Annotated in this window: 52 protein-coding genes (1 of these 52 running past the window's edge); 26 read left to right on the forward strand and 26 right to left on the reverse strand. The window is 38.2% G+C overall.

The genetic code is table 11. The features are described 5' to 3' along the window. Window positions 1–321: hypothetical protein (locus BUC06_RS23930; protein ID WP_167367444.1), on the forward strand; the 321-nt coding region annotated here is incomplete at its 5' end. 148 nt (window positions 322–469) lie between these two features. On the opposite strand, the gene BUC06_RS20390 is transcribed toward BUC06_RS23930, so the two are convergent. Then, window positions 470–1354 carry a hypothetical protein gene (locus BUC06_RS20390; protein ID WP_123879514.1) on the reverse strand — a complete coding sequence of 295 codons (885 nt, stop codon included), beginning with the start codon at window positions 1352–1354 and terminating at the stop codon, window positions 470–472. Window positions 1355–1636: 282 nt separating this feature from the next. Here BUC06_RS20390 and lpdA point away from each other — a divergent pair, with 282 nt between their 5' ends. The 4 genes from lpdA (at window position 1637) to BUC06_RS20410 (ending at window position 6625) form a co-directional block, all read left to right on the forward strand. Then, a complete protein-coding gene (gene lpdA / locus BUC06_RS20395; protein WP_073335991.1) occupies window positions 1637–3025 on the forward strand; it encodes a dihydrolipoyl dehydrogenase in 1389 nt (462 codons plus the stop codon). A gap of 27 nt (window positions 3026–3052) precedes the next feature. Beyond that, on the forward strand, window positions 3053–3667 hold the full coding sequence (locus tag BUC06_RS20400; RefSeq protein WP_073335993.1) for a PH domain-containing protein: 615 nt from the start codon (window positions 3053–3055) through the stop codon (window positions 3665–3667). Window positions 3668–3746: 79 nt separating this feature from the next. Continuing rightward, window positions 3747–5687, forward strand: a complete 1941-nt coding sequence (locus BUC06_RS20405; protein WP_083564150.1) for a S9 family peptidase — start codon at window positions 3747–3749, stop codon at window positions 5685–5687. Between the two features lie 146 nt (window positions 5688–5833). Continuing rightward, entirely contained in the window at window positions 5834–6625 is a 792-nt protein-coding gene (locus BUC06_RS20410) for a patatin-like phospholipase family protein (protein ID WP_073335995.1), read from the forward strand. 28 nt (window positions 6626–6653) lie between these two features. Here BUC06_RS20410 and ade read toward each other — a convergent pair whose 3' ends face one another. The 6 genes from ade to BUC06_RS20440 form a co-directional block, all read right to left on the reverse strand. Beyond that, window positions 6654–8279: an adenine deaminase gene (gene ade / locus BUC06_RS20415; RefSeq protein WP_073336095.1), complete on the reverse strand. Its 1626-nt coding sequence runs from the start codon at window positions 8277–8279 to the stop codon at window positions 6654–6656. A 173-nt stretch (window positions 8280–8452) separates the two neighbouring features. Further along, window positions 8453–8899: a hypothetical protein gene (locus BUC06_RS20420; protein WP_073335996.1), complete on the reverse strand. Its 447-nt coding sequence runs from the start codon at window positions 8897–8899 to the stop codon at window positions 8453–8455. Between the two features lie 56 nt (window positions 8900–8955). Next, on the reverse strand, window positions 8956–9996 hold the full coding sequence (locus tag BUC06_RS20425; RefSeq protein WP_073335998.1) for a hypothetical protein: 1041 nt from the start codon (window positions 9994–9996) through the stop codon (window positions 8956–8958). Window positions 9997–10005: 9 nt separating this feature from the next. Then, entirely contained in the window at window positions 10006–10707 is a 702-nt protein-coding gene (locus BUC06_RS20430; protein ID WP_073336000.1) for an ABC transporter ATP-binding protein, read from the reverse strand. An 82-nt stretch (window positions 10708–10789) separates the two neighbouring features. Then, complete coding sequence (locus tag BUC06_RS20435; RefSeq protein ID WP_073336002.1) at window positions 10790–11359, reverse strand: hypothetical protein; 570 nt, start codon at window positions 11357–11359, stop codon at window positions 10790–10792. A gap of 304 nt (window positions 11360–11663) precedes the next feature. Beyond that, entirely contained in the window at window positions 11664–12143 is a 480-nt protein-coding gene (locus tag BUC06_RS20440) for a nuclear transport factor 2 family protein (RefSeq protein ID WP_073336004.1), read from the reverse strand. 139 nt (window positions 12144–12282) lie between these two features. Between BUC06_RS20440 and BUC06_RS20445 the strand changes: the two genes are divergently transcribed. Beyond that, a complete protein-coding gene (locus tag BUC06_RS20445; RefSeq protein WP_073336006.1) occupies window positions 12283–12783 on the forward strand; it encodes a GNAT family N-acetyltransferase in 501 nt (166 codons plus the stop codon). 55 nt (window positions 12784–12838) lie between these two features. On the opposite strand, the gene BUC06_RS20450 is transcribed toward BUC06_RS20445, so the two are convergent. Next, window positions 12839–13537: a LytR/AlgR family response regulator transcription factor gene (locus BUC06_RS20450; protein ID WP_073336008.1), complete on the reverse strand. Its 699-nt coding sequence runs from the start codon at window positions 13535–13537 to the stop codon at window positions 12839–12841. Beyond that, window positions 13534–14592, reverse strand: coding sequence for a sensor histidine kinase (locus BUC06_RS20455; RefSeq protein ID WP_083564148.1), 1059 nt, complete (start codon window positions 14590–14592; stop codon window positions 13534–13536). The genes BUC06_RS20450 and BUC06_RS20455 overlap by 4 nt, the downstream gene beginning before the upstream one ends. A 186-nt stretch (window positions 14593–14778) precedes the next feature. Between BUC06_RS20455 and BUC06_RS20460 the strand changes: the two genes are divergently transcribed. Further along, window positions 14779–15903, forward strand: a complete 1125-nt coding sequence (locus BUC06_RS20460) for an acyltransferase family protein (RefSeq protein WP_073336010.1) — start codon at window positions 14779–14781, stop codon at window positions 15901–15903. Window positions 15904–16255: 352 nt separating this feature from the next. Here the strand turns inward: BUC06_RS20460 and BUC06_RS23650 are convergent, their stop codons facing one another. Next, window positions 16256–16456: a hypothetical protein gene (locus tag BUC06_RS23650; RefSeq protein WP_139263408.1), complete on the reverse strand. Its 201-nt coding sequence runs from the start codon at window positions 16454–16456 to the stop codon at window positions 16256–16258. Between the two features lie 320 nt (window positions 16457–16776). Between BUC06_RS23650 and BUC06_RS20465 the strand changes: the two genes are divergently transcribed. Continuing rightward, window positions 16777–17907 (forward strand): alpha/beta hydrolase-fold protein, encoded by a 1131-nt coding sequence (locus BUC06_RS20465; protein WP_073336012.1) that lies wholly within the window; start codon window positions 16777–16779, stop codon window positions 17905–17907. A 69-nt stretch (window positions 17908–17976) separates the two neighbouring features. Here the strand turns inward: BUC06_RS20465 and BUC06_RS20470 are convergent, their stop codons facing one another. From BUC06_RS20470 to BUC06_RS20485, 4 genes are all read right to left on the reverse strand, one after another. Next, a complete protein-coding gene (locus BUC06_RS20470) occupies window positions 17977–21714 on the reverse strand; it encodes an AAA family ATPase (protein ID WP_073336014.1) in 3738 nt (1245 codons plus the stop codon). A 1-nt stretch (window position 21715) separates the two neighbouring features. Further along, the gene (locus BUC06_RS20475) at window positions 21716–22954 is read right to left on the reverse strand and encodes an exonuclease SbcCD subunit D (protein ID WP_073336016.1); all 1239 of its coding nucleotides are present in this window, start codon (window positions 22952–22954) and stop codon (window positions 21716–21718) included. A 376-nt stretch (window positions 22955–23330) separates the two neighbouring features. Continuing rightward, entirely contained in the window at window positions 23331–23960 is a 630-nt protein-coding gene (locus BUC06_RS20480; RefSeq protein ID WP_073336018.1) for a response regulator transcription factor, read from the reverse strand. Then, window positions 23953–26151 (reverse strand): tetratricopeptide repeat-containing sensor histidine kinase, encoded by a 2199-nt coding sequence (locus tag BUC06_RS20485; protein ID WP_167367445.1) that lies wholly within the window; start codon window positions 26149–26151, stop codon window positions 23953–23955. The genes BUC06_RS20480 and BUC06_RS20485 overlap by 8 nt, the downstream gene beginning before the upstream one ends. Before the next feature lie 471 nt (window positions 26152–26622). On the opposite strand from BUC06_RS20485, the gene BUC06_RS20490 reads away from it, so the two are divergent. From BUC06_RS20490 to BUC06_RS23655, 4 genes are all read left to right on the forward strand, one after another. Next, on the forward strand, window positions 26623–27429 hold the full coding sequence (locus BUC06_RS20490; protein WP_073336020.1) for a hypothetical protein: 807 nt from the start codon (window positions 26623–26625) through the stop codon (window positions 27427–27429). 283 nt (window positions 27430–27712) lie between these two features. Further along, window positions 27713–29248, forward strand: coding sequence for a toxin-antitoxin system YwqK family antitoxin (locus tag BUC06_RS20495; RefSeq protein ID WP_073336022.1), 1536 nt, complete (start codon window positions 27713–27715; stop codon window positions 29246–29248). 85 nt (window positions 29249–29333) lie between these two features. After that, window positions 29334–29918, forward strand: a complete 585-nt coding sequence (locus tag BUC06_RS20500) for a hypothetical protein (protein ID WP_073336024.1) — start codon at window positions 29334–29336, stop codon at window positions 29916–29918. A gap of 194 nt (window positions 29919–30112) precedes the next feature. Continuing rightward, window positions 30113–30454: a hypothetical protein gene (locus BUC06_RS23655; RefSeq protein ID WP_123879545.1), complete on the forward strand. Its 342-nt coding sequence runs from the start codon at window positions 30113–30115 to the stop codon at window positions 30452–30454. Between the two features lie 92 nt (window positions 30455–30546). Here the strand turns inward: BUC06_RS23655 and BUC06_RS20505 are convergent, their stop codons facing one another. The 4 genes from BUC06_RS20505 to BUC06_RS23935 form a co-directional block, all read right to left on the reverse strand. After that, on the reverse strand, window positions 30547–31011 hold the full coding sequence (locus BUC06_RS20505; protein ID WP_073336026.1) for a hypothetical protein: 465 nt from the start codon (window positions 31009–31011) through the stop codon (window positions 30547–30549). A gap of 171 nt (window positions 31012–31182) precedes the next feature. After that, window positions 31183–31635, reverse strand: a complete 453-nt coding sequence (locus tag BUC06_RS20510; protein ID WP_073336028.1) for a GNAT family N-acetyltransferase — start codon at window positions 31633–31635, stop codon at window positions 31183–31185. A 91-nt stretch (window positions 31636–31726) separates the two neighbouring features. Next, window positions 31727–31939 carry an ArsR family transcriptional regulator gene (locus BUC06_RS20515; RefSeq protein WP_073336030.1) on the reverse strand — a complete coding sequence of 71 codons (213 nt, stop codon included), beginning with the start codon at window positions 31937–31939 and terminating at the stop codon, window positions 31727–31729. A 179-nt stretch (window positions 31940–32118) separates the two neighbouring features. After that, complete coding sequence (locus BUC06_RS23935; protein WP_167367447.1) at window positions 32119–32271, reverse strand: bacteriocin-like protein; 153 nt, start codon at window positions 32269–32271, stop codon at window positions 32119–32121. 882 nt (window positions 32272–33153) lie between these two features. Here BUC06_RS23935 and BUC06_RS20520 point away from each other — a divergent pair. From BUC06_RS20520 to BUC06_RS20525, 3 genes are read left to right on the forward strand one after another with little or no spacing between them, the layout of a single operon-like run. Further along, entirely contained in the window at window positions 33154–33942 is a 789-nt protein-coding gene (locus BUC06_RS20520) for a putative phage abortive infection protein (RefSeq protein WP_073336032.1), read from the forward strand. Then, window positions 33936–34181, forward strand: a complete 246-nt coding sequence (locus BUC06_RS23660) for a hypothetical protein (protein WP_167367448.1) — start codon at window positions 33936–33938, stop codon at window positions 34179–34181. Before BUC06_RS20520 ends, BUC06_RS23660 begins: the two co-directional genes overlap by 7 nt. A gap of 56 nt (window positions 34182–34237) precedes the next feature. After that, a complete protein-coding gene (locus BUC06_RS20525) occupies window positions 34238–34492 on the forward strand; it encodes a hypothetical protein (RefSeq protein WP_073336034.1) in 255 nt (84 codons plus the stop codon). A gap of 42 nt (window positions 34493–34534) precedes the next feature. On the opposite strand, the gene BUC06_RS20530 is transcribed toward BUC06_RS20525, so the two are convergent. Continuing rightward, the gene (locus tag BUC06_RS20530) at window positions 34535–35791 is read right to left on the reverse strand and encodes an AbiH family protein (RefSeq protein ID WP_073336036.1); all 1257 of its coding nucleotides are present in this window, start codon (window positions 35789–35791) and stop codon (window positions 34535–34537) included. A gap of 148 nt (window positions 35792–35939) precedes the next feature. Further along, window positions 35940–36221: a helix-turn-helix domain-containing protein gene (locus tag BUC06_RS20535; protein ID WP_073336038.1), complete on the reverse strand. Its 282-nt coding sequence runs from the start codon at window positions 36219–36221 to the stop codon at window positions 35940–35942. A gap of 419 nt (window positions 36222–36640) precedes the next feature. On the opposite strand from BUC06_RS20535, the gene BUC06_RS20540 reads away from it, so the two are divergent. From BUC06_RS20540 to BUC06_RS20585, 10 genes are all read left to right on the forward strand, one after another. After that, on the forward strand, window positions 36641–37171 hold the full coding sequence (locus BUC06_RS20540) for a hypothetical protein (RefSeq protein ID WP_073336040.1): 531 nt from the start codon (window positions 36641–36643) through the stop codon (window positions 37169–37171). 1397 nt (window positions 37172–38568) lie between these two features. Beyond that, the gene (locus BUC06_RS20545; protein ID WP_073336042.1) at window positions 38569–39744 is read left to right on the forward strand and encodes a hypothetical protein; all 1176 of its coding nucleotides are present in this window, start codon (window positions 38569–38571) and stop codon (window positions 39742–39744) included. An 18-nt stretch (window positions 39745–39762) separates the two neighbouring features. Then, on the forward strand, window positions 39763–42963 hold the full coding sequence (locus BUC06_RS20550) for an RCC1 domain-containing protein (protein ID WP_073336044.1): 3201 nt from the start codon (window positions 39763–39765) through the stop codon (window positions 42961–42963). Window positions 42964–43145: 182 nt separating this feature from the next. Continuing rightward, complete coding sequence (locus BUC06_RS20555) at window positions 43146–46724, forward strand: RCC1 domain-containing protein (protein WP_073336046.1); 3579 nt, start codon at window positions 43146–43148, stop codon at window positions 46722–46724. Between the two features lie 141 nt (window positions 46725–46865). Beyond that, on the forward strand, window positions 46866–47276 hold the full coding sequence (locus BUC06_RS20560; protein WP_073336048.1) for a 5-fold beta-flower protein: 411 nt from the start codon (window positions 46866–46868) through the stop codon (window positions 47274–47276). Between the two features lie 56 nt (window positions 47277–47332). Next, window positions 47333–47731, forward strand: coding sequence for a hypothetical protein (locus tag BUC06_RS20565; RefSeq protein WP_073336050.1), 399 nt, complete (start codon window positions 47333–47335; stop codon window positions 47729–47731). Window positions 47732–48112: 381 nt separating this feature from the next. Then, a complete protein-coding gene (locus BUC06_RS20570; RefSeq protein ID WP_139263410.1) occupies window positions 48113–48760 on the forward strand; it encodes a hypothetical protein in 648 nt (215 codons plus the stop codon). A 76-nt stretch (window positions 48761–48836) separates the two neighbouring features. Beyond that, a complete protein-coding gene (locus BUC06_RS20575; protein WP_073336054.1) occupies window positions 48837–49385 on the forward strand; it encodes a hypothetical protein in 549 nt (182 codons plus the stop codon). Between the two features lie 55 nt (window positions 49386–49440). Then, complete coding sequence (locus tag BUC06_RS20580) at window positions 49441–50118, forward strand: hypothetical protein (RefSeq protein ID WP_073336056.1); 678 nt, start codon at window positions 49441–49443, stop codon at window positions 50116–50118. Window positions 50119–50199: 81 nt separating this feature from the next. Continuing rightward, on the forward strand, window positions 50200–50436 hold the full coding sequence (locus tag BUC06_RS20585; protein ID WP_073336058.1) for a hypothetical protein: 237 nt from the start codon (window positions 50200–50202) through the stop codon (window positions 50434–50436). Window positions 50437–50685: 249 nt separating this feature from the next. On the opposite strand, the gene BUC06_RS24330 is transcribed toward BUC06_RS20585, so the two are convergent. The 4 genes from BUC06_RS24330 to BUC06_RS20600 form a co-directional block, all read right to left on the reverse strand. Then, complete coding sequence (locus tag BUC06_RS24330) at window positions 50686–50808, reverse strand: hypothetical protein (RefSeq protein WP_262487935.1); 123 nt, start codon at window positions 50806–50808, stop codon at window positions 50686–50688. 32 nt (window positions 50809–50840) lie between these two features. After that, complete coding sequence (locus BUC06_RS23665; RefSeq protein WP_139263411.1) at window positions 50841–51158, reverse strand: hypothetical protein; 318 nt, start codon at window positions 51156–51158, stop codon at window positions 50841–50843. A gap of 238 nt (window positions 51159–51396) precedes the next feature. Further along, window positions 51397–52041 carry an SEC-C metal-binding domain-containing protein gene (locus BUC06_RS20595; RefSeq protein ID WP_073336062.1) on the reverse strand — a complete coding sequence of 215 codons (645 nt, stop codon included), beginning with the start codon at window positions 52039–52041 and terminating at the stop codon, window positions 51397–51399. A 307-nt stretch (window positions 52042–52348) separates the two neighbouring features. Next, on the reverse strand, window positions 52349–52570 hold the full coding sequence (locus BUC06_RS20600; RefSeq protein ID WP_073336064.1) for a hypothetical protein: 222 nt from the start codon (window positions 52568–52570) through the stop codon (window positions 52349–52351). 110 nt (window positions 52571–52680) lie between these two features. Here BUC06_RS20600 and BUC06_RS20605 point away from each other — a divergent pair, with 110 nt between their 5' ends. Then, window positions 52681–53205, forward strand: a complete 525-nt coding sequence (locus tag BUC06_RS20605) for a hypothetical protein (protein WP_073336066.1) — start codon at window positions 52681–52683, stop codon at window positions 53203–53205. A gap of 2759 nt (window positions 53206–55964) precedes the next feature. Here the strand turns inward: BUC06_RS20605 and BUC06_RS20610 are convergent. Further along, on the reverse strand, window positions 55965–56951 hold the full coding sequence (locus BUC06_RS20610) for a hypothetical protein (protein WP_073336068.1): 987 nt from the start codon (window positions 56949–56951) through the stop codon (window positions 55965–55967). Then, window positions 56944–57671 carry the final stretch of a hypothetical protein gene (locus BUC06_RS20615; RefSeq protein WP_073336070.1) on the reverse strand. 862 nt of this gene lie beyond the right edge of the window, so the window shows 728 of its 1590 coding nt (coding positions 863–1590); its start codon lies beyond the right edge, outside the window; its stop codon occupies window positions 56944–56946. Before BUC06_RS20615 ends, BUC06_RS20610 begins: the two co-directional genes overlap by 8 nt.

Consider the following 57671-nt stretch of genomic DNA (forward strand, 5'->3'; position numbering starts at 1 on the left):
GAAATGCTGATGGCATCTTCATCATCCAAAAGAGCGATGCAGCCACAGGCTTTTTCGATCGATGAACGAATTGCCCTGCCGCCTGCTAAAACTCCGGACTTACAATATTTTGCTACCGCAGAAGGATTTTATGATTATGCAAAAGATCAGTATATTTACCAATACACAGATCATTTAGGAAATGTAAGGATAAGTTTCGCCAGAAACAGCGCAGGCGCTCCTGAAATTTTAGATAGCAACAATTATTATCCTTTCGGTTTAAACCATACCGGAGGCAAACGGAATCAACAGTTCAGGTTTCGGAAGCTGGCTGAGCTATAAATTCAATGGCAAGGAGCTTCAGGAAACAGAGAAATTTACCATAAACAATAGTTAAATGCTGCTGTGTAAATTCATGTAAAAAAGAAGACTGAAAGATCATAAAGAAAAAACAAAGGCTATCCATTTGGACAACCTCTGTTTCATATTTTTAATATAATTTCCTTGCCAGCAACAAATTCAGAAGAAAAGTCCCTGTCCAGTTACTATTATTGGATCCGTTGGTTCCGATAAAGTCAATACGGGAAACCGAAACTATAAGTCTCGTTTTCCCGGAGGTTCCATTATTCGCAAGGCTTACGAATGAAGCCGTGAAAACATCAGGAAAACTGGAATTGTTTCCAGCTGTTAAAATAGGATACATATTGTTGACATTGAATGGAGTACCCTGATATTCATAGACGATCGTCATACGGCTCGCATTGGAATAGCCCGCTGTATGGGCATAGGTGGTTGAGGCTTTACTGATCACCCACCAGGCATCTGTTCCTGTTCCTGTATCATAAGAAGTTACAGAGTGACCGGTCCAGTCATTGACACCCGGGGAACCGTTCCCATGAGGCGGAATCGAAAGCTGTACACCATAAATTTCTACGTTGCTCGGTTTAGGAAGTACCGTAAAAGACAGATCCCATGTTCCACCAGTTGTATTGCTGTTGTTCACCACTTCTGCATAGGCTCCTGTTGGAATCACAAAAGACGAAACCGGAGTATTGTCGATTCTTAAAGTATTACCACTTGAGGCCTGAAGCGTAATGCTGGAAGCAGAGATGTTTTTTATTTTATAAATTCTTCCTGTATAACTTGTAGTACCTGTTCCGATAACAGGTAGGGTAAACGTTGCATTAGCTGCTCCGTCATACGTAATGTAGTGGTCCGTAGCTGTTATGTTATAAGCCGTAGCCGTGATTTGCTTATAGTCAGCGCCCAGAGAACCGGCCACAGCCAGAGTGCTGTTTGGAGTGGTTGTTCTGATGCCAACTTGTGCACTTAAAGATAATCCGCATAAGAGAAATACAGGAATAAAATTCTTCATTTTCATTTTGTTAAAATTTATGCAAAAGTATAAAATTTCCTATAGAATACTCATTTACAATCGATTAATTTTAATTTTTAACACTTAAGTCTCGCTATTGGGATTTTTTAGAATGCGTTTAAGTTTTAATATGATTTAAAATATTTGATAACAAAAAGAAGCTCACGGCTCTTCGCTTTCCCCGGAACACGTAAAATCAACTTAGTGTTCAGTGAAATATGAAATGTCAGAATAGAGAACATCCAATATTTTTCCTTAAATTCGCATAAAAATTTTTAAATAATGAACTACGATATCATTGTCATCGGAAGCGGTCCTGGCGGTTATGTTACTGCGATCAGAGCAGCACAATTAGGTTTCAAAACTGCAATTATCGAGAAAGAAAACTTAGGAGGTATCTGCCTGAACTGGGGATGTATTCCTACGAAAGCTTTACTGAAGTCTGCTCAGGTTTTTCATTATATCAACCATGCTGAAGACTATGGTCTGAATAAAGTGGAAGCCAGCTTTGAATTTCCAAACGTGATCCAGAGAAGCCGTGGCGTAGCCAGCAAAATGAGCAAAGGAATTGAATTCCTGATGAAGAAGAACAAGATCGATGTGATTCTTGGGACAGCTACAGTTCAGAAAGGTAAAAAAGTTTCTGTTACAGACAAAGATGGTAAAGTAACTGAATATGCAGGAAGCAACATCATTATTGCAACAGGAGCACGTTCAAGAGAACTTCCCAACCTTCCTCAGGATGGTAAAAAAGTAATCGGATACAGACAGGCATTATCTCTTCCTGAGCAGCCAAAATCTATGATCGTTGTAGGTTCTGGAGCGATTGGAGTAGAATTTGCTGATTTCTATAATACAATGGGAACTAAAGTAACCGTTGTAGAATTTATGCCAAACATCGTTCCTGTAGAAGACGAGGAAATCTCTAAACACTTAGAGAAATCTCTAAAAAAGACAGGGATCGAGATCATGACCAATGCATCAGTAGAAAGCGTTGATACCAGCGGAGAAGGCGTGAAAGCTACCGTAAAAACAGCCAACGGAACGATTACCCTTGAAGCTGATATTTTACTTTCTGCGGTAGGTATTGCTGCCAATATCGAAAATATCGGATTGGAAGAAGTAGGAATCCAGACCGACAAAGGAAGAGTTTTAGTGAACGAATGGTATGAAACTTCAGTTCCTGGATACTATGCAATCGGTGATATTATTCCTACTCAGGCTTTAGCACACGTTGCTTCTGCTGAAGGGATTACTTGTGTGGAGAAAATCAAAGGAATGCACGTGGAGAAAATCGACTATGGCAATATTCCTGGATGTACTTACTGTCACCCTGAAGTAGCTTCTGTAGGTCTTACAGAAAAACAAGCTAAAGAAAAAGGATACGAGATCAAAGTAGGTAAATTCCCTCTTTCTGCAAGTGGTAAAGCGACTGCTAACGGAAATACAGACGGTTTCATCAAAGTTATTTTTGATGCGAAATACGGTGAGTGGTTAGGATGCCACATGATCGGGGAAGGCGTTACAGATATGGTAGCAGAAGCTGTAGTGGCCAGAAAACTGGAAACTACAGGTCATGAGATCATTAAATCAATCCACCCGCACCCAACCGTGTCTGAAGCGATCATGGAAGCAGCAGCAGCAGCTTACGGTGAAGTGATCCACATCTAAAATTTAACAAATAACTCTATTTCAAAGATGTTTAAAAAACTTGCTGCAGAAGCATTAGGTCTTGGTGATATCGGAAAAATCATTCCTTCTCAGGACTATGATAAAGTAGATTCGGATGACTATATTTTATCAGAAGATAACGAGAAAATTTTCTTCCTCATCAAATCCAAAAGAGATGAATATTGCTTTACAAACAGAGCTTTGATTCATATCGACGGAGCAAGTGCTCTGGACAAAAAGAGGATTTTGAGAAGATACGAGTATTATCAGTTTCCTTTCTCCAATATAGCACTGCAAACAGCAGGAACCATTGACCTGGATGTGGAAATTTCATTTCATATCGGAAATGTTCCTTTGATGATCAGTGTGAGTAAAGGACAGATCGATCAGTTAAAAGATCTGTATAAAGCCCTTTTGGCGATTCAGCAGGAAGTGCACCACAATCAGTCTGTTTTAGGTTTCTCTGTAGACAGTCTTCAGAAAGCGATTACCACAGTCGCTGCAGGAAAGCAGGAAAATGTTTCTAAAAGCCAGGAGTTGCAACATGTGAATGAATATGTTTTCAACTGGTCAAAGAGCAATTATGAGAAATACAATCAGAAAGACTTTTCGGCCATCTTTGAAAAGTATATCAATAATTAAGAAGACCACCGGTCTTTATATACCAGCCACAGACAATTTGTCTGTGGTTTTTTTTGTAAATTCAGGCAAAATTTTAACAATGAAAAACAAATATATTGTTCTCGCTCTTTCGCTGGCCGGCATTCTGTCTGCACAGACGAAAAATGATTTGGTAAGTCCCAATGAAAATCTCATCGCCGAGAATATCCTGCCTATTCCCAAAAATCTGAATCAGGCGATCAAGAAATATTCTGAAAGCAGAAATGCAAGCGTAGCAAGCGTTCATCCCAATGGTAAAGAAATCATTGCAGTCACCCGTTTTGCTTCTACCAATCAGCTTCATAAGATTTCTGTACCCATGGGAGCGAGAAAACAACTGACCTTCTTTGATGAACCGGTCAATACAGCCTCATACGAGCCCGTAAAAGGAGAGTATCTGATCTACGCCAAAGATACCGGAGGAAATGAATTCGGGCAGCTTTTTAAGCTAGATCTGAAAACGATGGAATCCACCCTTCTTACCGATGGCGGAAGATCCCAGAACGGAGGAATGATGTGGAAAAAAGACGGTTCAGGATTTTATTTTTCTTCCACCAAAAGAAACGGAGGTGACAGGGATGTGTATTATATGAATCCTTCAAAACCGGAAGATACACAGCTGATTCTTGAAGTAAAAGGCGGCGGCTGGGGAATTTCCGATTTGTCTGAAGACGGCAAAAAACTTCTCATCACAGAATATGTATCTGCCAACGATTCATATCTGTATCTGTATGACCTGGAATCCAAAAAACTGGAACCCATCACCGATAGAAAAGAGAAAGGCGTGGTACAGAGTGCTGCTTCTTTCAGTAAAAATCCGGAGGAAATTTTCTATGTTACAGACCGGAACAATGAATTCAGCAGACTGGCAGTCCTCAATTTAAAAACCAAAAAGACAGAATATCTTACCTCGTCGATCCCCTGGAACGTAGAAGATTACGATCTTTCTAAAGACCAGTCTAAAATTGCTTTTGTCACCAATGAAAGTGGAATCAATAAATTATACATCCTCGATACCGCTACTAAAAAATATGTTCCTGTAAACCAAATCCCCGTTGGGTTGATTGGGGGAGTGAAATTTTCTAATGACGGAAAATCACTTTATTTCTCAAGATCTGCGGCAGATTCCGGATCCGATATCTATAAAATGGATATGGCCAGCCAGACCATCGAAAGATGGACGGAAAGTGAACAGGGAGAAATGCAGCCTGCTGACATGTCTGTTCCTAAACTGATCGAATGGAAAAGCTTTGATCAGATGAAAATCTCCGGATTCTATTATCCCGCAGCATCGAAATTTACAGGAAAAAGACCGGTGATTATCAACATTCACGGGGGGCCGGAAGGACAGTCTATGGCCTCCTCTATAGGTTCTTCCAACTATTTTACCAATGAAATGGGCGTTGCCATGATCTATCCCAACGTAAGAGGGTCTTCAGGTTTCGGGAAAACATTTATTGCGGCCGACAACTGGGATCTGAGAATGAATTCCGTGAAAGATATCGGAGCTCTTCTGGACTGGATTGCAAAACAGCCTGAACTGGATAAAGACAGGATTATGATCATGGGCGGAAGCTACGGAGGATTCATGACATTAGCCACAGCTTATGAATATGCCGATAAAATCAGATGCTCCGTAGATATTGTCGGAATTTCCGATTTTAATACCTTCCTTAAAAATACGGAAGAATACAGAAGAGATTTAAGAAGGGTAGAGTACGGAGACGAAAGAATCCCTAAAATGGCTGAATTCTTTACTAAAATTGCTCCATTGAACAATATTGACAAGATCAAAAAGCCCATGTTTATCATTCAGGGGACGAATGATCCGAGGGTTCCCGTTACTGAAGCTGTTCAGATGAGAGATAAGCTTAAAGCCCAGGGAAAAACAGTATGGTATCTGGAAGCTAAAAATGAAGGTCACGGATTCAGAAAAAAAGAGAATGTAGATTTTCAGCGTTTGGCAGTGATCAGATTCATGCAGGAGTATCTGCTGAAGTAAATATATTCCATATCAATCTATATAAGCCTGAAATTTTTCAGGCTTATATTTGTGTTTAAAGAATTGAATCATATAGAATCGGTATAAAATATAATATTTATAAAATTTAACCTCATTTTCTCACCCGGTTTTCTTACATTTATTCTATGAATTTTCAGAGAAAAGGGCTGGTTTTGTCAGGCGGCGGTACCAAAGGAATCGCCCATGCAGGAGTATTAAAATTCTTGAACGAAAAGAATATTGATATAGACGTGCTATCCTGCTGTAGTGCCGGATCTATCGTAGGATGTTTATATGCAGTGGGAAAAACGCCTGATGAAATCCTGGATTTCTTCAACTCGGTTTATTTTTTCAACTGGAAACATTTCACGTTCAATCAGCCGGGACTCGTTTCTTCCGTTATTTTCAGAAATTACCTTAAACCGATCTTCCATGATATGAAATTAGGAGACCTGAATAAGGAAGTAAAAATCGTTGCAACTGAACTCGTGTCCGGAACTCAGAAAATATTTGATAAGAATTTTGAAGTTGTGGATGCTATTATTGCTTCATGTTCCATCCCGGGAGTGACCACTCCCTACATCATTGGTGAGGAAATGTACTGCGACGGAGGAGTCCTGAATAACTTTCCCGCAGATATCATCAGAGACGAATGTGATCAGCTGATTGGGGTTTTTGTCTCTCCTCCCCATAATATTGATATCAAAGACTTAAAATCAATTAAAGCCATTGTTTCCCGTTCCTATGATCTTCTATCCTACAGAATAGAAAAAGGGAAATTCGATTACTGTGACTGGTTTATTTCCTCTCAAAAACTATCGAGTTACGGAACTTTTGAAAGAGGAAAAGATCGTTTGGAAGAGATTTTCAATATCGGGTATACCATGGCCGAAGAAAGCTTCCCCAACAGCAAACTCTCTGATCTGAAGATTGTGTGAAGTTGAATGAAAACCTCCTATCCACAATTTAAATAAACACCTCCGTAAACTGAAATTCTTTTCCATTGAATAATCCCTTATCGCTTAGTTTCAGTTCAGGAATCACGAGCAATGCCATAAAAGACAAACTCATATAAGGAGCTTTAAGGGTACTGCCTAACGTTTTGGCATATTGATCCAGTTTAATATATTGAGCAGCCACCTCCTCGGCATTTAGGTTCGTCATAATTCCTGCAATAGGCAATTCCAAAACCATTTCTTCCTCTTGGGTGGCCAGGGAAATCCCGCCCTGTGCTTTGATGATGGCATTCACTGCTTTGCACATATCCTCATCATTGGTGCCTGTAACCACAATATTATGGGAGTCATGAGCTACACAGGACGCTATCGCACCAGATTTAAGTCCCATGTTTTTAATAAAAGCAACAGCTGGTTTTTCATCTCTGTACCGGTTGACTACTGCGATTTTTAACACATCATTTTCAATATCAGATTCTGCATAGCCATTGATCGTTAAAGCCGGTGCATGGATTTCGTTCGTGATCAGTTGCCTGTCTAAAACCTCTATCACACGTATATGACTGCCTGTACTTTTTATTTTAAAATCCGAAGGTTCTTTAAGGCTGCAGTGGAAATTGTTCACTACAGCAGCCGGAACGGATTCGATATGAGATCTGTTATTTTCTGCAACCAGTTGTCCTTTGATATACGTTTTTAAGATCTTAAAATTTTCCAGATCGTCAATTTCGATAAAATCTGCCTGGTCACCCGTCTGTAATAAACCCACAGGAAGCTGATAATGTTTGACTACATTGTAAGAGGAAGCCCTCAAAACATCATACAAATCATAGCCCAGGTTCAGGGCCCGCTTTACATGGTCATTCATATGGGATTCTATGAGATCATCAGGATGTTTGTCATCACAGCAAAACATGATTTGTTCAGGATACTCTTTCAGCAGTGGAATAAGAGTGTCAAAGTTTTTGGCGGCACTTCCTTCACGGATAAGGACCTTAACCCCGAATTTCAGTTTTTCCAGTGCTTCAGGATAAGTGAAACATTCGTGATCCGTGGTAATGCCCGCCCTGAAATAGGCTTCCATGCTTTCACCCATCAGTCCGGGAGCATGTCCATCTATAGGTTTTTTGTGTTTTTTTGCAATTTTTATTTTATTCAGGACTTCCGGATCTTTGTAAATGACGCCGGGGAAATTCATCATTTCTGCTAAATAGACAATATCCTCACGGGAAAGCAAATGATCAATATCTTCGGAATCAATCACCGCACCTGCAGTTTCAGAGCTCGTAGCCGGAACACAGGAAGGTGCCCCGAAATAAAAATGAAAGGGAACCTGTCGGGCATTGTCAATCATGTATTCAACCCCGGCGATACCCAAAACATTGGCTATTTCATGCGGATCAGAAATCGTTCCCACACTTCCGTGTTTCACTGCAATCCGCGCAAATTCTGAAGGAAGAAGCATGCTGCTCTCAATATGAACATGCGCATCGATAAAACCTGGTAAAATATACGTGTCAAAAATAGCATCAACTCTTTTTATCGAAATAATTTTTCCATTACTTACCGTTACTTCTGCAGGGTAGATTTCTCTGGAGACAACATCGATCAGATTTGATTTCACTGAAAATAGCATTTCTTTCAATTTAGTATGAGGTTTCAATATAAGAATTAATCACAAAATAATCATCTGCCGGCAAGGAATTTCTTCAGGATAATTAGTTTTGGTGAAAAGGCAGGAGTACAGGAAGAATCTGTTCAGGAAAGAAGATTAAAAAAAATCCATTTTTTAAAATGGATTTCTGTCTTTTAGTTTTTTACAACCTGTCCGTCCTGTCGAACAATTTCATGATCGTTTTCATCAGTGACCGTTAAAGTATAGGGTGCTTTAGAAGCTGAATCGGTAAGGTAATTTCTCCAAACCTGATAGGTGTGCCCTTCATTCACGAAGTTGAAGTAGTAATTTCCTCCTGAACCGTCAGGAATCAATTCTCCGTCTGTGATGATCATGCTTGGCTTGGAGGTAAGTTTGGCAGTGGCAGCCCATGCCTGATACAGATATTTTCCGTTAGGCTGTTTATCGATTCTGATTTTAAATTTTTTCGTTTTGATGATCACCGTTTTAGGAACTTTCTGAAAAGGTTGTCCCTCATAAGATGCACGATAGGTATTGAATGTTGATGATGGCTTTTCTGTCGCATAAGCTAAAGAAAACTGTGTGATGCAGAATGCGCCTAATACAATCTTTTTGATCATTATAATATCAGTTTTTGGTTAGATTTAAATCCAATCAAATATGAAGCCATTTGATCTTATCTCAGGACTGTTTCATTGATCCATGTATTTAGCTCCATCGTATTTCTTAGGGTCTTCAGAAACCAGGTATTCGTTTTATACTCTTTAACAGATTGAGGAATATATACATTTAATCCTTTTCTGAAATTGAAAAAGCTAAGATGGATGTTTTCTCTTAAAAATTCAAGACGCTTGTTCAGCCATCTTCGTTCATCCGAAGAACCGGACTTGTGATGCCTGATCAGTACTTCAATGATGGAGGTATCAATTCTTTCAGACTCTTTCAGCATTTTGTCCAGCGCGTTGGTCAGCACTTCATCCTTAAGAAAATTAATGTGAGGCAGATTGTCGTCATTGTTCTGAAAAAGATGTTCAAATTCAATGTCATGAAGCAGCTCGTGTGCTCCATGCATGATTTCTGAAGCAGAGTTATAGTCATTATGATCCTTGGCAATGAAAACCGCCGGGATGTCCATTTCAAGCCTTGTGTAAGCTTCAATTTTATGATGTCCGTCTAAAACAAAAGCGCTGCTCATCATCGGATCCTGATGATACAGACTGTAAAAGATCACAGGTGTTGGGCGGCTCCCTTTTTTTATAAGATCGGTATAATAATCTACTCTTTTGGGGTCAATGCTTTTACTCTCCAGCGTATACAGATAATTAAAATCCTCAAAAGGGTAGAACCATCCGGAAAATTTCTTGCTGCCATCAGAATGTTCATCAGCAGGTAAAGGTCTGCTCATATAAAAGTTGGAATGTTCGAACAGGATCTGACCCAGATTGACCTGGTAGCTGCCATTTTCAAAAAGTTGAAGAAAATCCTCAATCCCGGAAAGTATTTCAGCTTCATTTCCATCCGTAAGCGCCCGGTTAAGATCATCAGATAATGTTATTTTATCATTCTCCGAAAGTTCAGAAACGGCATAATATTCACCTACACTTCCCCTTGAGTCCGGCCAGTTGACGGCCACAGGACGTCTGATGATTAAGCAGCTGGCAAAACCATCGTACAGAGCTTTGATGATGCCCTGTCCGTGAGTGATGTGAATTTCCATTGAAAAAAATTAAGAAACGGCGGTGTAGCTTGCAAAAGCTTCCTCTAAACTGTTAAATCTACCTTTAAACTCATCGATAGGGCAATCCTGAAGAATATTTCCCTTATGAATCAGAATAACCCGTGAACACAAAGCTTCTACCTCCTGCATGATGTGAGTAGACAGAAGAACGGTTTTCTGCTGCCCGATTTCTTTCACTACATTCCGGATTTCAATGATCTGGTTAGGATCCAGTCCGTTGGTAGGTTCATCCAGAATCAGAAGATCCGGCTGGTGGATGATCGCCTGTGCAAGTCCCACTCTCTGTTTGTATCCTTTCGAAAGCTGTCCTATTTTTTTTGACTTTTCAGGGGTAATGCCTACCAGTTTGATTACTTCATCTACCCTGGCTGAATGTATTTTATGAATGTTCGCTACAAACTGAAGGTATTCTTTTACATACATTTCCAGATACAGCGGATTGTTTTCAGGAAGAAAGCCTATTTTTTTCTTGCTTTCGATCTCGTTTTCGGAAATATTCATTCCATTAAAGATGATTTCACCCTGATCAATTTTCAGTGCACCGACAATAGATTTCATCAGCGTAGATTTCCCGGCTCCGTTTGGACCGAGAAGGCCAATGATTTCATTTTTATCAATAGAAATATTGATGTCGTCCAGGGCAGTCTGTTCGCCAAACTTTTTTGTTAAATTGATAATCTGAAGTGGCATAATTCTTAATGTCTTTCTACAAAAGTAAAAATAAAAAACTCATTCGGCAGAATGAGTTCAGTATTATTCAAAAATAATCGTATTATTTTCTTGGTTTCTTGTTTTTGTTGCTGCCGTTTGATGCGGGAGCAGCAGTAGAAGCCTGGTTTGAACCCGATTTTAATCCATTGTTATGATTAATGGTGGAAGCCTTATCATACATTGCGGATTTTCCGTTCATCTTTCCAAAGATCTTCTCCACCTGTTTCTGATTCAAAAACTGTGATTTTCCAACATATTTACGGTTTTTATTGATGTACTGGATAAACTGAACCGTTGGCTGTCCGTAGTTTTTCTCATAATGAAGCTCGATGATATCATTGGGAAGCTCCAGAATGATGTTTTCATCGGGAGTGGTCAAAAAACCATCTGTGATCAGCTTGTACAGACCTGCTACATCGCCATCCAGATTCTGGAATGAAAAAGACCGGATCGTATTCAGATTACTGGTATTGAGATCCTGATAGTTGATGGTAAATTTATCCTCTTTTTTATATAAACCTACGGAATTATCTTTGCCAATTTCCACCAAACTTTCATTTTTCAGCACTTTGATCTGTGAGAAAACTGAAATGCCGAACATACATGTAATGAGTAGAATTATTTTTCTCATGTAGAGGGGATTTTAATGTTTATAAATTTGTGTTTTAAAATTACTAATAAAAATGCTCTAAAACAATTTTGTTAGCTCAAGCAAAAGTAACACTTTTTTTTAATATCCGTAATCGCTGCGAGGTTGATATTATGTAACTCATAGGATGTGCAGTTGTTTAAAAATCATTCAATGGTAGAATTATCGGGAATAGAATCGTTGAATAGGAAGGAAATATCGGAATAATTTTTTTTAATATTTTATTATCTTTCCATTTTGACTGACAGGAAGTAAACTTGTTTTCGATACAGAGATTATTTTAAATTTAATGTCCGTAACTGACCACTCTTGAAATTTTCCATCCTCCGGGAGTATTTTTCCATAGATGAACGAATTTAAATGTACCGCAGTTGATTAGTTCACCTTTTTCCAGACGGCAAAATTGATGCAGGCCTGTTTGTACAGCACCGTAATCTTTGATAGGATATACTTCTACAGATCCCGGCACCAGAACCCTTCGGGTATAGCTGTAATTTTTCGCGACTCTGCTGAAATTGTCAACTGTTTCCTGATAGTTGGCCAAACCTCCGACGTCATGAAAGAATTCCAGATCTTCCGTAAAGTAAGTCTTCAGTTGATTAATATTTCCTGAATTGGCAGCACCAAAAAGCAAACTGTCTTTTTTCATGATTGTATCATAAAGTTCCTTTGAAACGGGAGTATAAGATTTAGATTGGGAAAACGCGGTTGTCACTACCGAACAAAAGAATATCAATGTTAAAAAATGAATGAGTGTATTTTTCATAGTCAAGGTTTTAGTTGGTAAGCGGATAGAAAAAAAATGATTTCTTTTTCAATTTTATCAAAGATAACCAATTAAGGAGAGGGTAGATGCTGGTCTGTAATTTGTATTTTTACTTTCTTTATCATTACAATTTTTAAATATGAAAATTCTCCATCAGAATCAGTATTTTGTGATCCGTCACTTTTTAGTTGAAGAACAGCATTTGTTTTGTGATCTTTTTCAGGACGAAGAAGTGACGAAGTATCTTCCTTACCGTTCTCCTGAACAGTATAGAGAAATGTTCCACATCGCTCTGGAAGATTATATTCAAGGTCCTTTTGGGCGTTTTGGTATATTCGATGCTCAAAATAATGACTTTATCGGAATGTGCCTTGCCAGAAATTTTGCTGATGTACCGGGTCAGGTCGAAATTGGATATACTTTACACAAAAAATACTGGGGCAAGGGAATCGCAACGGAAGTTAGCCGTGCTCTAATCAGCTATTGTCTGGAAAATACGGCAGCAAATGAGATTGTAGCCGTAACCGATCTGGATAATATCGGCTCACAGAAGGTTTTGGAAAAAGCTGGTTTTAGCCGCATACAAAATCTCAAAAGAGCAGATGGAGAGCTGGCTTATTATCTTACAAGACGTCATTAGAATTATAGGCCCATTGGAAAATAGCAACTGGTTTTACCATCAAAGTTGAATGCTTTTACTGATGAATAGAACCCTTGGAAATAACTGTTACAAAAGCATCGAATTCACTTTTATAACTTCTGCCTACAGGAATATGATAAGAACCTAAAACGACTTCATGATGGTTAAATCCGGTCACGAAGCTGGAATTGATCATAAACGAACGGTGAATTCTTACAAAACCTTTACCAGACAAAACAGATTCAATATCGGCTAGGGTTCGCTTGGAAATAATGCTTTCACCATTGACCAAAACCATTTTAATATCATTTCCCTGACTTTCAAAATAAACAATTTCCTCAATAAAAACTTTCCGGTTCATTCCTTCCGTTTTGAAGATCATAAAATTCTCACGGGCCTCTTTTCTGTTTCTTAAAACCCGTTCCACAGATTTGAAAAAACGTTCAAAAGTAATAGGCTTCAACAGATAATCCACTGCTTCCAGCTCAAAACCTTCTATAGCAAAATCACGATAGGCTGTGGTAAAAATGGTTGGAGGTTTCTGATTCAGTGATTTCAAAAATTCAATTCCGGTGAGGTGAGGCATCTGAATATCCAGAAACATAAGGTCTACCGGTCTTGTCTGCAGAAGTTGGTAAGCATCCATCGCATTTTCAGCTTTTCCGGCCAGTTTTAAATGGTCGATTCTGGAAATGTGTTTTTCAAGCAGAGTTGCTGCCAGAGGTTCGTCATCTACAATGATACAATGAATCATACCGTTACTGGAGTTTTTATTTCAACTCCAAAAATATTGTTTTTTGTTGAAACTTTGAGGGTAAAATCATCATGATAATACAAACGAAGCTGTCGTTCTATATTTTTCAGACCGATTCCTTCATGATTCGTATTTTCGTGACCTTCACAAGTATTTTCAATCCTGAAAACCGAGCAGGGACCATCAGAAGAAACATCGATTTTAATTTCGGTTTGCTCTGTACTTTGACCAGCTCCATGTTTAAAAGCATTTTCAACCAAAGTAAGATACAAAAGAGGTGGAATCAACGCGGTGGGATCGAAGTGAATGGTTTTGCTGATTTTCAGTCTTCCTTCGTTGTACCTGAGACTTTCCAGCCCGATATAATGGTCAATAACAGAAAGTTCTTCAGACACAAATACCTCTTTTCTGGAACCTTTGTATAAAATGTAATCTAAAATATCCGAAAGCCTGCTGATAGATTCTGAAGTTTTCTCTGAATTGCTGAGCGAAAGTGAATAAATATTGTTCAGCGTATTGAACAGAAAGTGGGGATTAAGCTGAGATTTCAGGGACTTCAGTTCCAGTTCAGCTTTTTCTTTCTGGAGTTGTATGGAAGTTTCTTTTTCATCGGTATAGCGGATGACAAACATCACAGCGATAAAAATAAAAGCTCCGCTAATGATCGGAAAAGTGTAGCAAGTCAAAAGATACCCGATATCTGTAAAAATACTCAACAGGCTGTCCTGTGGTTCATTAATGAAAAAAGGTTCAGCAATATAAATGATGAATATCCGGTTGATCACAGAAATCAAATATAAACTGACGATGAGGACTAGTGAAAACAGAACGTACTTTTTTCGGTCAAAAAAGTTTCTGAAAAGAATGTAGTAGATGAAATTGGCTCCGATGATTTGAAATATCCAGTGGCATATATTGTAAATGATGATATCGGTTGATATTCCTTCATCGTGTGCTCCGTAATTTCTGGCCGTTCCGAATAAGAATAAAGCAGTCCAAAAGAACAGTTGAAAAAAGGCATTCCGCTTTATGTAATGGTCAGATCGTAATTTCATAGCGTTCAAAAATAGAAAATCCTGTCGTACAGGACGCACTTATTTGATGAAATGAAGTGAATTTCTGACAGAAAACAGAAATTGAAGTCCGGACAACCAATTCTACTGTTGACATCATGATCATTGCTTTCTGTCACCAGAGTCCGGAACCATAAGCCCTGATGACCATTTTTGCAGAAAAAAATAATGCCCTCAGACATTCACTCTGCCGAAAGACTTTACGGACTCGATCATTTGCGAACTTTAGCGATTCTATTGGTTTTACTCTATCATTACCGTGCCTTTAAACATCCTGACTGGATCGATACAGTTGGCAAATTCGGATGGACCGGAGTCGATCTGTTCTTTGTCCTGAGCGGATTTTTAATATCCGGGCAGCTATTTAAAGAAATGGAGAAAAGTGGGTGGATCAATTTAAAAGTATTTTTCACCAAACGTTTTTTCAGGATTATCCCGCCCTATTTTTTTACCCTTTTCCTGTATTTTGCTTTTCCATTTTTCAGAGAACGGGAATCACTGTCTTCTTTCTGGAAATTTGTCACTTTCACCCAGAATTACGGACTGGACGTGATCAACCGCGGAACATTTTCGCATGCCTGGTCTTTGTGTATTGAAGAACAGTTTTATCTTTTTCTTCCTTTAATGCTTTTGTTTGCGCTGAAAACCAAGCTGCTGAAATATACCGTCTATTTTGCCGTTATTCTCATCCTTTTTTCCCTGGCTGCAAGATTCATGATCTGGGAAAATACTATTGTTGCTTTGCTCAATACGGAAGGTTTTTGGAAGGAATGGTACAGGGAAATCTATTATCCCACGCATACCCGGCTGGATGGTCTGGCAGTAGGAGTGATTATTGGTTATCTGATGCAGTACTCATCCGGTTTTCAACGATTTGTCCATAACAATGGGAGCAGGCTTTTGATGCTGGGAGCTATTTTGCTGGGAATTTCATTTTGGATCTGTGATGACCAGGTTTCAAAAGAGGCTTCCATCTTTGGATTTACTTTTGTAGCATTAAGTTACGGGCTTATTCTGATGTCAGCGGTTTCCAGGTCTTCTTTTCTTTTTAAATCAAAATCGTATGTTACCGCACAGCTGGCCGGGCTTTCTTACGCCGTTTATCTTTCGCACAAAGGAATAATTCATATGATTCAATATGGACTGGACCAAATGGGAATAGAAACATCGGACACGATTTGCCTTTTAATCTGTTTAGCAGGATGTATTTTTGGAGGTATATTGTACAGGTTTGTGATTGAAAAGCCGTCTTCTAAACTTAAAATCAGCATTTTAAATACGTTAAAAATATAAAGTATTGAATATAAACTGAGCGTTGATGAAAAGCCTGATAGGTGTGAAGATTCACGATCTTTAAAGAGGTTTCCTGGGATATGAGGAGAAGATTTTAACGGGATTGGGGTTTATTCGCAGTCAGAGCATTTCTAATATTTTCGATGTCCTTTTGAAAAACGTCCAGATCTTTTTCCAGTACTGTTTCACCGGTATTTATTTTGGTGATCACCAATTCATCATAGTTTTTTTTCCATAAAGAAGTCAGCGGGCGGTCTTTAAAAGGAAGTTCTTTTTGTCTGATACTAAAGCGGTAATCAGAAAACGGATATAGAATTTTTCCTATTTGTACACCCTCTCTCGAAATGATGCACTAGTTTTTGATGTAGGTGACGATAAGTAATAATGGCATGATAACAAATCCGAATAAGCTGAACAGTCCGATTCTGTACGATGGAGCGTTGTGTAAAATCACTCCCTCAATGAGGTTATAAAGTGACCCGAAAATGATGAACGGAGCAATAACTGAATAAAAGAGAAGGACTTTTTTTGCTAGACCTATTTTTAAATTCATCGGTAATCTTTTTTAATGATTCTTATTTAATTCGCTTTATAACGTTGAACAGACAATAATTGAAATACAAGGCATTGTTAAATCCATGCTACATAACTGTATTATATTGATTCAGAAACAGATAGGAAAAGTAGGATGTATTTTTCACCTTCACAAGACTGTTTTTAAATACACCATTTTGCAGCAAAGAAGAAATATTTTTCTTAATATTGAAGTACAGCAACCTTTTATTGGGGCAGATCATGGGAAGTTATTCCATGTAACGAGTCTTGTCCGGTCGCACTATAGAGCTTATTTTCTTATTTTTTTAAACTAAAGTAATGCAGTATCCACAAAAAATATCTTTAATTCTTGTTTTATTTTCTTCCATTGTATTTTCCCAAACATATAAAACTTCTTCAACATCTTTACCGGGAAAAGAGTTTCCGAAAATAGATTCAGAGAGAAAAGCATTGTTTCAGGTGTATTTCCCGGAGGCAAGATCGGTGATTTTAGAAGGAGGTGACGGAATGCAAAGTATATCATCCACGGCTTCAAAAGATAAGAATGGCTTTTGGAATATTTCAACGTCGCCTCTGGAAACAGGCTTTCATTATTACTGGCTGAATGTGGATGGAAAGAGGACGAATGATCCCAATACCCAGCTGTATTTTGGCTATGGCCAGCCAACCAGCGGAATTGAAGTTTCTTCGGGTGAAGATTTTTTCTTGCAAAAGAGTGTGAAGCACGGTACCATCGTAAATGACAGTTTGGATTCAAAAATAACACAAGGAAAACGAAATTTTAAAGTCTACCTTCCACCGAATTACGGATCTAAAAAGTTCCCGGTTTTATATCTGTATCACGGAACCGGAGAAGATATTACGGGATGGGAAAAACAGGGATATATCCGGAATATTCTTGATCACCTTTTTGCAGAAAAAAAAGCGAAGGAAATGATCGTGGTAATGGATTATGGAGTGGCATTGAACCCTGAACAGGTAAAAATGCCGGACAATCATTCAAGAACCGTTATTTCTTCCAAAAATCTTGACCGAATTATCGTTCAGGAAATGATCCCTTACATCGATAAAAAATATAAAACGTCGGGTCAAAAAGCCATTGCCGGGCTGTCCCGCGGAAGTTATCAGGCAATGCTGATCGGATTCAGCCATCCGGAACTGTTTTCGGCTATCGGAGTCTTCAGTCCGGTTATTTATGAAGGGACTAAAACGGAACCTTTTAAAGAGCTTCCTATCGGGAGTTTATTAACATCAAAGAAAAAACCTTTCGTCTTCATCGGAATCGGAGAGAAGGAGAGTACGATGTTTATTGAATTTAATCAAATATTAACCGGCTTTTTAAGCCAAAATCATTATCCGTACGTTTTATATCAATCTCCGGATACTTACCACGAATGGCTTACCTGGAGACGATCTCTGTACCAGTTTGCACAAAAGATTTTTAAGTAAAAATAAAAGGCTGAAACTTCGAAGTTTCGGCCTTTTAATTTGATTTCTTAATCAGACTTCAGATGAATGTTAAATCATAGTACTTACCTCTACTTTGCTTTTTCCACTCTGTTGTTTGCTTACTTTAATCTGAACAGGTATTCTTTCTGTCATTTCCTGTACATGGGAAATGACGCCTACTTTTCGTCCCTGATTATGAAGTCTTTCCAGCGCATCCATGGCAATATTGAGGGTGGTGGGATCCAATGAGCCAAAACCTTCATCAATAAACAGCGATTCCACTTTCATCCTGCTGGACGATAAAGAGGCGAGCCCCAGCGCTAATGCAAGAGAAACCAGAAATGATTCTCCGCCTGAAAGTGAATAGACTGTCCGTACCTCATCACCCATATCAAGATCCACGACCTGAAGTCCCAATGTGGAGGGAATTCGTTCGATTTTATATCTGCTTGTAAGCACTTTCAGATGAATGTTGGCATATCCGAGAAGGGCATCAAGCGTATATTCCTGAGCAATCTGCCGGAATTTCTTACCGTCTGCAGATCCTATAATTTCATTCAGCTTGCTCCAGTTTTCGGTAATGGCTGCCTGTGCTTCAATACTTTTCAGCAAGCCGCCGATTTTATCTTTATTTTCTTTATCCTGTTGCAGCTGAAATCTGAGTTCTCCTTTTTTATGATTTCTTTGTTCTGTTTCTGATTTTGCAGTGGAAATCAAAACATTCAGCTCAGCAGGAGTACGATCAGAGATCGATTTCTCTTTGTGAGTCTCCAGCAATTGTTTCCTTTCGCTGAGGACAGAACCTGCTTTGGTGACTTCTTCTTCGATATCTTGTAATGCAGTACGTTCATTATCAATCCAATCATTATTTAGTGCCAGTATTTCATTGAGTTCAGCAAGGATTAATGTCTGGCTATTTTTTTCATTAAAATGACGAAGCCAGTCCTGGATTTTTTGAACAGCTGCTTTAGATTCTGTTTCCAGCTTGGTTAACAGGCCTAGTAATTCATCTCTTTGAGTATCCGCTCTGGTCATGTTGATGTTCAGTTGCTGCTGTACTTCTTTGAATTGGTCAAACTGTTGCTGTGCCTCATCGATGGCCTTTCTCAACATTGCTTCTGCTTCTTCTGCTGGTTTTCCATCAAAAATGCCATTTCGTTGCCGCTGAATATCGAGGTAGTTTTTGTTCAGGCTTTGATACGCTTCGTTCTTTCTGGTAACTTCTTCTATCAAGCTTTTACCCTGATTTTCCAGTTCTTTTAATGTCGCTTCCAGTGCTCCTTTTGTTCGGATATTTTGTTCCAGTTTCTCCGTATTTTCTTTCCATTTTCTGGCGAATGCATCAATATGTTCTGTAAAAACATCCGGGGTTGCTTTCCAGTTGTCTATCCAGTCAGGAGTAATGAAATAGGGAGAAAGTGTTTTCTCCACTTCGCTGAGGTCAGATGCAGCCTTATCAAGTTCCTTCTTTTTATTGCCTTCCTGTTCCTGAAATAAAGAGATATCACTTTTTAGGTCCTTGATTTGCCCGGTAATCTGGTCAATATTTTCTTTGAGCTCATCGATTTTGCTTTTATCAGCATCCAGTTTTTGTTTTTGGGTAGAATAATTTTGGATCTGGGTCAGCAGATCAGCCTGTTTGTTTTTAAGGGTCTGTAGTTTTTCACGGATCCAGACTTCTTTGTTTTCATCTTCAATGCCATTAGATTCCTGAAGCATCCCCAGCTCTTCCCATGCCTGCTTTTTGCTTACCAAGGCTTCCTGTTGAACCGAAATAGCTTTGGCCTGGCTCTGGATGGTTTCCTGAAGCAGGGTACAGGCCTGTTCCAGCGCAGTATGCTGGCGATAATTGGTAAGATAGGTATTTTCTCTTTCCTGATATGCCTTTTCAAGCTGTGCCAATACATTTTCCAGTTGTGGGTTTTGTTCCTGGTAAGGATGGTGGGTACTGCCACAGACGGGACAGGGCTCATGATCGGTTAGACCTGCTCTCAGAGTTTCTACATTTTCTGCTGATGCCAGTCGCGCATGCTGTAACAGCTGTTCAGAAGTTTCTTTCTGTACTTTTTCGATCGTTAATTGTTGGGTCAGTTTCTGTAACGTTTCCTGCCTGGCCAGGTAATCAGCCTGTTCTTTTAATTGTTTATTCTTCAATACCTCAAGTTCCGTATGAGAATGATAGAAGAGCTGCCAGCTGGCCTGTGCTTTGATGGCGGTCTCAACCGCATGGTCTACCTCAGCCTTATCGGTGGTAAGTTTTTCAATCGGAACCAGCAGAAGTTCTTTGGCCTGCAGGTCATAGGATTTCTTTAGATTTTCCCATTCAGGAGTATGTTGACTCAGGTTAGTTTCTAATTTTAATTTCTGAGCTTCGTTGGTCTTAAGGGTATTCCTTACTTGCTCCAGTCCGCTGGCCGAGACCTGCTGGGTTTCCAGAAGTTTCCGGGCGTCCTGTAGTTTAGAAAGAATAAGATCTCTGTTTTCGGCAATGGGTCTGCGTTCAGCATGATCTGTTTTCCAGTTTTCTGTTGTTTTGATCTGAGCGGAAAGTTCGGAGCATTCCGCTTGCTTTTCTTCCAGTAGTTTCTGATGTCCTTTGTTATTTTCTGAAGCACTTTCTACCTCATCTTTAGCTTTGGTTAATTGCTCTTTTTTCTCAGAAAGTAGGGTGTCCAGTTTTCTGGCCTGCTCCAGCATGGGTAAAGCATCACTGAGGTTTTTGTTTTTCTCTGCAAGCTCATTTCCTGATTTCACAAGCTGAGTTTCGAGTTTTTCCTTTTGGGTTTGAAGCGTTACGATGGTTTCTTTTAAAACAACCAGAGTTTCGGATTTCTCCTTATGCTGTTGTTGGGCATGATTTAGCGCATCTGCCCAGCTTCTTGTTTGCTGTGCCTGTTCTGCTACGTGTAATTTTTGTTTGCGTGGCCACGCATTTGTTTTGATTTCACTGGCCTGCTGTAACGCGGTATTTGCCTGGTCATACTGAGTTTGTAGTACGGTAAGCTGATCGTGCCATCCAATTTCCCGGGTCAGATCTTCTATTTGTTTCTCTGAAATCTTAATGATCGCCTCTAAACTACTTTGTTCTTCCTGCAGCGCTTTTAATTCATCTTCCGTTAAGGTAACAATTCCTTCTTTTTTGAAATTGAGATCACGGAGCTGCTGTTCCTGGGATTTATAATTTTCATAAATCTTTTTAGAAATTTCCGAGTAAATATGAGTTCCGGTAAGTTTTTCCAGCAATGATGATTTTTCATCCTTATTGGCTTTCATAAATGCGGTGAAATCCCCTTGTGCCAGCAGTACAGATCGGGTGAACTGTTCAAAATTCAAACCGATCAGGCGCTCGATTTCTTTTAACGTTTCAGCTTTTTTACCCGGAATATCTGCGTTGGCAGTGATATTCTTTAAGGTAATGGAATCAGACTGCATGCTGCCTTCAGCTTTGTTTCTGGCGCGCCTTACAGTCCAGGTGGCGCGGTAGTTTTGCCCGTCTGTGCCTGTGAAATCCACTTCGGCAAATCCGTCAGCAGTTCCGTCCCGTAAAATACTGCGGACATCTCCCTGACTGAGCGTGCTTCCCTGTACATCATAGATTTCTATACCTGTTTCTTTCGCCTGCAGATATCTGGGTGTTTTACCGTATAGGGCAAGGCACAGCGCATCCAGCAATGTAGATTTGCCGGCTCCGGTGGCTCCGGTAATGGCAAAAATGCCTGCTGAACGAAGAGGTTCCGTGGTAAAGTCAATTTCAGTATTTCCTTCCAGGGAAGCCAGGTTTCTTATGCGTATAGCGAGTATCTTCATGTTATTCTGCAGTTTGGTTTACTTCTTCTGCGGCTTGCTTAAAAAGCTGCAGCAAAGACTCGGGAACTTCTGTATGGTATCGGGATTGATAGACCTTTCCAAATACATCCAAAGGTTGTAGTTCACTCAGTTTTTCCTGGGTAATGAATTCTGGCGTTTCTTTCGTTGAAACATTTTGCTGAGACTTAACTGTAGTAAGTCTTACTTTCTTTCCTGCTAGTAAAGTTTCTACTTTGTGTCTCAAAGCTGGTTCAGGTTCTTCAATAAGTACCAGGACTTCAAGATAAGGTACTTTTTCCCTGATCTCATTATCCATATCCGGTAATTGCTCTAATATTTTAACCACCTCATGCCATGGTTGAGCGGTCTTTGGGATTCTCTGAAGCGGTACGAAAACAGGAATCTCTACCGATTTCAGATTGCTGATTTCTTCATCGAGTTCAAAAACAATCACCTGATGTTTGTAATTAAGTTCGGAAAAAGACATCGGGAGCGGGCTTCCGGAATAGCGGATGTGTTCTTTTCCTCCTATTTTTTGTGCTTTATGAATATGTCCAAGCGCTACATATTTAAGGTCCTGAGGAAAAGCTGTTGCCGGAAGACATTCTACGCCTCCCATAATAGGTCTTTCTGAGTTATTCATGTCACCGGGTTCTGCATGATGGGTATGAAGGTGCCCCATCGCGATGAGCGTTTGTCCTTCCTGTTTTTTCCGGGTAGCATATTCAAATGCTTCCTTGTATAATGCCGCTACGCCTTCTGTGTAAGGATTTTCGCTGCCCGGTATCGAAGGGTAGTCGCCCATTCGTAGAAAAGGAACAGCAAGGCACCAGATTTTGATATTTCCCGAGGCATCCTTTATCGGGATAAGTAGTTTTTCATAGTCTATATTTCCTTCCGCGTCTTTTTCAACCCATCCGACAATATGCACATTGGAGGATTCCAGCAAAGGCTTAGGGGCTTCTAAACGGGATGCCGAATCGTGATTGCCGGCAGTGATGATGATCTGTAAATTTTTATTTCCTCTGGTCGCTTTGTTCAGAAACGTATAAAACATTTTTATGGAGGCAGCAGAGGGATTGGAAATATCAAAAACATCCCCGCTGATCAGCAGAACATCAATATTTTCATGATCTAAAGTCTGAACCAGCCAGTCCAGGAACTGCTGATGTTCATAAGTCCGGTCGTATTCGTGAAATAGCTGGCCTATATGCCAGTCTGCGGTATGGAGAACTTTCATAACAGATGAAAATAATTTGGGATGCGTTTAATGACAGGCTTTATTATGATCAAAAGATGTAATCCTAAAGATCATCCGATGTCATATTATTCCTGTGTCAAAAATATTAATATTAAAATGAAAAAATTTATGGAAAACCATATTTCTGGTCTGTTTTATTGGGATCGCTGAAAGTTTTTGTTTTCTTCTGATCAATACTGCTAAAAATAGGGGATGAGGTTTGAGCCGGGAAAGATTATTTTAACCATCCTTGACAAGGTTTTAAACCTTGCCAAGGATTCTAGGGAAAGCCAGTTTCTAATTTTTTTCCTAGTTGCATACGATCAGTTTTTTAACCCGACTCAGCTTTAACCCGATAATTTTATAGATTTCCAGATTAAGGACGCACTAATCCATATTCCATTGCTAATTTTATTGCGGTGCTTAAGTTGGAGGTTTTGAATTTGACGATCAGGTTTTTGCGGTGACTTTCTACTGTATGAGGGCTTATGCATAACTTATCCGCTATTTGAATCGTGGTAAGACCCAAAGAGGCTTCCATTAAAATTTCCTTTTCCCTGCGGGTTAATTTGGGTACTGCATTGAGTCCGGAATTCGTTTTCATCTCTACAATCTTTTTTGTTTGAGGGCATAAAAATCTCTCTCCCCTAAGTATTGTCTGTATTCCTGAAATTATTTCTGTCACCAGAGCATTCTTCTGGATATAGCCCATAGCGCCTTCTTCTAAAGTACTATTGATGACTGCAAATTCATTGTGCACACTCAGCATGATGATTTGAGTGTCAGGGTATTTTTTTAGTATCGGTTTAATCAGGTCGATACTATTGCCATCGGAAAGATTAATATCCAGCAGCAACACTTCTAAAATCTGGCTTTCTAGTCCTGTAAAAAGTTCACGTGCAGAAGAATAGCAGCCTACTACTGCAAAATTCTCCTGTTGGGAGAGAATGTTTTTTAAGCCTTCCAACAATAATGGGTGGTCATCGGTTATAGCGATTTTAATCATAATCTGTTGATTTGGGAAATTTGATTTCAATATTGGTTCCTATATTGATCTGAGATTCTACTTGCATGATACCTTTCAGGAATTCGACGCGTGAACGGATGTTGTGAAATCCTGCAGAGTGGGAGTGATTTAAAGTGTTGATGTCAAACCCTTTTCCATCATCCTCCACGATAATGACATAATCGGATTCATTTTCGATAAACTGAATAATGATCTGATGAGCTGTGGCGTGCTTTACAGCATTGTTCACCAGTTCCTGAATGATCCTGTATACAAGCAGTTGGCTTTCTGGTGGTAACTGATTGGTATAATATAAAAACTGAACATCAACATCCAGGTTTGGAGTCGTCATTCGGGACACATATTCCGTCAATGTTTCCTGAAGTCCATATTTTAGCAGCAGATCCGGCATTAGATTATGCGCAACATGTCGAAGTTCGTCAACCGCTATATCGATCTGTTCCATTGATCGGTCTATTTGCAGCTGATGATGATCATTAGATTGATTCTTTAATAAAAATAAATTCATTTTTGTTCCGGAAAGTAAACTTCCAAGGCCATCGTGCAGATCCCGGGCTATTCTTCCCCGCTCCTGTTCCTGGCCTTCCAGCATCACCGTAAGGTTGGATATTTTAGAGTCCTGTCTGACTTTTTCCATTTCAAGAAGGTGTAATTTCTCTTTTTGCTTTATGCCTTTTGCTCTCTGAAAATAGGCATAAAGCAACAGGATCAGCAGTAAAGAGACAGAGGCAGTCAACCCGATATAAAATTTGTTTATTTTCTCCTTATAGTCAACTCTGGCTTTATAAAGTTCTACTTCTCGTTTTCTGTTAAAGGATTCCAGTTGTGATAAACGAAGTTCCTGGGCTTTTTTGCTGCTTTCTATTTCAGTCAGTTCTAATTTTCTGAACTGATTCTCTTTCGTTAATTCAAGATTCTCCAGTTTCTGAGTTTGTTGCAGGCTGTGCCAGCTCATTTCCTTCAGCCGCTGTTCCTGTTTTTCTGATGCTAACTGTAACCGGAGCAGTTGCTGCTTTTGCTTTTCCCTTTCATATTGGATCTCCAGTTTTTTGCCCAGAGCAGCACTTTTCTGATCGTAAATTTGTTTGAAGGTTTCCACATAAGCTTTCTGGTAGAATAGAGCCTCTTTAAAATTATTTTCATTTTGAAACAGCTGCGAGAGATTTTCGAAAATTGAAAGCTTGATATTAGGGTCAGGCACTTTGTCATATTCTGCTTCTGCCAATGCGGTCATAAGATATTGTTTCGCTTGTTCCGGATGATGATTCTTTAAAGCGATTTCCGCCAAAAGACCATTCGCAGAGGCTGCGTGATCATGATTTCCGGTTGCGATGCCTTGCGTTTTGGCTAAATTGGCATAATACAGCACCTTATCCTGATAGGAGTCAGGGAAATAATTTAAATATAAATTGGCCAGATTGATGGCTACAAAAGAGAGGTTAGAAGGAATAGGCATATCTGCCTTATGGGCTTTATAGGTCTCCACCGCTCTAATATAGTATGATTCCGCCTGGTGAATGAAAGCTTTGTTGCGGGTAGATTCATAGCGCTTTTCATACAGATATCCCATGGCCATATAAGAATCAAACAAACTCATGGGATCATTCTGCTGCAGGGCAATTTCTAATGATAGCTTACTGTATTTCTCCTGCAGTTCATAGTCATTCCAGTCTGCATAGACACTGTTGAGCTCCCGGTAAACAGATGCTTTTCTACTATTTAAACTTTCAGAATGGGGAGCTTTCTCATAAAAGGAAAGGGCTTTTAAAAAATACCGAACCGCTTCAGCTTCTTTGTTATTACGTTCATGGAGCCAGCCAATTCCGTAAGCTACATATCCTTTTGTTTCCGGGTCTTTTGTTTTTGCTTCATAGAATTGGGCAAGTCTGGAAGCGTTTTCATAAGCTTTCACATCATCCAGCAATCTGTAGTTGATGGCCGTAATAATATATAGGTACGCAGCATATTTTCCGTCTTTTATCTTTCTGGCGTAGGCAATGTTTTCATTTAAAATGCCAAAAGCTTTATCCTGCTGTTTATTGAAAAAAAGGGCTTGTGCATATTTTCCGGTCATTAACATCCGTTGCGTACTTCCCGGGCGATATTTTTTGTACTGCTGTTCCAGACTATGGTGAAGTTCTTGAGCCGAGGCAGCCTGACCAGCTAACACAAAACATAGAATGGTTATATATAAGCGTAAAAAAGAAAAAAAATTGATCAGCATTTTTTAGATTGTCAACCCGGCAAAGTTATTACTTTGCGATTTCTCAGTGGTTATGTTTCCTATTCAATTTATAGAATATTACCACGGATAACAACAAAGAAGAGCCACTTTATAGGTATGGTCAAAACTCGGTATTTTTATAAGAATTTTCAATCCCTGTTTTCGGCTAATTTTGATGATGAAATTAAATTTTCGTTCTTTATAAGTTTTGTTTTCAATGGGATAATCAAACAAACTGGCTGAAAACAGGGATGTTTTGCAATGGCATTTTTTTAACAAATTTGCTCTTTGTATTTTAGAAACAAAAAGTAGGACCACTGATACAGCCGCTGAATTAAAAAAATATAATCAAAAATGATGAGGTGAACGGGAATTTTACGCATTTCATCAATAGGTAATCAACAAAAAAACTAAATAATGAAGAAAACAATATTGACTTTTCTATCCTTGATCGTGATCATTTCATGTAAGGATAAATCGCAGGAAACAAAAAATAAAGGAGTACAGCATAGGAACGAAGTTCAGTCCGATAAAAAATCTGCTGATCCCAAACCTGATCTGGTTGAAGAAAAAAATGAAACTTTAGAAATCCTTCTCCCTAAAGAATACCGGGACTTTGGAAAAGAAAATGATGTGAACGGACTCACAAATAAATGGCTGGATTTATATCAAAAAAACGGAAAGTATTACGTGGGTAAAGCGAACTATACTATTAGCAGAGGTTATTCTGAATGTTCAGGAGATTCTACCAGAATCATCAATTCTAAAAATAAGAGTCTTTTACTAATAGGCAACTCACGACTCGCACAAGGTGAAATAGAAACGGTGAAATTGGTGAAAAATAAAATCTGGCCAAAGGAAAAACTGAAATTCCGTTTTGGAAATAAAGAGTACACTTTGCGTGCAGAAGGAAAAGTGCTGTCATCCGAAAAAGTACATACTGATAACGGAGAAGAACTTTACCAGAATGTAAAAGATTATAAGCTCTACCTGTCTGCAAATAATTCTTCCGAAACCTTATTTTTAGAGGAAGAGTCCTTTAATGATACTTTTGTAGAGTTACTTTTCATAGGAGATATTGACAGGGATGGAAAACCGGACTTTATCTTTGGTGCGAACAGAGATTATGAAGAGGAGCGGGTGATTTTATATCTTTCTTCCCAGGCAAAAAAGGGAAAACTGATTAAAAAAGCAGCAGAAATAGCGATTCAATTTGATTGTTAAAACAATTATTACAAGTTCACCAACATTATTTTCTCATTAAGAAAGGTTATACTAAGGCATTCATTTACCTTTTGTCATTTTATGTCGGGTCTTCGCGATGGTACAAATTAGCTGAAAACAGGGATTTTCTATCTTCGTCATTTTGCAGACCTTTGTTTCAATTATTTCAGGACACAAAAAAAACACAATGATGAAATTTTTCCTTTTGTTGGAAAAATAGATATCAAACGATGACAGAAGCTAATTTTTATGGCTTTTGCCTACGTCTTAAACCTTTAAAAACATGAAAAAATTATTGATGTCAGCGGTTTTTGCCCTGGTCATAAACATCCACGCAGGAGCACAGCAAAAAATTTATTTTGATGAAAACTGGCAGAAAACCACTCAGGACAAAATGGAATTCTACCGGGAAACTGAGAACAAAGGAAAACTTACGTTAATCAGAGATTTTTATAAAAACGGAACTCCTCAGATGGAAGGTCTTGTTTCGGATGCTACGCCGGGCAGCGAAGTGTATGAAGGTAAAATTACCTGGTATACTCCTGAAGGTAAAGTGATGAGCACGGGAACTTTCTCAGGAGGTAAGCAAGTGGGAGCAGCTAAGTCTTTTGATGCGCAGGGAAGGATTTTAGAGGATTTAATGTATAAAGAAGACGGTACCTTTACAGGGAAAATATACACCTATAAAAATCCGGAAGAAATGTCCTATCTTAATATTGTGACGACGTATGATTCCCCCGATAGTTTTCAATCAGTAGGTTATGATGAAGATCCTAAAGGAATACGCTATGAAATCATCAGTGACGGCAAAGAGAAGTATGAAACCAGATTTTATGGTGATAAAGGAAAATATATTGGCACCAACCATTACGGAGATTCCGGCAATAATGTGATGGTCGGTTATTATCAGGATCCGATGAAAGTCTCCAAAATCGAAAAGCAGGATAAAGACGGAAAGGTGACAGAAACCGTTATCTACTCCAAAAAAGGAGAAATTCTGCAGGAAGAAAAGAAAAACAAAAAAGGAGGGTATCAAAAAACCTATGACGAAACGGGTAAACAGATCGGTCATCTTACCTACCTTTATGATAAAGAAACCAATGAGTACAAGCCGCAGGACGGCGAAGATTATCAGTTCAATTATAATTTTATCAGTTTCACTGCTATTACAGTGTATAAAAACGGGGTAGCGGTCCTGAATAAATATTTTGATGAAGACGGAAAATTATCCTCCGAGCAGGTATCAGAAGATGAGATGACCCAGGAAATCAGATATTATTATCCGGACGGAAAATTAAAAGGAGCAGTGACTTACAAAGATGATATGCCCTATGATGGGACTTTGTACGAAGGACTTTCTGAACAGCAGTATAAAAACGGAATACTGGTGCATTCAAAATTTTTCACATCAGATGAAAAATTAAAAGCGGAAACAAAGATCAATGCAGATCAAACCCTATACAACTCTACTGTTTATGATGAAAACGGAGCTATTGCTTACACCTACAGCCACCCGGTAGAGCAGGGGGAGGGTTTTACCGCGCAGATTGTACAGTATGCCAAAGGAAAAGCGGCCAGTAAAGCGGTGGTAAAAGACGGGGTACTTGAAAGCGGAAAACTTAAATACAAATCTGAAGCCGGTGTAAAGGAGCTGGAGCGCAACGGAAAGTGGATTATCATAAAGATTTATAATCGTGACGGAAAACTGATTCAGGATTCCAAGGTTCTTGCAGAAACACAGGAGCCCGATACTTACAATGCATCAAATACGCTGATCACGGAGTCTGATCTTCAGTATGAATTTTATGAATATTTATAAACTATTGTGCTGATAACAACCGTTGAAACATCGGCATTCCAAAGAAGGTAATACGGATGTGAAACTACTTTGAAACCCCGTCACCATGATCAATACCAGATTTTTAATTCTATCTTTTTTAGCTGCATTGCCGATATTAAGCTGTCAGAATGAAAAAAAGGACCCACCCATAAACCAAATAACCCGAAAACCATCCTATCATAAAAAGGCCAGCCAACCGCAGGAAAGTCATTTACCAAATCCAAATTTAAATACCAAGGACATCATCGTTTTATCACAAAAACACAGTCCCAATTCAATTTCCTGCGATTTGGATGGAGATCATTTACTGGACACCGTGAACATTGTTCAAAACACAGAAAATAAAAAATACGGTTTGGAAATTATTTTCGGGAATAAAAAAGTGGACTATATCGGCATGGGCAAAGATATTTTGGGGCAGGGATTTGATGATCTGGATTGGGTCGGAGTTTTTGAAAAAGCCCCAAAAGGCGAACTCTACTGGAATAACGTCAATGACGATGGAGACATCATGAGCGATGAAGACGTAAAGGAATCTGATAAAATAAAACTGCCCCACGACGGTATTTTTATTCATCAGGAAGAAGCTTGTGGCGGTGGCGTTATCTATTGGAGGGACGGAAAATTTGACTGGATACAGCAGGAGTAGAGTCAATCCTGTTCTATGCCACTCGTTCCCTGTATTTTTAGCAGCTAGTCATCAAAAAAGGGATCATCTTAAAAACCAAATACCACTTGAAGATCAATTATTCCATTCTGCTGTATCTTTTATGCATTCCATTAGGATATAATTTTTCTCTGTCGGCTGATGGCAATTTTTCCGCTTCACGGACAGTATGTTTCATGATCGCCCTATTAATGACCCTTTATGGAGGATTTCTTAATGCGAAACATCAAATGAAATACCGGTCTGTTCTTTGGATATTCTTCGTCAATCTACTGTTAATATTGGGGTATATTATTTCAAATGGAGGCACTGGAAATAGTTCTTTATTCGGTGGCGACGATTGGACATTAGGATTTTTCCTGATAGAGTATTGGCTTAATATGCACTGGACTTATTTAAGTTTTATCAATCTTCCGTGGTTCAGCAGTGATTTTACCTTCTTATTGATTTTGATGTGCAGTTCTTTTCTGTTTCCGTCGATTGGTTTTCTGATCGGGAAATTCTGGTGCAAAAGATGAAATAAACGAACTGAGTATCCCATTAAAAAAAGAGATTCATAAAATTTTTAAGAATAAAATATTTTCTGAAATGACTGGAAAAGTTTAAAAAATTAGCGCAGAAGAGACCAGATTCCAACAGCAATTCCGGCATAAACCGTTACCGTAATAATATCAGCGATTGGTTGTGAAAAGCGTTTTTCCCCAATTTTCTCGGCATTGATCTGGTTCTTGTGGAATTTCAGGATTTTTTTAGGCTGATGAACGGGATGAACCACCAGACTGTCGCTTTCCCACTTGTCCACGATTACTTTATAGGTTTTGCCGTCAACATTAATCTTAACATTTTTATTAGGGGCAAGTCTCTCCTGAATATTAATAGGGGCGGGCGCTTGTTGTGCGTTCGGATTTAGAGATTCAGCTGTTTTCATTTGCGCTGAACTCATATTGGTAGGAGCTCCTCCTTTTTTTAACTCTTCATTATTAGCGGTCGCCGGATCTGCTTGCTTTTTTACCTGATACGTATAGCAACTGCTAAGACAAAATAATATAATGATGAAATAAAGATTCTTTTGCATGAGCCAAATTTAAGAATTAAACGGAATATTTAAGAATTTCTTGTAAAAGATCCTGTTTTAAACAAAATATCCGCTGCACAAAGTCTTCCGGCTTTGAGTCAGCAAAATAAAAAAAATCCTTTTAAAAAGCGGTTCCAAAGTCAGGAAACTTCGGAGAGGTGATATAATCCATTAAGCTTCAGTATTATCCATCATCATGGTATATTTATCAATTCCCTCACTAAATCCATCCGGTACAATCTCTATCGTTCTGAAACCGTTCTTTTTGTAAAACTCGGCCGTGTGCTGTGAGGTTTCAATTTTGTAAGGGATGGCAGGATAGGTTTTTTTTAGCAGATCAATCCGGTATTGGGTAAAGGCTTTTCCTATTCCTTTTCCATGATAATCGGCGCGAACCATTCCCCAGGATAATCCTGCTACATTATTTTTAGGATCTAGAAAAAAGCCACCACATCCTACGATCTGTTCATCCGTTTTTACCACGAAGTAGTTCTCTTCCGTATCATCGTCCAGAAAGCTTTCATAGAGCGGCAATTCTTCGATAGCAAAAAATTTAGGCAGATTGCTCCTGAAGATTTTGATACAATCTTCTCTGAAAATTTTGGTGTAATTGATGATTTTCATAAATATGAGTTGAGTAGTACCAAGATACAGTAAATTTTAATGATGACGGTTTCCATGTATTAGGATAGAAACAGGAATATTAAAATGGCTCTTAGATTTCTTCGGACTGGATTTTTGAAACATCAATTCCCAACGTTGTCAATCCTTTTATGCCGTCTTCAGTAATGTAAAAATGTTTGGCTTCGGGGTTTTCCTTTGCAATCCATCCCTTATGAATAAATTCTTCAAGGAGAAGCGTTCCCAGTTTTCCGCCAATATGGTTGTAGCAGGTTTTGGCTGGTTTTTTAGCTGTGTTTTGTTTCATGGTGATCTGGTTTTATGGTTTGGATTTTTGGAGCAGCAAGTTCAATTTTCTGGTCTGCCTGAAAGTTCTGCATCCCGGTTTTAAGTCATTACTAACACAAAGTTCGCCAATATTTCTGAAAAAAAGACTGTCCAGGTGACAGTCTCTGATCAAGATTTTGAGATAAATAAGATAAGCCTTTACACGCAGATTTCATTGACAGAAAGGCAGTAATAAGGCTGACGCGGAATACAGCATTTCCGATATCCCGGTAAACAGTTTTGAGTACACACTTCGATTCCACCATTAATGGAAACAAGTTTTTCTCTGGAAAGTTTTTTCAGATTTTTCATGGTATTAATTTTTTTGTGATTATGTTGTAAAAAGTTACTATTAAATTTGATATGATGGGAGAGTTTGCTGAAATAATTTTATTGGGAATTAAAATTTTTGTTGAGCGTTGAGTTAGTGAAATAAAATAATTCCTTTACACATAGTCTAAAATCGGAAAAATAGAAAGATAGGATTCTTAAAAAACACGGAGACTATTTGAATGAGAAAAAGTAAGCCTTATTTCTTAGAGGAAAATAAAAAGTTTGTAAAGTGGCTATCCATAGCATCTAGCTGAAAAATGTGGATAAAAAAGTAATAAAAAAGTAACAAAAAAGTAATTTGTATTACGGAAAATAGTAATTTTGACAAACAAAACCACCTCTCTTGAGAGGTGGGAATTGAAAAGAAATTACCAGAAGATTTCAAGAAGCTCCTTAACAAGCTTTGTTATTTGAACTGCTGGTTTTAAAATCTTAACAATTTTTTTTAAAGACTGTGTCATAGAATTTAAATTAATTGTTAATAATCAGAGGCTTAAGGTTGTAATGTAGTCTTGCAGGACTGCAATAATCTTAAGCCTTTCTGCTACAGACAAAGTTCGAGAAAAAGAACTGATTTTGGAAGGGGTAAATACTAATTGCCTGAATATTAGATCTAAAACTTTTCCACATTCACTTAAAACAGCCTTTAACACTATGCTTTGACCGAAAAAGCAGAATGTTTCCATAAAACAGGTTGTATTAAATTAAACGGAATTAATTACATCCTTAATTTACAGTGCTTTTCGTATTAAACAAAAATCCCCGACCGTAGCCGAGGATGAAACTAATAACCAAGAGTTACATTTTTTATTGAGTAAATAATCTTTTGTATATTCGAAAAAAACTAAAGTTTAATTTCACATGAAAGAAAATAATGATGGGAATATCCCTTTCTATATAGGCTTAGCCGTATTTTTCATATTCGCAGTACTTGGAATCACATACATGGTGCAAAATTCGAATAGCTATGATGAAAGGGGAACATTTGGCGATATGTTTGGATTTGCGAATGCAGCATTTACGGGTTTATCAGTTGTAGGTCTAATAGCAACTATATTACTGCAAAGGAATGATATTAATATTCAACGCAAAGAACTTCAAAAGCAAGCGGAATTAATTCAATCACAGAATTTTGAAAACACTTTTTTCCAAATGATGAATTTGTTTTACAAAGTAATAGAGCAAATATTTTATTCTGATGGTACAAATAAATTTTCAGGGAAAACAGCATTGAGTAATATCCATTATGCGTTGCTTAAATCTGCGCAAAAGTATAATTCTGAAAAACAAGAATTAGGATACGTGGATTATAGCGTTTCTTACTTTGCATTTACAGGTGACGAAATTAGAAGTCTGATAAGAGATCATTTTGATTTGCACAAAAACCAACTTTCTCACTATTACCGTACATTGTTTAGTATAATTAGTTTAATAGATTCAAGTCCTATTGTAAATAAAAATATTTATATAAATATTTTAACATCTCAACTATCAAGAACTGAATTAATGTTGCTGTTGTATTACGGTATTTATTCCGATAATGAAAGTCATTTAAATTTCATCGAAAAGTATTCACTTCTAAAAGACTTAGATAGGTCTAAATTAGTGTACCCAAGCATGACTGGAGCGTATACTAACCAAGGATGGTAAAAAATAAAGCCAAAATGACTTCAAAAGAATACACCGAATACGACCGCCTCACCCACGAAATGGAGCTACACTTTATAGCTCTCACTCCTCAATTTATGGAATACTGTGAGAATGTTATTTTCGGGGATGAAATCGAGGATCTCAGGTACTATTGTTTTCACTTCTACAATGTGATCTGGAATACAAAGCTGAGAATTTTGTGTACTGGCGAAATCAGATATTGCAGGATCCGGATTTAGCTCATAATGGAAGTTTTAGGAAGTATTTAATTTAAACAAAATAATAAATAAATTACATGACAACACAAGAAGCAAAAGACCTAATTTCAAAATGGATACAATTTAGAATGAATGATATTCATGATAGAGAGATTGATCTTAATGGAAGTTATGAGTTTTATATTGAAGGCGATGATCTTAAAGTAAGAGTATTTGACGACTCAAATTTACCTGAAGGACATCTTTCAATGCTCCATACATTAAAAAGAAGAATAAATGAAGAAAAAGTGTCTTACGAAAAGATGGATAATGAATTGAATGGAACTGTATAATAAAAAACATATATTTTAATAGAAAGCCCCTTAATTGGGGCCTTATAATGATTTTATTTCATAACGAACATTTTGGGGTAATGGCTTTGAAAGGCTTTTATCAACTACTTTTTCTCTCATCATTGACTTTTTATTAAAATGTCGAGAAATATTCTGAGATAACTCTGTAAAATTATCTTTTCCATCTCTTTCGTGATAGAAAATCTTAATAGATTTACAATTATTATGTTCGAATAATGTATTTAATAAGGTTCTATCAGATAGACCACATGAATGTCCCATTATGAATATTTGGTAGTCATCACTTTCAATCCAGTTCAGCAGATTTCTGTAGTTCGAATTATTAAAATACATAAATGATTTTATATTTTTCAAGAAGGCATTATCTCCAGTATTTTCCAACATCTTATAATGATCGTCCATTTCATCTCCAAAGCCAAAATTGATAGGGTTTTTTAGGTCGTTAATTTGCCCATGTATAGGTGTGTACATCATTTGACCGTAGCCCCGGCGTCCCATGTTGGACATTATGGAAACATAATTGGAGACATTACTAGTATAGTTGAAATCCACAAACATAGTTTGAAATGCATCATTTTTATATGGATCGATATCTGGATCGAACAACTTGTCGAATTCTATCAGACTATTCCTGTAGTTCGCAGGGAATTCTGAAAATAGATCATTATATGGTTGCTTTTCTAAGTTCTTAAAATGATATTCGAATAAACTTACTATCGATGCACACTTATCATATGTTTTATCAAAAATATAATTCTGTTCAACTTCGTTATCGATGTAAAAATGTAAAAGCTCTTTTATTTGTTCAAAATCTGCATTGAGCTTTTTAACAGTACCTAATTGACGAAACTTGTCATCCTCTTTAACAATTGATTTTAAAGCAGTGTAATATACATTTTCAATATCAACCCAATTTTCAATATTATTTACAGTAATCAACTCGAATAATTTATTACTAAAAGAAAATACAACACGCCAACTATCAAGGTTATGTTCTCGATAGAATACTTTAAATGTTGAATTGTAATTTGTTGATTCTTCAATTCTATAAGAACCTCTTGAAAAATGCCTGGAGACATAATCCTGAAAATCTGAATAATTCTCTAAGCCTCTATCTATTTTAAAACTCTTCGAGTCTAATTCGAAAAGATCAGTAATTAATTTACTGCCAATGTCTTTATTGAGATTTTTCCAAATCCAATTTAAAAAATTATTATATGATGTTGGTAGGCCATGTGCGAGATCAAATCCATTCCCGATAATAACAAGTCTATTCATGTATTAGTTTTATTTTAAAGTTAATTCTTTTCCTTTAAGTGCGAAGAAAAGGTTTTGTAATTGGTGAATGTATCTGATTACTAATTCATCATCGCAGTCTCCAATTTCAGTAACCATACTTTTTAAGGTCTGCAAATTAAAACTTTCGTCAGGATTGATGTATTAGTTTAATGTATTTTTTCATATCAAAATCAAAGAGTTCTTGTATCGTAACGTTGAGTTCTTTGCTGATTATAAGTAGAGTATCATATCGAGGATTCGTATTACCTCTTTCTAATTCTCCTATCGTTTTTTTTGCATGCCCGGTTCTTAAGCCCAGTTCTTCTTGTGAAATAGGCTTATTAGTCTTGGGATTGATAACTTTCTTTCTTAATTCAGAAATTCTATAACCAAGAGCTTTTTTATAGTTATTAAGTTCGAGTTCATTCATGAACTGTAAAATTCTAAGTTTGTAGTTAAATTTTAGGATACTTATATGTATCCTTTTTGTATTTTTTTATTATATTTGTAAAAGAGTTACAATAAAGTATCACGATACCATACAATAGGGTGTACAACCTATTGCGGCCTTAGAGCTTTCACGGGAACACAAATTTCGTATAGAGTCATCATTTATATAAGACTCAGCATAGATCAGTAGGCTGGAAGTTGAAACGATGCTTACACCGTACAAACAATTAAAGAACGTGAAGAGATTAAGATGACTTAAGTTCCCTCAAAGATCGATGAAGCAACTCGCTGAATCAATAGCTTCAGCTATGAACTTAACGATTCTTAAACCCTTAAAAAGTTCTTAATGGTTAAGAAAAATCACATTTATTTTTTCACCTGTTAAAAAAATACACACTCATGAAAAAGAACAGAACAGACTTTGACACCCGGTTTTGGGCAGTTCGCAGAAAGCACTCCGGACTCCAGCTGATGGAGACCTTTTTTCAGATCACTGATCTCGCTACCTCTAAAAAGAGACTCAACAGCATTATGAATTACGCGGTAAAAAGGGATCGCTGGATCAAAGAAGATCCATCCGTGATCTTTCACTTTCGCCAGTCGATGCAGTCGTTTATCCGGGCAGGTTATCTCATCACATTGAAGGAAAACAAATGGGCCGTCAATACTCAGACGGAAGATAGCTCTCCAATTCTTCTGGGTTTGCTTTCGGAGAAAGAATACCAAAATCCTCTGTTGGTCTTTAAAAAAGCTTTCAGAGAATACAGCGTACAGGAATTTGATTATTTTATGTCCGGAATGGTTTATTTCTCACTTGGCGTCTATGACAATCTTCCGGAAAGAAATATCGTGAGCCCATACATTCATCTGACTAAAATGCTGGATGCTGCACACCTCATTCTTGAAAGAAGACGAAAGAAATGCTGCTAAAGAATAGAATTTTTATTAACGCAAAGGTTTACGATCACGATGCATAAAGTAGGAGGCAAAGAAGGAATCAATCTTTGATTGATTCTATGAAGCGGATGGATCAAACGATCGCTTCATCCGCGGTGAAACCGTAACTCTTTGCTTTCCTAAAATCATCAGAATTTTATAAAACCTTTGCGTTAAAAAATCATCATCTTAGATATATTTATATAGTTTATTCCATAACGAATTCCTTGCTTAAAATCTTGATTTTCTTGCGCTTTAACCTATTCATAAAGCTAAAAAACCTTACGCCTTCACGATGTTCCAACCCATCAATCAGCAAACATTTATTAGAATAGAAGTTTTATTAACGCAAAGGTTTATTATCATCCTGCAAAGAATAGGAGGCCAAGAGGAAATCAATCCATGATTGATTTGATGAAGCGATCGTTTTATCCATCTGCTTCATCCGCGGTGAAACCGCAACTCTTTGCTTTCCTAAAAATCATCGGAATCTTATAAAACCTTTGCGTTAAAAAATCATCATTTTAGATATATTTATATAGTTTATTCCATAACGAATTCCTTGCTAAAAATCTTGATTTTCTTGCGCCTTAACCTATTCATGAAGCTAAAAACCTTGCGCCTTCGCGATGTTCCAACCCATCAATCAGTAAACATTTATTAGAATAGAGGTTTCATTAACGCAAAGGTTTACTGTTATTAAAAAAAATTCGTTAAAAAAATGAATATACTTTCCAAATTTCGTTTAAATCCTGTTTTTAGTCTCTGAAAATGAATAGATACCACAAATGAGCAAATAATTATTATTTTTTGATCAACAATTTGATGGATTCACAATAAAAATATACTTTTGCACTCAACAACATAAAATCTAAATCGATGGAAGTGTTGTTTTTACTTAAAAAAACTAAAAACCAAACTAAACTTGAAAACGAATTAAAATTATTAAACATGAACAAAACTACACGCTATCTCTGCTAACTCATCAAAACTAATTGTTCCGACAATTTAAAACAACACTAAGTCCTTAAAAATTTTTGGATTCCAAAGTCGTATTTAATCCATATGGCTTACTCGATTATTTCCTCAAATAAAGGAAACAATACCACGTCATGATAAAAATGACAGGTATTCAGCTATCGGTTCGGGAAAAGAAATGCCTTGCGATGCAGGAGGAAGCTTGCTGTTGTTCCAATGATGAGGCACACCATTTAATCTACAAAATACTTTTAAAATCAATGTTGATTCATTGATTACGGCCTTTGTTTTTGTATGAATTCATCGGATTTGTATTAATCATTTTTAATGGAGCTCAGAAACCATTCAAATGAATTTAAGGATTTTAAAATCAAATACATATTAAATATTAAACTGTTAACTTTTACACTATTATGACAAAAAAACTATTTACGATTGCCTTGACAAGCTTATTCAGCACGACGGCTTTTGCGGCAGACCTCTATGTTAGAAATGGCGGGGCAGGCGGCGCTTATTCTACCGTAAGTGCAGCCATTACAGCTGCTTCAGATGGAGACCGCATCATCATTCAGCCCAAAACCAACGGGACTGCGTATGTGGAAAACCTTACCATCAACAAATCACTGACTTTTGTTTCCGAAACCAGTTACAACAGATATTTTATTCAGGGAACCGTTACGATCAATCCGGCACCGGGAAGAATAGTGAATATCAGTAGTTTGAGTTCCGGGAACTTTACCATCTATAACGTAGTGGCAAGTGGACCAACAACCGGAGGAAGAACGACCATCAATCTGTATAACTGTTATTTGAATAATGTTACCACCAACCAAGCCAACACGACCACCAACGTTTCGGGGTGTACGGTTTCGGGAGGTATTAGTTTTTCTCATGGGAGAATTACGGCTAATAAAGCACAAGGTATTAGCGTCAATTCTACCACGACAGATACCGTTCCTGCAACAACTGATGTAGAAGTCTATGGAAATAAATCCGATTTTGGGTTGACGCACTCCCAATCCAATTATAATTTTAAATTCTACAATAATTTTTGTCGTGGGGTATTTGTGTATGCTATTAAAACAGGTAGCAGCAACGAAATCATTAATAATACCATCTATGATCCTAATGGCGGTGATGTAGCACCATTTTTTATCAACTTAAATAATGGAAACACCGGAAATATTGCCATTATGAATAATGCAGCTTCTTTCGTAGTAGGTCAAACTGATGTTTGTATTAGAAACAATAATAATGCTACTGTAACAGCTTCTTATAATGTATTTACCAATGCGTTTGTAACAGAAGGTGCTATCACCCAGAGTAACAATTCAGGAGCAGTCAATATGAATTTTAACAATACAGATTACACCATCAGTGGAATGAATGTCAATGCCGGAAATCCTGACGTAAGCTACACTGATTTAGACTTAACAAGAAATGACGCAGGTCACTACGGAGGATCTAACAGTTTTGCTAATTATTGGCCGGCAGACAGCGGTGGTAAACCTCAGGTAAGCTATTTGCTAACTCCGAGAACGGTTACCAGTGGTACGTTGAATATCACCGGAACTGGTTTTTCTAAATAATTTTTAATCATACCTAAGATGAATAAATATATCTACAGTATCATCGCTTTGCTTATGCTCATGTTGTGCCCGGCACAGATGTACGTCAGCCAGGCCGAGTATTTTTGGGATACCGATCCGGGAACAGGAAACGGAACTGCCGTTTTAGCTGCGGATGGGAATCTCAACAGTGCTTTTGAACAATTGACCAAAACGGGGATTGCTACACCAGGTAATGGTTTGCATAAACTTAATATCCGTATTAAAGACAATACTGGGGTTTGGGGACCTGTTTTTACGAATATTATTAATGTTCAGCAAAATCAGACCTCTACGCTCATGGCTCTTTCACAAGCCGAGTATTTCTGGGATACCGATCCGGGAGCAGGAAACGGAACAGCAGTTCTGGCTGCAGACGGTAACTTTGACAGGGCTTATGAGCAGCTGGTAAAGACAGGAATTGCCCTGCCATCCATTGGATTGCATACCTTTAATATCCGTGTGAAAGATAACAACGGGACCTGGGGACCTGTTTTTAAAAATGTTATTAAAGTAGAAACGCCAGCTTCCTCAAGTTGTTGGCAGAGTCTTAGTGCAGGAGGTCAGTATTCAATGGGAATAAAAACCGATGGAACACTTTGGGCCTGGGGAGATAATGAATTTGGGCAACTAGGAGACGGAACCACCATTGACAGAGATATCGCTACTCAAATAGGAACAGCAACGGATTGGAAAAGCGTTGATGCTGGAGCTCAGCATACATTCGCCATTAAAACAGATGGAACGATGTGGGGATGGGGACGTAACAATTACGGACAACTAGGAGATGGAACTACAACGGATAAATTTGCACCTGTTCAAATAGGACAGGGAACAGACTGGCAAAGTGTTCAGGGTGAAACTTACGGGACGTTTGCGATAAAAACAGATGGAACACTTTGGGGTTGGGGACATAATTATTATGGACAAGTGGGAGATGGAACCACCATAGAGAGACTTGTTCCAACCCGAGTAGGAACAGCTTCTAATTGGAAAAGTGTTACGCCTGGTATAATACATACTCTTGCGATAAAAACAGATGGAACACTTTGGGGTTGGGGATATAATTTTTATGGACAGCTGGGAGATGGAACCAATGGCAATAAAATTGTTCCCACTCAAATCGGAACAGCTTCTAATTGGAAAAGTGTTGATGCAGGTGCCCACTATTCCGCTGCCATAAAAACAGATGGAACTCTATGGGCGTGGGGAGATAACACCTACGGGCAAGTAGGTGACGGAACCACTACTGTTAAATGGAATCCAACTAAAATAGGAATGGACACCAATTGGCTAAGTGTAGATGCTGCCAATGCTTTTACTATTGCGAATAAAACAGATGGAACACTTTGGTCATGGGGTAACAACTCCAGTGGACAGTTAGCTAATGGTACAAGTGGTGGAGCAAGTATTATATCGCCTACACAGGCCGGCTCCTCTTCAGACAACATACAGATTTTTGCAGGATCTTATCATATTCTTGTAAAAAATACTGACGGCTTCCTAAAAGCTTCTGGACAAGGTGGTTTTGGACAGTTGGGTGACGGTACAGGCACTCAGAAGAATACACTTACTGCTATTGCTTGTCCTTCCAATTGTGCTGCTCCAATGCAGTTTTCAACCATTAACGTTACTTCTTCAACGGCTACTATTAAATGGACGGCATCAACCCCAACGCCAAATGGAGGGTATATGATTCTTTATAGTACCCATCCAATTGTTGGAGGTATTAATACAAGTACGTTTTCTACAGCCGTTAATTTGTCAAAGTTATTACCGGATACCACTTACTATTGGTGGGTAGCGTCTCGTTGTGCAACCAGCCAGGGTAACTGGACATCGGGAGGATCATTTACTACGCTTCCTACAACTGAAACAGGATGTTGGCAAAGTGTGAGCTCGGCAAGTCTTCATTCGGCAGGAATAAAAGCAGACGGAACGCTATGGGCATGGGGAAATAACAATTATGGTCAACTGGGAGTTGCTATTTCAGGTCCACAAAATACCCCGAAACAAATAGGAACGGCAAAAAACTGGACAAGTGTTACTACAGGAGATGATTATACGTTAGCTTTAAAATCTAATGGAACTCTTTGGGCTTGGGGTAAAAATAATTATGGACAATTAGGGGATGGAACGACGACTAACAGAACCAGCCCAACGCAAATAGGAACCGCATCAGACTGGGTACGTATTGCTGCAGGAGAAGATTATACATTGGCCTTAAGATCTAATGGAATACTTTGGGCCTGGGGACATAATGATAAAGGACAATTAGGAGACGGTACGATCATAGATAAAAATATACCGATCCAAATTGGAACAGCAAATAATTGGAAAATTATCGCACCGGGACGGAGACATGCTCTCGCCATAAAAACAGATGGAACACTTTGGGCCTGGGGATATAACTGGCGTGGGCAAATAGGTGATGGAACTACAACCACAAGAACTTCCCCTCTTCAAGTGGGAATTGCTACGAACTGGAAAAATATTGCTGCCGGATATGCTCATTCGCTGGCCATAAAAACAGATGGAACGCTTTGGGGTTGGGGATATAATTCCTTGGGACAATTAGGAGATGGAACCAGAACCGATAGATTTACTCCTGTCAGAATAGGAACAGCAACAAATTGGCTAAGTATTGCTACAGGCAGTGATCATTCTGGAGGATTAAAAACAGATGGAACACTTTGGGCGTGGGGAGATAATTACGTGGGACAGTTAGGAGATGGAACTTTAACGCACAGAATTATTCCTGTACAAACAGGAACAGCTTCTGACAAGCAAAGTATTGCAGCAGGTACCTCTAGTATATTTACTATAAATACCAATGGATTTTTATCCAGCTGTGGCTCTAATTCCAATGGTCAGATAGGGGATGGTTCATTTACTCAAAGGAAAATTTTTGTGCCTGTTGCTTGCCCTGTAAGTGCTGCTTTAGGAGTGGATGACGTTTCAACACAAGCAGATCAGCTGAAAGTGTATCCGAATCCTGTACATGATATCCTGACGGTTTCTTTTGATCAAAAGATTCTTTCGGTTACGGTTTACAATGCGGCAGGACAGTTGGTATTTACTAAAGTGATCAATGATACCAAAGGAACGGTTGATTTTTCTGGATTCGCATCAGGGGTTTATCTTCTTGAAGTAAATGCCGGCAGTAATACTGTGAAAACGGTAAAAATCATTAAAAGATAAATGTTAAAATGTTAAAATTTTAATACAACAGCTAAGGTTTTTTGGGGGTTTTATGTTTTTTTAAAGACAGGAATGAATCCATTAAACTTTAGCGGGCTTGTAATGAAATAGCTCCATAGTATTTTACTTAAAAATTGAGAACAAAATTGAAAATTAAAAAAATATATTAACATAAAATTAAAATGAGAAGAGTATACTTTTTATTGCTAATTTTCCTTTATAGTATTGTCTCTGCGCAATTTACGTACACAGCGTACAATACTTCAAATTCGGGGATAAGCAGCAATAACATCAGTGATATTAAGATTGATAATACCGGTTTGCTGTGGATAGCCACCAACAATGGAATCTCAACATTCAACGGAACTGTCTTTACCAATTACAACACAGGTAATTCTGGGATTGCATCCAATGCTATCAAAGAAATAGAAATTGATGGTTTAGGAAGAAAATGGATGGCGACCCAGAACAATGGGATTGTCTTATTGAACGGAACGACATGGACGAACTACACCACCGCCAATTCCGGACTGCCCAGCAATGCAATTAAAAATATTGCTGTAGACACAGCCAATAATTTATGGGTGATAACCACAGACGGACTTACTAAATTTAATGGAACCACATGGACTACGGATTCTTCATTTCCCAATATCAACTCATTAAAGACTGACAGCAGCAATGGAGTTTGGGTGACCAATAATGGAGCTTTGTATAAATATAATGGGACCAATTTTAATTTCATCGTACAGGATGCCGAAAAAGTAGTGAAAATTGATGATAATATCGTGTATGTTGACACCAATAGCGGCATGCTTACTTACTCTACTACGGGAACTTTACTCAACACGTATTCTATAGGGAGCTCTTGCGTGGGAAATTCTTCAATAAATACCCTTGATGTGGATAGTAACAATGAAGTATGGATTGGCTATGGAGGAAGCGGATTGCAAAACTTTAGTGATTGCGTTACCTATACCTCGGCCAGTGCCGGCCTTCCCAACAACTCTCTCAACGTTGTGAAGACCCAGAACACCAATACGATCTGGATAGGATATACACAGCAGGGACTCGTGAAAGCGGTTCCTCAAAACGCAACAGGCTGCTGGCAAATGATCAGTGCCGGAGAATATTATTCTGCAGGTATCAAAACAGACGGTACCTTATGGGTATGGGGGAGTAATTCTTCCAGCCAGCTTGGAGACGGAGGAGTTATCCGAAGAAATGCTCCGATGCAGGTTGGAACAGCAAGCGACTGGAAAACAGTAAGTACCGGATATGACCATACAGTGGCCATTAAGACCGATGGAACGCTATGGGCCTGGGGAGCAAACCGATATGGACAGTTGGGGAATAACACGACCATCATGAGGACTACTCCTATCAAAATAGGAACAGCAACCAATTGGAAAGCTGTTAGTGCCGGAGATTCCCATACATTAGCCCTTAAAACAGACGGAACGCTCTGGTCCTGGGGCAGGAATTATGACGGACAGCTAGGAGATGGATCCAAGATCGACCGATTTATTCCGTTCAAAGTTGGAAACGGTACCAATTGGGATAAAATATCTGCCGGAGACTATTATTCTGTAGGTATCAAAACAGACGGAACCTTATGGACCTGGGGGAGAAATACCAACGGAGAATTAGGGAATGGAACTAATGTAACTACGATCTATGATGTTTCTCCAAAACAGGTAGGAACTGCTACGAACTGGCTGAAGATATCCGCAGGAGGGAGCCATACATTAGCTCTAAAATCTACCGGAACCCTTTGGGGATGGGGATCCAATGGATCAGGTCAGTTGGGAGACGGAACCACAGTTTCTAAAAAAGTTCCAACCCAAATCGGAACAGGAAGCAATTGGATCCGTATTGCTGCAGCATCAGGACAATCTGTGGGAATAAGAACAGGAGGAACACTCTGGGGCTGGGGTAGCAATTACTCCGGAATGTTTGGAAGCGGGACAGCGAACATTACATCACCTACACAATTGGGCTCCACTACAGACAATATGATGATTTCCAGCGGAGATTCGCATTTTCTTAACCTTACTTTTTCCGGATCTTTAAGAACTGTCGGAGCCAACACCAGTGGCCAGTTGGGTGATGGTACCTTTGTGGAAAAAAACACACTCATATCTATACCTTGTCCTTCAAACTGTGCTGTTCCAACGCAGCTTTCTGCCACTAATATTACTTCGGGGACAGCTACCCTTAACTGGACTGCACCAACACCGGCACCAGCTAACGGATATCTGTATGCATACAGCACCAACCCAATTATTGGAGGTATCTATGAAACATCGACTTCTCCAACAGTCAATTTGAATAATCTGTTGCCTGGGACTACTTACTATTACTGGGTAGCAGCTCATTGCGCAACAAGCCAGACAAGCTGGATTCCGGGTGGTACCTTTACCACACTTTCCGGTGGCACAGGCTGCTGGAACACAGTAGTTTCCGGATATAACTATACTTTCGGAACGAAAACAGACGGAACATTATGGGGATGGGGAATTAATGAAGACGGACAATTAGGAGATGGGACTACAACTAATAGAGCGACTCCAACACCTATAGCCATTTCAGGGGTCTGGAAAATAGCTACCGCAAATAAGCATACCGTGATTATTAAAACAGATGGAACGCTATGGGCCTGGGGTAATAACCAATTCGGACAATTGGGAGACGGAACTACCAACAACAGAACGACTCCGTTGAAAATAGGCTCGGCAAACGACTGGGTAAGTGTTGCCGTTGGAGATTATTTTACGTTAGCCCTAAAAGCCAATGGAACATTATGGGCCTGGGGACATAATTACTATGGTAATTACGGAGACGGAAGTACCTACAGCAGAACTGTACCCACACAGGTAGGAACTGCCGCTGACTGGCGAAGTATTGCTGCCGGAGACGATCATGCTTTAGGAATAAAAACAGACGGAACCTTGTGGGCATGGGGTAAGAATTATGACGGACAGTTAGGAAACGAAAATACAACCAGTAAAACAACGCCTGTAAGAATAACAATGGCGACAAACTGGAAAAGTGTTGATGCTGCCGGAGATCACTCTATGGCTATGAAAACAGATGGAACTATTTGGAGCTGGGGCAGTAATTTATCCGGGCAGCTGGGGAACGGATCCAGAGATTCCAGAACATCGCCGGGTCAGATAGGAACAGCTACCGATTGGAAAAGTTTTGACATGGGGAATTTTAATGGGATAGCCATCAAAACAGACGGAACCCTATGGTCTTGGGGAAGTAGTGAGCTGGGACAAATAGGAGACGGTACGGGCCTCACGGCACTAAGCCCCGTACTTATTGGGACGGCTACCGACAGAAAAACGGCGGCGGCAGGGAGTCATAATTCATTTGTTATCAGTAACAGCGGATTTTTATCAGGGAGCGGCGATAATAGAAAGAGCCAGCTCGGAGATGGGACCCTTATCCAAAGAAGAATTTTTAGTCCTATTGGCTGTGCGTCAGGTGCTGTTTTAAGAACTGATGAGGTTTCAACACAGAAAGATCTGCTGAAAGTATTCCCGAATCCTGTGAATGATATCCTAACGGTTTCTTTTGACGAAAAGATACTTTCCGTTACGGTTTACAATATGGCAGGACAACAGGTACTTACTAAAGATATCAATGATACGAAAGGAACTATTGATGTTTCCTCATTCGTTTCAGGAGTTTATCTGGTGAAAGTAAATGCAGTGAACGGCTTTGCAAAAACTGTAAAAGTGATCAAACGATAAACATGATCAATGATCGTGCGGAAGCAGGATCTATAAAAAATAGCGCCACTTATTTGTAAGTGGCGCTGTTTTTTTAAAACGAATCGTTATTTTTAAAACATCAAAAAAATTAAAATAATAACTCATTAAAATTTTAAAACCATGAAAAAATTAGGAATTATTGGTTTTTTTCTCTTCAGTCTTTCGATAATAAGTGCACAGACCATAGAATCGGGAAACCGAAGCACAACAGGCTACATCAAATCAGACGGAACCATTGAAAACAGCAGCCGTTCCACGGTCGGGTACATCAAGTCAGACGGAACCATCGAGAATAAAAGCCGCTCGACCATCGGTTATATCAAAAGTGACGGAACCATAGAAAACAAAAGCCGTTCTACGGTAGGTTACGTTAAAAAAGACGGGACTATAGAAAACAGCAGCCGTTCAACCATTGGTTACATCAAAGACGATGGAACTGTTGAAAACAGCAGTCGCAGCACGATTGGCTATGCCAGAGGAATTAAAAAAGAGTGGGCAGCGGTCGTGTATTTCTTTTTTAAGTTAGATTAGTCATCGATCAAAGAACTGCCTTAAAACCTCTATTGAAAGATTATAAATACTAAAAGATGAAACTGAATATTTCTTACCATCTTGAAGAAAACCGCTTGACACTGCCTATAGAAATCACTAACGATACCGATAAGGACCAGACCTTTTACTTTTATAATGGCACAGGCGCGTTGGCCAGGAACGGAATAAGACTTTTTAATACAAGGGATGAACAGATAGAGCCTTATGAAAGAGCTTTTATATCTCCCAAATATACTGGTGACAAGGTGAACGCTGATCTATTGGCTCCCAATGAAACAGGACATTTTGAATTACCGGCTAAAATTGTAGAAGAAGACGGGGAACTGCTTTTATCTTTCAAAGGAATCTCATTCAGGATCGTAAGGAATGAAAAGTTTTATCTCACGTTTAATTTTTTAGGGGGAACATCTAATTTGCTGGAAGTCGTGGTTTAAGTTGAATCATTCATAAAGCTGTTTAGGCTATTTTATATATACTTTCAATCGAAGATTTAACGAAATTAAAAGTCACAAAAGCTTTTTTAAACACTTAAGTTATTTTAAGTTTCAAACTTTGCGAATATCAAGTACACCTAAGTTGTAGAAAAATCTTTGATTTTTTTCTCAAGTGAACTTATTGATCAAAGAAGATATTAACCTTTCTCAAGTGTACTCAAGTGTTTTAAAATAACAGGTTGCATGAACTTCATTGGGTTTGAAGAATTGCTGATCTGCAAAAGATTATACAAGTGCCTTGCCAAAAAGAAAAATTGTATTTTTAAAATATTGAAATGAATAATTCCTTTATTGTTCAACCCAATCATAAAAGCTGATAAAATGAATAACGAACTCCATAAACTCCTTTACTACTACAATGAGGAAGGATATGAAGGATACGATTTAAATGAAGTACAACTCCTTGAAAAAAAAGATTCTGACAGGATTGAAAAATTAAAACTGCTTCTTCACCATGAAGACCGGTATATTGCTTATCATGCCATGCTTATTTTACTTGCATGGTCTATACCGGAAGGGTTTGAACTCCTTGATCGGTTCATTACTGAAAAATGGGAAGAAAAAGAGAGCTTTGAACCTCACAGACTCCATGGTGAAGATAATGTCTATGATGTCATCACCAATGCATTGTACATTTCAACGTTCAATGGAAAAACCGAACAGGAATTATATCCTTTTATCAAACAGTTTTTACATCGGTATGGTGACCGGTTCTTTGAATCTAACCTGAAGGATTTTCTCTCAAAGAAAGATTGCGGGCCGCTTTTGAAGGAAATGGAACAGGCCATGCAAAAGACTTTAGAAAATAAACGGTATTACCAGGCCAGTCAGTTATTTCCGGTACTTGTTCATTATGACAAAAACACATGGAGAAAATACCTGGATACTTTTCGGTCTTTGATCAGTCAGGATAACAGAGTTGCGTACAATATACAGGAAGCCGAAAAAACAGCTGATAATCTTCTATAAGACGGTGAACCTCTATTATAAAATGCATGATCATTCAATCTCTAAATGAGCGTATTTAAAATTAACAAAATAACGAATGGAACCCATACAAGAACTAAAACAATCCAACGCAATATTGCAGTCAGCTTTAAACGATATTCGTGAAAAAATAATTGCTGAATTGGTGAATGTCCTCAGTGGAAAAGCTGTTGTGATGCTTCCCAATTTTAGCAAAGAGGATATCGCTGTACATAATTTTGAATACCGTCACGAGTGGTTTACCATGGTATTTTTTGCCTCCAATTCAGCTGGTTTTACCATGACGGAAAAAAACGATTTCTTAAGAAGTGAGTTGAATGATTATTTTTCAAAATCAGAAGAATTACTGGACACGGTGAGTGATCTGGAGGATGACTTTGAGGATGAGGAAGAATGGGAAGAAATGATGGAAGAATACGAGCAGGAAAAGTATGAGATTTTTGACGATTGGTTTACCTCCTGCTGGGAAGAAGCTCAAAAAATTACAGGCAACACGATACCCACTTATTTTTCAATTGAGGAAATGGATTCCGGAGTAGAATTGATGTCTTCAGACAGCGTTGAAATCAACAAGAATCAAATTAATATGAGAAAATATATTCATTAATGATGAGTTTTTCTGAATTATTCCAGCTCAATTGAGCTCCCCAAACAAAGTTTCAATGAATGAGAACAGACCGATGTATACAGATTTAGAAAACCGATTAACCAAGAAATACTATCGTGAAATTGTTGAAAAAGCTTTAGTACAGGCAAAGGAAGAATATGAGCAATTTCCCAATGATCGCATGAATATTTCTTTTTATCATCAGTTACTGGATATAAAAAAAACGGTCATTGATGATCAGGAAGTGTATACGGAAGATGAAGCGTATCAAAAATATCCCATGGCGTTAATGGTTGTAAGGAATTTTCTCGGTGAAGAAGCCAATACGGAGTATGCAAAGATGCTGCAAGATATCGTTTGGGGTATATCACTATATCCTGCTATGATTGAAAACATTGAAATGATCAGGCGGAAATTATTTGACGGTGATGAAGAAAAAGCTCTCAAACATGTTTTTGCAATTGAAAATCAAGCGTTCAAACTGATGGATTTTTATAACAATCCATTGAGAGCATTAAAAAAACAAATAAGGGATCAAAGTTTTGATATCATAATAAAAGAAAGTCAATTCAGTCTCGTTAATAGTTTTGTGGAAAAGTATCTCTCTGAAAATGGATTAGAAATTCATTATGTAAAGAGAAATGAGGCGATCTACCTGTTTTCCTACGGAGAATATCAGCCGGGGAGGTATCTGCTGTTTTTAGAAGGGATCTGTCATTACACGGTGTCATAAAAAACCGGATTGGCTGAAATAAGAAAGTATAGATTCATCCGGGAGAAAAAAAGGGAGGGATCTTAAAAATCAATTGAAACAATGAACGAAAAGAAAGTATCCGAACAAAAAGAATGGGAATATTCTATTTTTGATGAGGGCCGACAGATTACCCTATCAGTTCCCATTCCCAGCCCGGCCCCAGGATTCGATGTTGTGTACACCTTGAACGAATCTGAGAAGGAACACTATGAGCATACAGGAATTAAAGCCCTTGAAGACAGGATAGAAGATATGAAAGTGAACTTTTACAACTATGAAATGAATTCCTGGAGGTAATTTTTTTAATAATGCTAATTACTGTAAAAAACGGGAAACATCAAAAACGTGTCCTTGCTGCGAAGGAAATAATTGAAAAACTACTTGTTTTTCCAGATCCTTATGACACAAAAATAACCCCTGATATTTCAGGGGCTTTGCTTTATTTTATCAGCATAATCATATGCCCGTTGGCGCTATCTCGAATCATTATTTTCTTATCATCTACCATACGCTGAAGAAATGCGTTATGATTGTCGATTGAGATATTCAGAATCCTGTCAGCATATCCAGCTTATTGCCGGTATGTCCGTCGGTTCGGATGTATTTTCTTTTAAGACTTCCGGTATAGTATTCTCGGGTTTCTTCTCTATCCACGAGATAATAGACCATTCTTTGAAGATATCAATTCAATCAATTTAGATTTAAGATTCCTCAGTTTTTGGCTTAAAGTTTCTCCCGACCCCTTGTCTTAGAAAGGTAATTTTCCCCTGTGTTTGCTTGGCTTTTTCAAGAACTTCCATCGCTCTTGTTCGTTCGTTCATTCTGCCTGCATGGGTTATACTCCCTTGATTTTCAATTTTTTTCATGCTACAAGATAGTGAAAATAATTGACAAAAGCAAATAGTCGGCATTCCCCAGCTTCCGTTGGACATAACCTCCTCAAGGGAGTATGGCAAGGGGCTGCACTCCCTTGGACAACGGTCTGAAGGCTGTTCGGAAGTCTCTTTACCCTCTTGCATAACCCGTTCTACCCCCTTGGGTAAGGGGGTGTCGCCCGTTCCTCAAGGGGGTATAGGCCGTTCGGAAGACCCTCCAGGGGGTTGGGGAAGTACCTGCAGACCCTTCGGAAGGGCCTACAGGATTTGTGGTGGGGTTTTGTTGATGTTTGGATGTTTTGAATATTTGATTTATAATGCTAGAAACCACACGAAAGGATTCGTGCGGTAGCAAGGCAATTTTTTTTTCAGATAAAAAAATTTATTTTCCACAACAATATTTGAATTTCTTTTTGCTACCACATGGGCAAGGTTGATTTTTCGGAATTACTTTATTTGTTATGTTAGGTACTTCATATGAATCCTGTTTTAAAGCCACCTGATAAACCTTTTCTATATTAATTGAGTTATCAATCGGAACTTGGTCTTTAGTGTTGTTATCAATACTTCCTAAGATAATACTAACTACAATTCCAAGAATTGTAGCAATTAAAGTCAACTCTCCAACATTCTCTCTCCCAAACTTCCCTAGTATCATTATCCCTCGACTTTCTGAATTTTGTCTTAGAGCCTCCGCATCTGCTTGACTTTTCCCTGACTCACTAAACTTTATAAGTAATTCTTTTAGGTATATTATCTGTGGTTTTCCTAATCGCTTTAAATCTTGAAACATTTCGTCAACAATATCAAATAGGTCACACCGAAAATTAGCGATGCCATTGCACACTGGGCATCCAACCGTACCTTCTACCCCGGTAACTTGTGTAGCTCCTAAAACTTCATAGTGAACAGACCCAAATTCTAATAATGGATATCTGAAAAAGCCTCTCTCACTATTAAATATATTTCCACAATTAGTGCAAACAGCTGGCATATGCATTGCCTTTGCAGGTCTTAATGTTGTCATTTGTTATTGTTTTGTAAACAAATATAAAAAATACTTATTAATTAGAACGGAATCATTTTGAGAATCGAATTATCATTATAATTCGGATAGAAAGGAGGGATTGAAGTGCTTTGCAAAAAGCTTACCAGTAATGACTTGGGTTATAAATCAAATTCCATAACTGAGTTGATCATATTGAAAAGTTCATTTGCTTTTTTGATCTTCCCTACGCAAAGTCTCCAGAATTCGAAGAGTAGTTTTACTAAATATCTTAGTGACAACAATAAATCCCAACTCTCGTCATGATTAATTATATTGATTATGTCATTTATATTCCAACCATTTTGAAGAAATTAGCAAGAGTGATATTCTTACCATGACAAATTCGCATGATGGTAAGAAGAGCGATTTGATAGGTGTCATCATCTCTTATTCTTCGCACTGTTTTTTCATCGATGTTATGATCCACTGCAAATTTGCTGTTATTGTTCAGAGGAACAACCCATTCATCCCTTATAAATTCAACAATTTTTCTATTTGCTTCTGTCATAGAAACAAATAAATTACTTATTCTTATAAAAATCTCGGACTCAAATCCGAATTGTGACGAATTTTTATTACATTTATAAAAATATTAATGCATAATAAAAGTACACCCCCATGAAAAAGAACAGAACAGACTTCGAAACCCGGTTTTGGGCCGTTCGCAGAAAGCACTCCGGACTCCGGCTGATAGAAAACTTTTTTCAGTTCACTGACCTGACTACCTCTAAAAAGAGACTCAACAGCATTATGAATTATGCGGTAAAAAAGGATCGCTGGATCAAAGAAGATCCATCCGTGATCTTTCACTTTCGCCAGTCGATGCAGTCGTTTATCCGGGCAGGTTATCTCATCACACTGAAGGAAAAGAAATGGGCCGCCAATACTCAGTTAGAAGATGTTTCTCCATTGGTTCTTGGCTTGCTTTCGGAGAAAGAATATCATAATCCTCTGCTGGTTTTTAAAAAAGCATTCAGAGAATACAGCGTACAGGAATTTGATTATTTTATGTCCGGAATGGTGTACTTTTCAATGGGCGTCTACGATAATCTGCCGGAAAGAAATATTATCAGTCCGTACATTCATTTGACTAAAATGCTGGATGCAGCACACCTTATTTTGGAAAGGAGAGGGAAGAAGTAAACTAACGAATAGAATTTCATTAACGCAAAGGTTGACTATAATCATGCATAGAGTAGGAGGCAAAGAAGAAATCAATCCTTGATTGATTAGATGAAGCGATCGTTTTATCCGTCCGCTTCATCAGCGGAGCATCCGCCATCTTTGCTTCCCTAAAATCTTCAGTGTCTTATAAAAACTTTGCGTTAAAAAAAGCTTGAGCTTATATGATAGAATCGAATACGATTTATTCCCTAATAAATATCTAGCTTAAAATCTTTGATTTTCTTGCGCCTTAAACTATCCATACAGCTTGAAAAACCTTGCTCCTTTGCGATGTTCCAACAAAGTAATAGGCACAAGTTTTATGATAATAGAAATTTCATTAACGCAAAGGTTTACTATCATAATGCATAGAATAGGAGGCAAAGAGGAAATCAATCCATGATTGATTCGATGAAGCGATCGTTTTATCTGTCCGCTTCATCAGCGGAGCATCCGCCATCTTTGCTTCCCTAAAATCTTCAGTGCTTATAAAAACTTTGCGTTAAAAAAAACTTGAGCTTATATGATAGAATCGAATACGATTTATTCCCTAATAAATACCTAGCTGAAAATCTTTGATTTTCTTGCGCCTTAAACTATCCATACAGCTTGAAAAACCTTGCGTCTTTGCGATGTTCCAACAAAGTAATAGGCACAAGCTTTATGATAATAGAAATTTCATTAACGCAAAGGTTTACTATAATCATGCATAGAGTAGGAGGCAAAGAAGAAATCAATCCTTGATTGATTTGATGAAGCGAACGTTTTATCTGTCCGCTTCATCAGCGGAGCATCCGCCATCTTTGCTTCCCTAAAATCTTCAGTGTCTTATAAAAACTTTGCGTTAAAAAAAGCTTGAGCTTATATGATAGAATCGAATACGATTTATTCCTTAATAAATACCTAGCTGAAAATCTTTGATTTTCTTGCGCCTTAAACTATCCATACAGCTTGAAAAACCTTGCGCCTTTGCGATGTTCCAACAAAGTAATAGGCACAAGTTTTATGATAATAGAAATTTCATTAACGCAAAGGTTTACTTATCATGATGCATAGAGTAGGAGGCAAAGAAGGAATCGATCCTTGATTGATTTGATGAAGCGATCGTTTTATCCGTCCGCTTCATCAGCGGAGCATCCGCCATCTCTGCTTCCCTAAAATCTTCAGTGTCTTATAAAAACTTTGCGTTAAAAAAAGCTTGAGCTTATATGATAGAATCGAATACGATTTATTCCTTAATAAATACCTAGCTGAAAATCTTTGATTTTCTTCCACCTTAAACTATCCATACAGCTTGAAAAACCTTGCGTCTTTGCGATATTCCAACAAAGTAATAGGCACAAGTTTTATTATAATAGAAATTTCATTAACGCAAAGGTTTACTATCATAATGCATAGAATAGGAGGCAAAGAGGAAATCAATCCATGATTGATTTGATGAAGCGATCGTTTTATCCGTCCGCTTCATCAGCGGAGCATCCGCCACCTTTGCTTCCCTAAAATCTTCAGTGTCTTATAAGAACTTTGCGTTAAAAAAAGCTTGAGCTTATATGATAGAATCGAATACGATTTATTCCTTAATAAATACCTAGCTGAAAATCTTTGATTTTCTTGCGCCTTAAATATCTATACAGCTTGAAAAACCTTGCGCCTTTGCGATGTTCCAACAAAGTAATAGGCACAAGTTTTATGATAATAGAAATTTCATTAACGCAAAGGTTGACTATAATCATGCATAGAGTAGGAGGCAAAGAAGGAATCAATCCTTGATTGATTAGATGAAGCGATCGTTTTATCCGTCCGCTTCGTCAGCGGAGCATCCGCCATCTTTGCTTCCCTAAAATCTTCAGTGCTTATAAAAACTTTGCGTTAAAAAAAACTTGAGCTTATATGATAGAATCGAATACGATTTATTCCCTAATAAATACCTAGCTGAAAATCTTTGATTTTCTTGCGCCTTAAACTATCCATACAGCTTGAAAAACCTTGCGTCTTTGCGATATTCCAACAAAGTAATAGGCACAAGTTTTATGATAATAGAAATTTCATTAACGCAAAGGTTTACTATAATCATGCATAGAGTAGGAGGCAAAGAAGAAATCAATCCTTGATTGATTTGATGAAGCGATCGTTTTATCCGTCCGCTTCATCAGCGGAGCATCCGCCACCTTTGCTTCCCTAAAATCATCAGGATCTTAAAAAAACTTTGCGTTAAAAAAAGCTTGAGCTTATATGATAGAATCGAATACGATATATTCCTTAATAAATACCTAGTTGAAAATCTTTGATTTTCTTGCGCCTTAAACTATCTATACAGCTTGAAAAACCTTGCGTCTTTGCGATGTTCCAACAAAGTAATAGGCACAAGTTTTATGATAATAGAAATTTCATTAACGCAAAGGTTTACTATCATAATGCATAGAATAGGAGGCAAAGAGGAAATCAATCCTTGATTGATTAGATGAAGCGATCGTTTTATCCGTCCGCTTCATCAGCGGAGCATCCGCCATCTTTGCTTCCCTAAAATCTTCAGTGTCTTATAAAACCTTTGCGTTAAAAAAAGCTTGAGCTTATATGATAGAATCGAATACGATTTATTCCTTAATAAATACCTAGCTTAAAATCTTTGATTTTCTTGCGCCTTAAACTATCCATACAGCTTGAAAAACCTTGCGCCTTTGCGATATTCCAACAAAGCAATAGGCATACGTTTATCAGACTGTTAAAGTTCTGGAATGTTAATGAAATTCCCGCTTTTCTAATGCGCCTTCCCGATACGTTTCAGTATAGATCAATGGTCCTTTCTTTCGGGTATTCAGCAGAGGTTCCCCTGTTTTTTCATTATATTGTTGCAGTAATTTGTAAAATTTCCATGTTCCAGTGGGTAAACCTTTTTTATATTCTGCTTCCAGATACGTATACGAATCGGTAAATTCCGGATATTTTTGTGCATCCAGAGATCCGTTGGGTTGGGTTTCGATCCATTTTCCTTCTTTATGATGATTTTTCACCAGACCTTGTTCTTCATCATTTTTAAAGGAACCATCCTTATCAAAGTATCGGGCAAATTTTCCTGAGGGCAGAATCTGGTATTTTTTTAATGGTTTTAATTGAAAAGGATTTTCAGTCAGCTCATAATCCTGCAGAGCAATGATCTTATTTTCATCAATATTGAATAGAGTATAGTTGGCAAATCCCATTTCTCCCTGATGGTTAAGATAGATTCTCTTCATATCGATCAGCTTACCGTCTCTCGTTGAAACCAAATATATTTTTTCGATAAACGGTTCGGCATAACGTACGGTATTATAGACCGCCATAAAGTACACTGAATAGTCTCCGTAACACAGAAAGCGAGAGGCTGTTTTAATAGGATCATTTTTTTCATTGACACTCGTGCTGAAGGGCAGAAGAACATCGTACGCTTCAGGAAGCCATACAAGATCTTTCCGGATTAATTTTTCAAATTGTAATCCATGGATTTCCTTTAATTTATTTTCATCCTGTATCGCAGACAGAACGGAGTCAACGGTTTTTCGTTTTAAAAGATCTGAATACCCGAATGGCAGACTGATACAATCTGCTTTATTGGTGTTAAATAAAACTGATCCTTTATCCGTTGAATGGGGTTCTTTATTGGTTACCTTATTTTCTTTCTGCGCCTTACTGTAGCAGGAAAAAAGGAAAAACAAAAGGGTGAAGCAAGCGATAGTAATTTTAGGCATAGATATCTGATATTGGGGTGAAACCGTGAACATGCAAATGATTATTATGTCTCGGAGTGGCGGTATGGGTGGTGTGAGGTAATCTTGTACTCGCATTGTCTTCCGCACTGGTATTGGAAGTATTGGAAAAATTCTCTGATCGCCCGGATTCGAATCCAAACTCAAAAAGAATATTCCGGAGAATAACCTGATTGTCATAATCAAAATTGGCAGCCGTAAGGATGGTATTAACTCCATTTTGCAGAGTCGTCAATAAATTCAAGTCTCCCGCTTCTCCGTTCACATGTTCTGCACTGGGATAGCACGAAGCATCAGAATAAGAAAAGCCCTGAGATACGATATAATGATCGTGCCCTTCCTGTCTGAACTGAGCCAATGCCCCTAAGAAACCGGCAAATAAATCCGGCTGAATGCTTCTTCTTCGCGTATGCTGAAATCCATACCGGATGACCACTCCGTTTTGATTGTAATGGAAAGCCTCAAAAATCTGTGGCCCTACGCCCTGGTTTCCTAAAATATCCATATTCACCAAATCTACACTGTCTGTTTGATTGGCGTACCATTTATCGGTTGCGCCATCACCGAGGGTTCCGTTAGAATATACCAATAACTGATGGGCATCGATCTGTTCTCCGGCAGCCCTGTTTGCGGTGAAATCTATTGTTTCCAAAAGATTTCCTCTTTGGGCCAGCGGTGGAACTGTATTGACTCTTCTTTTTC

The sequence above is a fragment of the Chryseobacterium carnipullorum genome, assembly GCF_900142785.1.
Taxonomy (GTDB): domain Bacteria; phylum Bacteroidota; class Bacteroidia; order Flavobacteriales; family Weeksellaceae; genus Chryseobacterium; species Chryseobacterium carnipullorum.

Bases quoted from the DNA above. Each gene is read 5' to 3' on its own strand.
- BUC06_RS20390 (WP_123879514.1), bottom strand. From the start codon at position 1,354: ATGAAGAATTTTATTCCTGTATTTCTCTTATGCGGATTATCTTTAAGT.
- lpdA (WP_073335991.1), top strand. From the start codon at position 1,637: ATGAACTACGATATCATTGTCATCGGAAGCGGTCCTGGCGGTTATGTT.
- BUC06_RS20400 (WP_073335993.1), top strand. From the start codon at position 3,053: ATGTTTAAAAAACTTGCTGCAGAAGCATTAGGTCTTGGTGATATCGGA.
- BUC06_RS20405 (WP_083564150.1), top strand. From the start codon at position 3,747: ATGAAAAACAAATATATTGTTCTCGCTCTTTCGCTGGCCGGCATTCTG.
- BUC06_RS20410 (WP_073335995.1), top strand. From the start codon at position 5,834: ATGAATTTTCAGAGAAAAGGGCTGGTTTTGTCAGGCGGCGGTACCAAA.
- ade (WP_073336095.1), bottom strand. From the start codon at position 8,279: ATGCTATTTTCAGTGAAATCAAATCTGATCGATGTTGTCTCCAGAGAA.
- BUC06_RS20420 (WP_073335996.1), bottom strand. From the start codon at position 8,899: ATGATCAAAAAGATTGTATTAGGCGCATTCTGCATCACACAGTTTTCT.
- BUC06_RS20425 (WP_073335998.1), bottom strand. From the start codon at position 9,996: ATGGAAATTCACATCACTCACGGACAGGGCATCATCAAAGCTCTGTAC.
- BUC06_RS20430 (WP_073336000.1), bottom strand. From the start codon at position 10,707: ATGCCACTTCAGATTATCAATTTAACAAAAAAGTTTGGCGAACAGACT.
- BUC06_RS20435 (WP_073336002.1), bottom strand. From the start codon at position 11,359: ATGAGAAAAATAATTCTACTCATTACATGTATGTTCGGCATTTCAGTT.
- BUC06_RS20440 (WP_073336004.1), bottom strand. From the start codon at position 12,143: ATGAAAAATACACTCATTCATTTTTTAACATTGATATTCTTTTGTTCG.
- BUC06_RS20445 (WP_073336006.1), top strand. From the start codon at position 12,283: ATGAAAATTCTCCATCAGAATCAGTATTTTGTGATCCGTCACTTTTTA.
- BUC06_RS20450 (WP_073336008.1), bottom strand. From the start codon at position 13,537: ATGATTCATTGTATCATTGTAGATGACGAACCTCTGGCAGCAACTCTG.
- BUC06_RS20455 (WP_083564148.1), bottom strand. From the start codon at position 14,592: ATGAAATTACGATCTGACCATTACATAAAGCGGAATGCCTTTTTTCAA.
- BUC06_RS20460 (WP_073336010.1), top strand. From the start codon at position 14,779: ATGCCCTCAGACATTCACTCTGCCGAAAGACTTTACGGACTCGATCAT.
- BUC06_RS23650 (WP_139263408.1), bottom strand. From the start codon at position 16,456: ATGAATTTAAAAATAGGTCTAGCAAAAAAAGTCCTTCTCTTTTATTCA.
- BUC06_RS20465 (WP_073336012.1), top strand. From the start codon at position 16,777: ATGCAGTATCCACAAAAAATATCTTTAATTCTTGTTTTATTTTCTTCC.
- BUC06_RS20470 (WP_073336014.1), bottom strand. From the start codon at position 21,714: ATGAAGATACTCGCTATACGCATAAGAAACCTGGCTTCCCTGGAAGGA.
- BUC06_RS20475 (WP_073336016.1), bottom strand. From the start codon at position 22,954: ATGAAAGTTCTCCATACCGCAGACTGGCATATAGGCCAGCTATTTCAC.
- BUC06_RS20480 (WP_073336018.1), bottom strand. From the start codon at position 23,960: ATGATTAAAATCGCTATAACCGATGACCACCCATTATTGTTGGAAGGC.
- BUC06_RS20490 (WP_073336020.1), top strand. From the start codon at position 26,623: ATGAAGAAAACAATATTGACTTTTCTATCCTTGATCGTGATCATTTCA.
- BUC06_RS20495 (WP_073336022.1), top strand. From the start codon at position 27,713: ATGAAAAAATTATTGATGTCAGCGGTTTTTGCCCTGGTCATAAACATC.
- BUC06_RS20500 (WP_073336024.1), top strand. From the start codon at position 29,334: ATGATCAATACCAGATTTTTAATTCTATCTTTTTTAGCTGCATTGCCG.
- BUC06_RS23655 (WP_123879545.1), top strand. From the start codon at position 30,113: ATGATCGCCCTATTAATGACCCTTTATGGAGGATTTCTTAATGCGAAA.
- BUC06_RS20505 (WP_073336026.1), bottom strand. From the start codon at position 31,011: ATGCAAAAGAATCTTTATTTCATCATTATATTATTTTGTCTTAGCAGT.
- BUC06_RS20510 (WP_073336028.1), bottom strand. From the start codon at position 31,635: ATGAAAATCATCAATTACACCAAAATTTTCAGAGAAGATTGTATCAAA.
- BUC06_RS20515 (WP_073336030.1), bottom strand. From the start codon at position 31,939: ATGAAACAAAACACAGCTAAAAAACCAGCCAAAACCTGCTACAACCAT.
- BUC06_RS23935 (WP_167367447.1), bottom strand. From the start codon at position 32,271: ATGAAAAATCTGAAAAAACTTTCCAGAGAAAAACTTGTTTCCATTAAT.
- BUC06_RS20520 (WP_073336032.1), top strand. From the start codon at position 33,154: ATGAAAGAAAATAATGATGGGAATATCCCTTTCTATATAGGCTTAGCC.
- BUC06_RS23660 (WP_167367448.1), top strand. From the start codon at position 33,936: ATGGTAAAAAATAAAGCCAAAATGACTTCAAAAGAATACACCGAATAC.
- BUC06_RS20525 (WP_073336034.1), top strand. From the start codon at position 34,238: ATGACAACACAAGAAGCAAAAGACCTAATTTCAAAATGGATACAATTT.
- BUC06_RS20530 (WP_073336036.1), bottom strand. From the start codon at position 35,791: ATGAATAGACTTGTTATTATCGGGAATGGATTTGATCTCGCACATGGC.
- BUC06_RS20535 (WP_073336038.1), bottom strand. From the start codon at position 36,221: ATGAATGAACTCGAACTTAATAACTATAAAAAAGCTCTTGGTTATAGA.
- BUC06_RS20540 (WP_073336040.1), top strand. From the start codon at position 36,641: ATGAAAAAGAACAGAACAGACTTTGACACCCGGTTTTGGGCAGTTCGC.
- BUC06_RS20545 (WP_073336042.1), top strand. From the start codon at position 38,569: ATGACAAAAAAACTATTTACGATTGCCTTGACAAGCTTATTCAGCACG.
- BUC06_RS20550 (WP_073336044.1), top strand. From the start codon at position 39,763: ATGAATAAATATATCTACAGTATCATCGCTTTGCTTATGCTCATGTTG.
- BUC06_RS20555 (WP_073336046.1), top strand. From the start codon at position 43,146: ATGAGAAGAGTATACTTTTTATTGCTAATTTTCCTTTATAGTATTGTC.
- BUC06_RS20560 (WP_073336048.1), top strand. From the start codon at position 46,866: ATGAAAAAATTAGGAATTATTGGTTTTTTTCTCTTCAGTCTTTCGATA.
- BUC06_RS20565 (WP_073336050.1), top strand. From the start codon at position 47,333: ATGAAACTGAATATTTCTTACCATCTTGAAGAAAACCGCTTGACACTG.
- BUC06_RS20570 (WP_139263410.1), top strand. From the start codon at position 48,113: ATGAATAACGAACTCCATAAACTCCTTTACTACTACAATGAGGAAGGA.
- BUC06_RS20575 (WP_073336054.1), top strand. From the start codon at position 48,837: ATGGAACCCATACAAGAACTAAAACAATCCAACGCAATATTGCAGTCA.
- BUC06_RS20580 (WP_073336056.1), top strand. From the start codon at position 49,441: ATGAATGAGAACAGACCGATGTATACAGATTTAGAAAACCGATTAACC.
- BUC06_RS20585 (WP_073336058.1), top strand. From the start codon at position 50,200: ATGAACGAAAAGAAAGTATCCGAACAAAAAGAATGGGAATATTCTATT.
- BUC06_RS24330 (WP_262487935.1), bottom strand. From the start codon at position 50,808: ATGGTCTATTATCTCGTGGATAGAGAAGAAACCCGAGAATACTATACC.
- BUC06_RS23665 (WP_139263411.1), bottom strand. From the start codon at position 51,158: ATGCAAGAGGGTAAAGAGACTTCCGAACAGCCTTCAGACCGTTGTCCA.
- BUC06_RS20595 (WP_073336062.1), bottom strand. From the start codon at position 52,041: ATGACAACATTAAGACCTGCAAAGGCAATGCATATGCCAGCTGTTTGC.
- BUC06_RS20600 (WP_073336064.1), bottom strand. From the start codon at position 52,570: ATGACAGAAGCAAATAGAAAAATTGTTGAATTTATAAGGGATGAATGG.
- BUC06_RS20605 (WP_073336066.1), top strand. From the start codon at position 52,681: ATGAAAAAGAACAGAACAGACTTCGAAACCCGGTTTTGGGCCGTTCGC.
- BUC06_RS20610 (WP_073336068.1), bottom strand. From the start codon at position 56,951: ATGCCTAAAATTACTATCGCTTGCTTCACCCTTTTGTTTTTCCTTTTT.